The sequence below is a fragment of the Pseudomonas sp. R2-37-08W genome (assembly GCF_003851705.1).
Classification (GTDB): Bacteria; Pseudomonadota; Gammaproteobacteria; order Pseudomonadales; family Pseudomonadaceae; genus Aquipseudomonas.
In genome coordinates, this window is the sequence record NZ_CP027728.1 from 5,514,909 (window position 1) to 5,570,388 (window position 55,480).

Below are 55,480 nucleotides of genomic sequence, written 5' to 3' on the forward strand. Positions count from 1 at the left end.
CAACCAGGTCGACCTCAACGCAGCGCGCGAACGCGGCATCGCGGTGTTCAACGCACCGTACTCCAACACCCGTTCCGTAGCGGAGCTGGTGCTGGCCGAGGCCATCCTGCTGCTGCGTGGTATCCCCGAGAAGAATGCGTCCTGCCACCGTGGCGGCTGGATCAAGAGCGCGGCCAACTCCTTCGAAATCCGCGGCAAAAAGCTGGGTATCGTCGGTTACGGTTCGATCGGCACTCAACTGTCGGTATTGGCAGAAGGCTTGGGGATGCAGGTGTTCTTCTATGACACCCTGACCAAACTGCCCCTGGGCAACGCCACCCAGGTGTCGAGCCTGACCGAGCTGCTGGGCATGTCCGACATCGTCACCCTGCACGTTCCGGAAACTGCCGAGACCCAGTGGATGATCGGCGAGAAGGAAATCCGCGCCATCAAGAAAGGCGGGATCCTGATCAACGCCGCGCGCGGCACGGTGGTCGAGCTGGACGCCCTGGCCGAGGCGATCAAGGACAAGCACCTGATCGGCGCCGCCATCGACGTGTTCCCGGTAGAGCCACGCTCCAACGACGACATCTTCGAAAGCCCGCTGCGCGGCCTGGACAACGTGATCCTGACCCCGCACATCGGCGGCTCTACCGCTGAAGCCCAAGCCAACATCGGCCTGGAAGTCTCGGAAAAACTGGTCAAGTACAGCGACAACGGTACCTCGGTATCGTCCGTGAACTTCCCGGAAGTGGCCCTGCCGGCTCACCCCGGCAAGCACCGCCTGCTGCACATCCACCAGAACATTCCGGGTGTGATGATGGAGATCAACAAGGTCTTTGCGGAAAACGGCATCAACATCTCCGGTCAGTTCCTGCAGACCAACGAGAAGGTCGGCTACGTGGTGATCGACGTCGACGCCGAGTACTCGGACCTGGCGCAAGAGAAGCTGCAGCACATCAACGGCACTATTCGTAGCCGTGTGTTGTTCTAACGCTTTAAACGCCGCAAAAAAAATGGGAGGCCCGCAGGGGCCTCCCATTTTTTTTGCCTGAACAGCGCTTACTTGACGTTAACCGTGATGACTTTCGAGGCAACCGTCGGGTTGAACTGCATGTGCAGTTTGTCGCCGGCCACCAGTTGCAAGGTGTGCTTGCCGGGCGTCAGGGTCAGTTCGGTTTCGGTCTGGGCCTTGCCGTAATGGATCACGGTGTCGGTGGCCGGAATCGGCAGTTTCGCATCGGGCAATTCTTTCTGGTCGATCAGCAAGTGGTGGTGGCCGGTGCCGGCCGTCTGGTCGGTGGCCGGCGCCAGTTTCAGGCCTTCCATGCCGAACTTCACGGTGAAAGTCTTATCGACGGTGGCGCCGTCTTTGGGCGAGACGATGAATACTTTCGCGCCTTCAGGCGGCGCGCTGCGCGGGATGCCGTCGGCGGCAGTGGCCAACATCGAAGCACCCAGCATCAAAGAGGCCAGGGTTGCACGGGACAAAAGGGCTTTCATTCGCTTCTCCAGTTTTTCGTGAAATCTGTAGGGTTATGACAACTTCGCGACAAATTGCTGTCCAAGGCACTCGACACCATAGCAAAGCGATGCTGAACGGCGTCTCGCCCGTACGAATTCTTTAGGAGTGACCATGCGCTTTTCGCCTGGCCTGTTACTGCTGCTTCCCCTTCTGAGCGCCCCGGCTCACGCCGAGCTGATCGATGATGTCAACGATCGCGGTGAGCTGCGCATCGCCCTTGAAGCCAACACCCCGCCTTACAATTTCAAGGAGGGCGAGAAGCTCACCGGCTTTGAGGTCGAGCTGGGTGAACTGCTGGCAAAGGAGATGGACGTGCGCTCCTCGTTTATCACCACCGATGATGCCGACCTGCTGCCTGGCGTGGCGACCGGCAAATATGACGTGGCGCTTAACCATATCGCTATGACTGCCGAGCTTGAGGATCAGTTCGATTTCAGCGCGGCGTATCACCAGACGCCGGAGCTGGTGATCCCGTTCCAGAAGGGCAACCCGGCGTTCAAGAGCAGCCTGGACAATGCGTTGAAGCGGGTGAAGGATGATGGTCGGTTAAAGGCGCTGGAAGAGAAGTGGCTCGACGGGAATGCGCGATAACCAATGTGGGAGGGGGCTTGCTCCCGATGGCGGAGTGTCAGCCAGAGATCAACTGACTGACCCACCGCCATCGGGAGCAAGCCCCCTCCCACATTTTGCTCCAGGCAAGACTTTAGATATGGGTCAGAAGGGCTCATTACCGCGCCGACGGAACCAGCCGGTCAGGGACAGGCGTTCACGCGTGGCAGGCAGGACCTCGTGGGGCACTTCGCCGGAGAGGAACACCACCAGGCTGCCGCCGGTGGGCACCACGTCGTGTTCGATGCCGCCCTTGAGGTACATGCGCAACTGCCCGCCGTGTTCGGGCAGCCAGGCGTCGTTCAAATAGATCACGGCCGAGACCATGCGCCGGTCATCGTCGCGAAAACGATCCACATGCTTGAGGTAGAACGCCCCGGGCGGGTACATCGCGAAGTGGCTTTCGAAGTCTTCCAGGCCAAGGAACAGGCCACGGTTCATGGCCAGGCGCAGGCTGTCCATTACCGCCATGTAGGTATCGCAGACGGCGGCATCGCCCTCTTCCAGCCATTGGATGTGGTCGCCGCGAATCCCCTCGCGAATTTCCTGGGCGGGCCCGCGCCCCACCGCCGCTGGCGCCAGCTCACCTTCAGCCGCACGTTTACGGCACTCAGCCGCCAGCTCCAGGGTCAGAGCCTGGGGCAGGAAGGCATTCTGCTGCGACCAGCCTTGTTCGGCCAGGTCGTCGACAATGCGTTGCAGCAGGGGGTGATCAAGGGGCATTTGCATGGCGCGCATAGTATCCATACGCCTGTAAATCCGACAGCGCCGTCGAGCGCTCGAATACACTTTAGTCAGGTGACTGATAGGACTTCTCGACAAATCCTACGCCCGACACGGACAATAGTGGCCGACTGACAGGAGTCCTTATGCGTCGTTTGTTTCTTTCCTTGCTGATGTTCTGCGTTTTGCCCGCCTGGGCAGACGGCCATGACCAGTTGTACAAGGTTGCCGGCTGGGCCGAACAACGTGCGCATTTCAATGATGCCCTCAGTGCCGCCCAACAGCGCTACCGCAACAGCCTGCCGCCGGCGGTGTACCAGGCGCTGGTGGACAACAGCAACAAACGCTTCGCGGCCCAGGCCATGGACCAGCGCGCCGAGGCCCAGTTGCGCAAGCACCTGGCGGACCCGAAACCGGCGCTGGCTTTTTTCCAGTCGCCCCTGGGCCGCAAGATTGTCGCCGCCGAACTGCTCGCCACACGTCGCGACCAATTGGCGAAAAACGCCCAGGGCCTGCCGAAAATCCAAGCCGACGCCACCCGCAGCCTGATCATCGGCCACCTGGCCCAGGCCCTGCCCGCGCGGGAAGCGGGCGCCGAAGTCAGCCTGGCGATTGCCGGCGTGGCGGCGGACAGCTTGAGCCAGATGATCCCCGGCCTGTTGGGCGGCGGCCAGGCCCAGGGCATGTTGAATGGGCAGCGTGAGCGGCTGATGCAGCAGATCGACAAGGATCTGAATAACACGCTGTTGTATGTCTATCGGGATTTGTCTGACCCGGAGTTGGAAGAATTCGCTACGTTTGCCGAATCGCCGGAAGGCAAGGCGTATTACCAGGCAGCGCTCGCCGCCATCCGCGCAGGCCTTGCGGTCGGCCAAAGCACCTCCAGTCTTACGCAGTAGAAAAAAATGTGGGAGGGGGCTTGCTCCCGATTGCGGTGTGTCAGCTACACATAAGTTGACTGATACACCGCTATCGGGAGCAAGCCCCCTCCCACATTGGATTGTGTTACTTCAGATGGTCCGTGAAAAAACTGAAATATTCTTCACGAATCTCCGGAATTTCGTTCGCCAGGTGATGCCGCCCACGCTTGAGCATCAGCACCTGCGGCTGGTCGAACTTGCTGCGCAGCACCTGCAAGTTGTGCGGCCAATCCACCGTCATATCCTCTTCACCCTGCACGATCACCGGCCGCCGAGGGCTGCGCGGGGCGGCTTCGATGCGTTTGATCCAGCGCGCCAGGGCGCCTACCCAGGCGGTCGGCAGTTGGCGCGGCTGCAACGGGTCGGCTTCGAGAAAGGGTTTGAAGGCCGGATCGTTGGAGTTATCACTGAAGCGTCGCGCGATGCCTTTGACGAACGGGCGCAGCAGGTAATAGCTGGCTTGCGACCAGCCCCATGCACGCGGACGTACCAGCGGCGACAGCAGAAAGGTCTTGCCTTGGGCCGGGCTTTCGGCGCCGTGGTTGAGCAGGTGATCCACCACGATGGCGCCGCCGGTGCTTTGCCCGAACAGGTGCCAGGGTTGCGGCAATTGCAGCGCCTGGGCCTCGGCGAACAACGCCCGCACCACGTCCTGGTACACCGCAAACTCATCGATGCTGGCGCGCACGCCGCTGGACAAGCCATGGCCCGGCAGGTCGCAGGCGATCACTACGAAGCCTTGGTCCAACGCCCAGTCCACTACGTGGCGGTACAGCCCCATATGGTCGTAGAAGCCGTGGAACATGAACATTGTCGCCACGGGCGCAGGCGGCCACCATACCTGCGCCACCACCTCGAACCCGCCCACCTCCAAGCGCCCCAGACGGCTCACGGCCGGCACCTTGCGTGCGCCCAGGTCGAGTCCATAGAAACGTTGATAGACCCGCGCCTCGGCTGACAAAGGCTGCGCATCCACCAGGGGCCGCAAGCTTTCGCGCAGATGATCAGGGTCAAAGTTAACGGGCATAAAGGCTTCCAGACTGACGGTGAAGATGAATATCGAACTGCGATATTCATCTGTCAGGACAAGCATGGCAAGCTACGCGACCCGCGAGGATACCTCTGAATGCGACAGCCCTACCGCACTGCCTTGTTCGCCAGCCTGGTGCTGATTATCTGCACCGCCGTGCTGTGGGCCGCGTATGACTGGTTCCAGGGCCGTTACCTGCGCGCCTTCAGCGAACACACGGCGGTGTTCTCCGGCGATACGCTGCAACTGCCCGCCGCACTGCGCGGGCCTGGGCCGATTCGCCTGGTGCACTTCTGGGACCCGGCCTGCCCGTGCAATGTCGGTAACCAGCAACACCTGAGTGAGCTGATCGAGCAATACGCGCCCCAAGGTGTCGAGTTCTATGCCTTGCAAAAGGCCGGCAGCCACGGCGCCCTGCCGGACACCCTGCGCCAGATGAAAACCCTCGACGCCCTGCCCGGCGCCGATCAGGTGCCGGCCAGCCCGGCCGTGGGCATCTGGGACCGTACAGGCAAGCTGGCGTATTTCGGGCCGTACAGCGAAGGGCTGACGTGCAATTCCGGCAACAGTTTTATCGAGCCGATCCTCAAGGCCCTCAAAGCCGGGCGCGAAGTGAATGCCACGCACACCCTGGCGGTGGGCTGCTATTGTTCGTGGCCTAAGGAACCGTAGTCTGTCCATTCAGGGTTAAGGAAAGTCGATGAAGCGTGTCTTGCAGGCTCTCGTGGTGCTGGTTGTGCTGGTCGCCCTCGGCGCCGGCTGGTACGTCTACAGCAAGCAGCCCACTCGCCAGGGCACGGTCACGCTGACGCACCTGCAAGGCTCGGTCACGGTGCGCTACGACGACCGTGGCGTGCCGCATATCCGCGCCGGCAACGAGGCCGACCTGTACCGCGCCCTGGGCTATGTGCATGCCCAGGACCGGCTGTTCCAGATGGAAATCATGCGCCGCCTGGCCCGTGGCGAGCTGGCCGAGGTGCTCGGGCCCAAGGTGCTGGAAACCGACAAGCTGTTTCGCAGCCTGCGGATACGCGAGCGCGCCTCAAGCTACGTCGAGCACATGAACACCGACTCGGCCGCCTGGAAGGCCCTGCACGCCTACTTGGACGGGATCAACCAATATCAGGCCAGCCACGCCAGCCCGATGGAGTTCGACGTGCTGGGCATCCCCAAGTGCCCGTTCACCGCCGAGGACTCCATCAGTGTCGCCGGGTATATGGCCTACAGCTTTGCTGCGGCCTTTCGTACCGAACCGCTGCTGACTTACGTACGCGACCAACTGGGCAGCGACTACCTCAAGGTCTTCGACCTCGATTGGCAAGCCAAAGGCGCCCTTAACCTGGCGTCCGGCGACTGGAAGACCCTTGGCGCCCTCGCCAGCCTGAGCGAGCAGGCCCTGGCTGACAACGGTTTGCCGCAATTTGAAGGCAGCAATGCCTGGGCCATCAGCGGCAGTCGTACCCAGAGCGGTAAGCCATTGCTGGCGGGCGACCCCCATATCCGCTTCTCGGTGCCGTCGGTGTGGTACGAGGCGCAGCTGTCGGCGCCCGGCTTTGAGTTGTATGGCTACCACAACGCGCTGGTGCCGGTGGCCTTCCTCGGGCACAACCTGGACTTCGGCTGGAGCCTGACCATGTTCCAGAACGACGACCTCGACCTGATCGCCGAAAAGGTCAACCCGGCCAACCCCAACCAGGTCTGGTATCACGGCCAGTGGGTCGACATGAGCAGCAGCGAACAGCAGATCCAGGTCAAGGGCCAGGCCCCGGTCACGCTGACCCTGCGCCGCTCGCCCCACGGCCCGATCGTCAATGACGTGCTCGGTGAAAACGCCGGCACCACGCCGATCGCCATGTGGTGGGCGTTCCTCGACAGCGAAAACCCGATCCTCGAGGGTTTCTACCAGCTCAACCGTGCCGACTCCCTGGCCAAGGCACGTGCGGCGGCGGCCAACGTCTCGGCGCCTGGGCTGAATATCGTGTGGGCCAATGCCAAGGGCGATATTGGCTGGTGGGCGGCGGCGCAATTGCCGATACGCCCGGCCGGCGTCAACCCGACGTTCATCCTCGACGGCAGTACCGCCCAGGCCGACAAGCTGGGTTTCTACCCTTTCAGCGCCAACCCCCAGGAAGAAAACCCGGCGCGCGGCTATGTGGTCTCCGCCAATGCCCAGCCGGCGTCACCCACCGGCATGGAGATCCCCGGTTATTACAACCTGGCCGACCGTGGCCAGCAGCTGAATGCGCAGTTGAGCGACAGCAGCGTGAAGTGGGACGTCAACAACAGCCAGGCCCTGCAACTGGGCACCACCACTGCCTTTGGGCCACGCCTGCTGGCGCCGCTGTTGCCGGTGCTGCGTGAGGTGGTCACAGACCCGGCGCAGTTGAAGCTCGTAGAACAACTGGCAAGCTGGAAAGGCGACTACCCGCTGGATTCCACCAGCGCCACCCTGTTCAACCAATTGCTGTTCAACCTCGCTGACGCCACCTTCCACCCGAAGCTGGGCGACGCTATGTTCAAGACCCTGCTCGGCACCCGCGTGATCGACGCCGCCCTGCCACGCTTGGCCGCCACGCCGGATTCGCCCTGGTGGAACGGCACGCGCGCCGGCACCGTCAAGTTGGCCTGGGATAACAGCCTGGCGCATTTGAAAGCCACCTTCGGCGATGACCCGTCCCAGTGGCAGTGGGGCAAGGCGCACACCCTGACCCACGGCCACCCGCTGGGCATGCAGAAGCCGCTGGACAGGCTATTCAACGTGGGCCCCTTCGCGGCGCCGGGCAGCCACGAAGTGCCGAACAACCAGACCGCCATGATCGGCCCGGCGCCCTGGCCGGTGACCTACGGCCCCTCGACCCGCCGCCTGATCGACTTCGCCGACGCGGCCCATGCCTTGACCATCAACCCGGTGGGGCAAAGCGGTGTGCCCTTTGATGCTCACTACAGCGATCAGGCGCAAACCTATATCGAAGGCGGCTACGAGCAGGCGCATTTCAATGAAGAGGAAATCACGGCCAATACTCGTGGCACCCTCAAGCTGCTACCGGCCAGATAAGCTACACGGGCGCCGCGAAATTGAGCCTGAACTGTTGCGGCGTCACGCCCAGGCGACGGTTGAACACGCTGCGCATGTGCTGCGCATCGCGAAAACCGCATTGGTAGGCCACCGTCTTGAGCGGCGCGTGCGTGCTTTCGAGCATGACCCGCGCTGCATCAACCCGCGCCCTCTCCACAAATTCCGCCGGCGTAATTCGTGCTTCACGGGCGAACACCCGGGAGAAATTGCGCGCACTCATATTCGCCGCCCTGGCCAGGTCGGCAATGCCCAGGTCCCCGGTCAGGTTCGCCAGCACGTACAACTGCACCAACGCCACCGCCGAGGTGGTTTCTGCATGGGGCGTGAGGAACGGGCTGAACTGTGACTGGCCGCCCGAGCGCTGGGTGAACACCACCAGACGCTTGGCCACGCTCAACGCGACTTCCGGTCCATGGTCCTGGGCCAGCAGGTACAGCGACAGGTCGATCCCCGCCGTGACCCCGGCCGAGGTGTAGAGGTTGCCGTCCTGCACATACAGGCGGTCGGCTTCGACGTGGGCCGAGGGGCACAACCGGGCCAGGTCGGCAGCGTCTCCCCAATGGGTGGTGACGGTTTTACCGTCCAGCAGACCGGCGCGGGCCAGCATGAAGGCGCCATTGCAGATCGAACCAAAGCGTCGCGCCCGCGCGGCGGCAGCGCGCAGCCAGTCATCGAACGCCGGGCCAAAAACCTCGAACGGCAACTGCGGGCCGCCGGCGACCAGCAACAGGTCATAACCCTGCAGGGCCTCGCTGTAATGCCGGTGGGCCTGCAATGACAACCCGTTGGAACAGGCCATGCTGCCGTGTGCAAAGCCGATCACGTCCAGCTGATAGTGGTCTTCAGCCGCGAGGAAGCGGTTGGCCTCGCAGAACACATCCATAGGCCCGGTCACGTCCAGTGACTGGACGCCAGGGAAGATCAGGATGGCGACGGTTTTTTGCATGAACGACAGACCTTTTCTAACTGGAAAAACACAGAACCCTGTGGGAGGGGGCTTGCTCCCGATGAGGCCGTGTCAGTCAATACATGTATGACTGACCCACCGCCATCGGGAGCAAGCCCCCTCCCACATTTGGATTGTCGCAGGCCTTACCCTAGCCGATTTTGCCTTGGCACGATGTGTCGACACATTGGCCGGGATCGCTCCCTCGTCGCCATAGCCCTCACACGCAAGCACGACCAGACTGGATGCTTCCCAGAGGAGAGCCCCCATGAGCACCACCATCGCCGGTATCAAGATCCCCGACAGCGCCCTGGCCAGGGCCACCACGGAATATATCCGCGACATCGAGTCCGACCTGCTCTACCACCACTCCCGCCGGGTATTCCTGTTCGGCGCATTGAGCGGTGAGCGCAAGCAGTTGGCGTACAACCCGGAGTTGCTGTACGTCGGCGCAATGTTCCACGACCTCGGCCTGGTGGAAGGCCACCGCAGCGCCGACGAACGCTTCGAAGTGGACGGGGCCAACGCGGCGGCCGCTTTCCTCAAGCCTTATGGGCTCAGTGATGACGATATCGAACAGGTATGGCTGTCCATTGCCCTGCACACCACGCCGGGCGTGCCGCAGCATCTGCGCCCGACCGTGGCGCTGGTGACGGCAGGGGTGGAGATGGACGTGTTGGGCCTGGACTACGCCGCGTTCAGCAACGTGCAGCGCGAAGCCGTGGTGCATGCGCATCCACGCGGTGAGGGATTCAAGGAATGCATCATCTGCGCGTTCGCCGATGGCTTGCGTCATCGCCCGCAGACCACGTTTGGCAACGTCAAGACCGACGTGCTGGTGGATCAGGAGCCGGGGTTCAAGCCGATGAATTTTGTGGAGGTGATTCGCACCTCACCCTGGACTTGAAATGCAATCAAATGTGGGAGGGGGCTTGCTCCCGATGGCGGTGGGTCAGTCAACAGGTGCGGTGACTGACACTCAGCAATCGGGGGCAAGCCCCCTCCCACATTTGGATCTCACCAGGCTTCAGACCGGTGCGGGCGCCCGGCGCGCGTCCGGCTGTTTCCAGCCATCCGCCGCCGCTTCTTCAATCGCTTGCTGGATAGCTTTCTTGCGATGCTCCTCGGCCCGACGGCTGAAGAACCACACCAGGAAGGTCACCAGCGACACCGCCAGCAGAATCAGGCTAGCCACCGCGTTGATCTCAGGTTTGACCCCAAGGCGCACGGCCGAGAACACTTCCATCGGCAAGGTCGTCGAACCCGGGCCCGAGACGAAGCTGGCCAGTACCAGGTCATCCAGCGACAGCGCGAACGACATCATGCCGCCCGCCGCCAGCGATGGCGCGATCATCGGGATGGTGATCAGGAAGAACACCTTCCACGGCCGCGCCCCCAGGTCCATCGCCGCTTCCTCGATCGACAGGTCCAGTTCACGCAAGCGTGCCGACACCACCACCGCCACATACGCCGCGCAGAAGGTGGTGTGGGCGATCCAGATGGTGACAATGCCACGCTCCTGGGGCCAGCCGATCATCTGCGCCATGGCCACGAACAGCAGCAACAGCGACAGGCCGGTGATCACTTCCGGCATCACCAACGGCGCCGTGACCAGGCCGCCGAACAGCGTACGGCCCTTGAACTGGCTGATGCGTGTCAGCACGAACGCCGCCAGCGTACCCAGCGCCACCGCCGCCACCGCCGTGTAGCAGGCGATTTCCAGGGAACGCGCCACCGAGCCCATCAACTGGGTGTTGTCCAGCAGGCCCACGTACCACTTGATCGACCAACCGCCCCACACCGTCACCAGCTTGGATTCGTTGAACGAGTAGATCACCAGGATCAGCATCGGCAGGTAGATGAACAACAACCCCACGACCAGCATGAAGCTGGAGAAACGAAAGCGTTTCATATCTTGCCCTCCAGCTCTTTGGCCTGGCTGCGGTTGAACAGAATGATCGGCACGATCAGGATCGCCAGCATCACCACGGCCAATGCAGAGGCCACCGGCCAGTCACGGTTGTTGAAGAATTCTTGCCACAGCACTTTACCGATCATCAGGGTTTCCGGGCCGCCGAGCAGTTCAGGAATCACGAACTCGCCCACCACCGGGATAAACACCAGCATTGCGCCTGCGATAATGCCGTTCTTGGACAGCGGCACGGTGATTTTCCAGAAGCTGTTGAAGGTGCTCGAACCCAGGTCCGATGCGGCTTCCAGCAGGCTCTGGTCGTGTTTGACCAGGTTGGCGTACAGCGGCAGGATCATGAACGGCAGGTACGAATAGACCACGCCGATATACACCGCGATGTTGGTGTTGAGGATCTGCAGCGGTTCATTGATCAGCCCCATGGACATCAGGAAGCCGTTGAGCAAACCGTTGTTGCTGAGGATGCCCATCCACGCATAGACGCGGATCAGAATCGCGGTCCAGGTCGGCATCATGATCAACAGCACCAGCACCGTTTGCATTTCCTTGCGTGCGGTGGCGATGGCGTAGGCCATCGGGTAGCCGATCAGCAGGCACAGCAGCGTGCTGAAAAAGGCCATCTTCAGCGAGCCCAGGTACGCGGCGATGTAGAGCTCATCGCCCGCCAGCAAGCTGTAGTTGGCCAGGTTCAGCACCACTTGCAGCTTTTGCTCAACGTAGGTGTAGATCTCGGTGTAGGGCGGGATCGCCACATCGGCTTCGGCAAAGCTGATTTTCAGCACAATGAAAAACGGCAGTGCGAAAAACAGAAACAGCCAGAGGAAGGGAATCCCGATGACCACCTGCTTGCCACTGGGCACGATGCGATCCAAGCGCCGCTTGAATTTCTTCATGTTCATGAGCGCAGTACCACGCCGCTGTCGTCTTCCCACCAGACGTACACCTGGTCGCCCCAGGTCGGGCGCTGGCCACGGCGTTCGGCGTTGGCGACGAAGGACTGCACCAGCTTGCCGCTCGGCAGCTCCACATAGAACACCGAGTGGCCGCCCAGGTAGGCGATGTCGTGGACTTTACCGCTGGACCAGTTGTGTTCGCAGGTCGGCATCTGGGTTGTGACCAGCAGTTTTTCCGGGCGGATGGCGTAAGTCACCGACTTGTCTTCCACTGCGGTGGCGATGCCGTAGCCCACGTAGATATCACGGTCCAGGTCCGGGCACTTGAGCACGGCGTGGCCTTCGGCGTCGTCCACCACTTGGGTGTCGAAGATATTGACGTTGCCGATGAACTCGCACACCAGGCGGCTGGTGGGCGTTTCGTAGATGTCGATCGGGCTGCCGATCTGGGCGATCCAGCCCAGGTGCATGATCGCGATGCGCTCGGCCATGGTCATGGCCTCTTCCTGATCGTGGGTCACCATCACACAGGTCACGCCGACGCGTTCGATGATCTCGACCAGCTCAAGCTGCATCTGCGAGCGCAGCTTCTTGTCGAGTGCGCCCATCGGCTCATCGAGCAGCAGCAGTTTCGGGCGCTTGGCCAGGGAACGGGCCAGGGCCACACGCTGGCGTTGGCCGCCGGACAACTGGTGCGGCTTGCGCTTGGCGTACTGGCTCATCTGCACCAGCTTGAGCATCTCGGCCACGCGAGCGTCGACTTCAGCCTTGGGGATCTTGTCCTGTTGCAGGCCGAAGGCGATGTTCTGTGCCACGGTCATGTGCGGGAACAAGGCGTAGGACTGGAACATCATGTTGATCGGCCGCTCGTAGGGTGGCATGTCGGTGATGTCCACACCGTCGAGGTAGATGCGGCCTTCGGTCGGGCGCTCGAAGCCTGCGAGCATGCGCAGCAAGGTGGACTTGCCCGAACCCGAACCGCCGAGCAAGGCGAAGATCTCGCCTTTCTTGATTTCCAGGGACACATCGTCCACCGCAATCGTCTCGTCGAACTTCTTCGTGACCCGGTCGATTTTGACCAACACCTTTTTCGGTGTCTGGTCGCCCTCGAGGGCTTTCTTATAGGCGCCGGAGGCAACTGCCATTTACGAAACTCCCAAAAAAAGAGTACAGCTCGCCCGGTGCAGGCGAACCTTGAATAGTTTGAGCCTTACTTGCCCGTCTTGACCTTGGTCCAGCTACGGGTCATTAAACGCTGCACGTTCGGGGGTAGCTCGAAGTTGACGAATGTCCGGTCGAGAACCGCCTGCGGTGGGTAAACCGCTGCGTCGGTGCGTATCGATTGCTCCATCAGTTTGTCCGCCCCGGGGTTAGGGTTGGCATAACCGACGTGATCACTGACCTGAGCGATCACTTCAGGTTGCAGCAAATAGTTGATGAAGGCGTGAGCCTCTTTGACATTGGCGGCGTCCTTGGGGATCGCCAGCACGTCAAACCACAGGTTGCCGCCCTCCTTGGGAATCGCGTAGGCGATGTTCACGCCTTTGCCCGCCTCGCTTGCGCGGGCCTTGGCCTGGAACACATCACCGGAGAAACCGGCCGCCACGCAAATATTGCCGTTGGCCAGGTCCGAGATGTATTTGGAGGAATGGAAGTAGGTCACGTAGGGCCGTACTTTCAGCAGTTTTTCCTCGGCCTTCTTGTAGTCGGCCGGGTTGGTGCTGTTCGGGTCCAGGCCCATGTAGTTGAGCACGGCCGGCAGCATTTCATCCGCCGAATCCATGAACGAAACGCCGCAGGTGGCGAGCTTCTTCATGTTTTCCGGTTCGAACAGCATGGCCCAGGAGTCGATCTTGTCGACGCCCAGCACCTCCTTCACTTTGTCGACGTTGTAACCGATGCCATTGGTGCCCCACAGGTACGGCACGGCGTAGGCGTTGCCCGGATCATTTTTCTCAAGACGCTTGAGCAATGCCGGGTCAAGGTTGGCGTAATTGGTCAGCAGGGACTTATCCAGCTTCTGGAACGCCCCGGCCTTGATCTGCTTGCCCAAAAAGTGGTTGGACGGCACCACCACGTCGTAGCCGGTACGCCCGGCGAGCAGCTTGCCTTCCAGGGTTTCGTTGGAATCGAACACGTCATAGACGGGCTTGATACCGGTGGCCTTTTCGAAGTTGGCCAATGTGTCGGGGCCGATGTAGTCCGACCAGTTATAAACATGCACGGTCGGTGCGGCCTGCACGCTGACAGCCAGCGTGATACCTGCACCCACCAGCAAGGCTTTGCGAAATAAAGAAATTGGCAAGTGGAGGTCCTCTTAAATAGTTGGCCCTAGAGTTGTTGCCCGGCAACAAAACCGGCGCGCAACTTACCCTCGATAAACCGATCCGGCAAAACTTTCTTTCATCTAATGTGTGGGAGGGGGCTTGCCCCCGATGGCGGGGTGTCAGCTTGCACATGTGTTTCTGATGCAACGCCATCGGGGGCAAGCCCCCTCCCACAGGTTTTAAGGCTTATTTACCGGATTTGATCTTGGTCCAGCTGCGCGTCATCTCGCGCTGGGTCGCAGCCGGCAAGTCGGCAATCGCGTAGAGCTTGGCCTGCACTTCTGCCGACGGGTAGATGCCCGGGTCGCTGGTGATGTCTTTGTCGACCAGCGCGGTGGCCTTCTCGTTGCCGTTCGGGAAGCGCACGCTGTTGGTGATCGACGCCATGACTTCCGGCTTGAGCAGGTAGTTCATGAATGCGTAGGCGGCTTCAACGTTTTCGGCATCTTTCGGGATGGCGACCATGTCGAAGAAGCTGCCGGCGCCTTCTTTCGGAATGTCGTAGGCCACTTTGACTTTGCCACCGGCTTCAGCCGCACGGGACTTGGCCTGCTGGATGTCACCCGAGTAACCCACGGCCACGCAGATGTTGCCGTTGGCCAGGTCCGAGATGTACTTGGACGAGTGGAAGTAGCCAATCGACGGGCGGATTTTCAGGAACAGGTCTTCGGCTTGCTTGAGGTCGGCCTTCTTCTGGGTGTCGGTCGGCAGGCCCAGGTAATGCAGCGCGATCGGCAGCATTTCGGTCGGCGAGTCGAGGAAGCTCACGCCGCAGCTTTTCAGCTTGGCGATGTTTTCCGGCTTCATCAGCACATCCCACGACTCGATCTTGTCCACGCCCAGCGCGGCCTTAACCTTCTCCGGGTTGTAGCCGATACCAATCGAGCCCCACATGTACGGGAAGGCGTGCTTGTTGTCCGGGTCGCTGACCGACACGGCTTTAAGCAGGGATTTGTTCAGGTTGCTGTAATTGGGCAACTTGGACGTGTCCAGCTCCTGGTAGACACCGGCCTTGATCTGTTTGGCCAGGAAGTTGTTCGACGGTACGACGATGTCATAGCCGGACTTGCCCGCCAGCAACTTGGCTTCCAGGGTCTCGTTGCTGTCGAACACGTCGTACACCACCTTGATGCCCGACTCTTTTTCAAAGTTGGCGACGGTGTCCGGTGCAATGTAGTCGGACCAGTTATAGACGTGCAGCACTTTATTGTCCGCCTGGGCCGCGCTCGCCACTGCGCCCATCAGGGACAAGGCGAGGAGGGTCTTGCCAGCGTTCTTCAAACCTAATGCCTTCATTGGGTGATGCTCCGATTTTTCTTTTTGGGGCCGCAAGTTGTATGTGTTTCGGGCCCAGCCAAAGGGCAACAAAACAGGACGACAGTCTGGCAAGTTCGGGGGCCCGCTTTCAACCGGCCCCCACATTTATCTACACAGTCGCAGCACCCGAAAGCCGCTGCGCACTGAGCCTAGCACTTAGCCCTGCAATGCCGCCAAAGTCAGGTCCAGGCACTGGCGGGCCTTGGTCACCAGTTCGTCGATTTCGGCCTGGCTGATCACCAGCGGCGGCGAAATGATCATGGTGTCGCCCACGGCGCGCATGATCAGGCCATTCTCGAAGCAGAACGTGCGGCAGATCATGCCCGCGCCCTTCCCTTCGTAACGCTTGCGCGTGGCCTTGTCCTGCACCAGCTCGATTGCACCGAGCATGCCCACGCCGCGCACTTCACCCACCAGTGGATGGTCCGCCAGCTCCCTCAGACGTTTCTGCAAATACGGTGCCGTTTCGTCGTGTACACGGCTAACGATTTTTTCATCGCGCAGGATGCGGATGTTTTCCAGGGCCACCGCCGCCGCCACCGGGTGCCCGGAGTAGGTGAAACCGTGGTTGAAATCGCCGCCTTCGTTGAGCACGGCCACCACATCGTCGTGCACGATCAGGCCGCCCATGGGCACGTAGCCCGAGGTCAGGCCTTTGGCGATGGTCATCATGTGGGGCTTGAGGTCGTAGAAATCGCTGCCGAACCACTCGCCGGTACGACCGAAACCGCAGATCACTTCGTCGGCGACAAACAGGATGTCGTACTTGGCGAGGATTTCCTTGATGCGCGGCCAGTAGCTGTCGGGCGGCACGATCACCCCACCGGCGCCCTGGATCGGCTCGGCAATAAACGCACCGACCGTGTCCACGCCCAGCTCCAGGATCTTTTCTTCCAACTGGTTGGCGGCCCAGATCCCGAATTCGTCAGGGCTCATGTCGCCGCCTTCGCCAAACCAGTACGGTTGGGCGATGTGGGTGATGCCCGGGATCGGCAAGTCGCCCTGTTCATGCATGTAGGTCATGCCGCCCAGGCTGGCGCCGGCCACCGTGGAGCCGTGGTAGCCATTCTTGCGGCTGATGATGGTTTTCTTGTTGGGCTGGCCTTTGATCGCCCAGTAGTGGCGGACCATGCGCAACATGGTGTCGTTGCCTTCGGAGCCGGAACCGGTGAAGAACACGTGGTTCATGCCCGCGGGTGCGACTTCGGAAATGACTTTGGCCAGCTCGAGTACCGGCGGGTGAGCGGTCTGGAAGAACAGGTTGTAGTACGGCAGTTCTTTCATCTGCTTGGCGGCGGCGTCTGCCAGTTCATCGCGACCGTAGCCGATCGCCACGCACCACAGGCCGGCCATGCCGTCGAGGATCTTGTTGCCTTCGCTGTCCCACAGGTAAACGCCGTGGGCTTTGGTGATGATCCTTGGGCCTTTCTCTTTCAATTGCTTGAAGTCGCTGAACGGCGCCAGGTGGTGATCATTGCTCAAGGCTTGCCATTCACGGGTTTGCGGGTTGTTGCTGGACATACCGATCTCCTAGACATTTCAGGTGGGGGCGCGCTGTTCCAGCAGCGCGCCCGGCGCATCAGACGGCAAAGAGCAGGAATTCCCGCTCCCACGAACTGATCACGCGCTTGAAGTTTTCATGCTCGGCCCGCTTGACCGCGACGTAGCCGGTGATGAACTTCTGACCCAGGTATTTCTCGATGGTCTTGCTGTTTTCCATGCGTTCCAGCGCGTCTTCGATGGTCAGCGGCAGGCGCAGGTTGCGTCGCTCGTAGCCACGCCCCACCACGGGTGCGCTCGGGTTATGGCCTTCGACCATGCCGATGTAGCCACACAGCAAGCTGGCGGCAATCGCCAGGTACGGGTTGGCATCGGCGCCCGGCAAACGGTTTTCCACGCGGCGGTTCTGCGGGCCGGCATCCGGTACGCGCAGGCCCACGGTGCGGTTTTCTTCGCCCCACTCCACGTTCACCGGCGCCGAGGTGTCGGGCAGGAAGCGGCGGAACGAGTTCACGTTGGGCGCGAATAAAGGCAGCAATTCGGGGATGAATTTCTGCAGGCCGCCGATGTGATTGAGGAACAGTTGGCTCATGGTCCCGTCTTCATTGGAGAAGACGTTCTTGCCGGTGGCGATCTCGATAATGCTCTGGTGCAAGTGCATCGCGCTGCCGGGCTCGCCGGTCATCGGCTTGGCCATGAAGGTGGCGGCCACGTTGTGCTTGAGCGCCGCTTCACGCATGGTGCGCTTGAACACCAGGATCTGGTCGGCCAGGGACAGCGCATCGCCGTGACGGAAGTTGATTTCCATCTGCGCGGTGCCGTCTTCGTGGATCAGCGTGTCGAGGTCCAGTTCCTGCAGCTCGCACCAGTCGTAGACGTCTTCGAACAGTGGGTCGAATTCGTTGGCGGCTTCTATAGAGAAGGACTGGCGGCCCGTCTCCGGGCGACCGGAGCGGCCGATGGGCGGTTGCAGCGGAAAGTCCGGGTCTTCGCAGCGCTTGGTCAGGTAGAACTCCATCTCCGGCGCCACGATGGGCTGCCAGCCACGGTCGGCGTAGAGCTTGAGGACCTTCTTGAGCACGTTGCGCGGCGACAGCTCGATCGGGTTGCCTTGCTTGTCGTAGGTGTCGTGGATCACCTGGGCGGTCGGCTCGATGGCCCAGGGCACCAGGAACACCGCGTTCTGGTCGGGGCGGCAGATCATGTCGATGTCGGCCGGGTCGAGCAATTCGTAATAGATGTCGTCTTCGACATAGTCGCCGGTCACGGTCTGCAGCAGAACGCTCTCGGGCAGGCGCATGCCTTTTTCGGCGATGAACTTGTTGGTCGGCGAGATCTTGCCCCGGGTGATACCGGTGAGGTCGCCAATCATGCATTCGACTTCTGTGATCTTGTGGTCTTTCAACCAATCGGTGAGCTGGTCGAGGTTGTTACTCATAAATGCCTCTGGGCTGGGTTTCCTGGCATCCATTAAAAGGCCAGGCGTTGGTTGACGCAGCATCCGCGTCGTTTTGTTCACTCAGGGTAGGAGCTTACCTGCCATTTGCTGCAGCGTTGCATTCCTCACGCCAAACTTGTGCAGAATCATGAGCAGCACCCTGTATTGGCGCTGCCGAGCGGCACCGTCGAGACAAACGAAGGGAAAAAGAGAGGGTCGGCCCAAGCGTCAAGAATATTGGCCGGTGCGCAGGGATACACGCTGCAGGAATAAACGGAACACACAGCCTGGCTGAAGCAGGCCAAGACGCCAGTTGGCGGCAGGCGAGACATGAAGCACCCCGGTATTATTGCTGTTATGGGTTTGAATCGAGCTTAGCCTTGTGCATTTTTTTACACAACACCCCCGTAAAAAATACAACACGGCCCGCTCAAGCCTGCAGGTCCCAAGACCCTCAAACCCAAAAAACCGCCCCAAAAAGCCCCAAAAAAGGCGCCCTGGCGCTTTTTCAGGGCAAAAAAGGCCTCGCTTGACTTCGGCATGCCGTTCGGGTTGACTGAAACCAGAAAAGATCAATGATTGATATTTTTAACAACAAAGGTGTTGCATCATGTCGGTACCCCCGCGTGCCGTTCAGCTTAACGAAGCGAACGCGTTCCTTAAGGATCATCCTGAGGTTCTGTACGTAGACCTTCTAATTGCGGATATGAATGGTGTGGTGCGCGGTAAGCGCATCGAACGCACCAGCCTCCACAAGGTTTACGAGAAGGGCATTAACCTGCCTGCCTCTTTATTTGCCCTGGATATCAACGGCTCTACGGTGGAAAGCACCGGCCTGGGCCTGGACATCGGTGATGCTGACCGAATCTGTTATCCAATCCCCGACACCCTGTGCAATGAGCCCTGGCAAAAGCGCCCCACCGCGCAACTGCTGATGACCATGCACGAACTGGAAGGTGAACCCTTCTTCGCCGATCCGCGCGAAGTGCTGCGCCAAGTGGTGAGCAAGTTCGACGACATGGGCCTGACCATCTGCGCCGCCTTCGAACTTGAGTTCTACCTGATCGACCAGGAGAACGTGAACGGCAGGCCACAACCGCCTCGCTCGCCGATTTCCGGCAAACGCCCGCACTCGACACAGGTCTACCTGATCGACGACCTCGACGAATACGTCGACTGCCTCCAGGACATTCTGGAAGGTGCCAAAGAGCAAGGCATCCCGGCCGACGCCATCGTCAAGGAAAGCGCCCCGGCGCAGTTCGAAGTGAACCTGCACCACGTCGCCGACCCGATCAAGGCATGCGACTACGCGGTACTGCTCAAGCGCCTGATCAAGAACATCGCCTACGACCATGAGATGGACACCACCTTCATGGCCAAGCCTTACCCAGGCCAGGCAGGCAACGGTTTGCACGTACACATCTCCATTCTGGACAAGGACGGCAAGAACATCTTTGCCAGCGAGGATCCCGAGCAGAACGCCGCATTGCGTCACGCGATCGGCGGTGTGCTCGAGACCCTGCCCGCCCAAATGGCGTTCCTGTGCCCCAACGTCAACTCCTACCGTCGTTTCGGCGCACAGTTCTACGTGCCGAACTCGCCGTGCTGGGGCCTGGACAACCGCACCGTGGCGATTCGCGTACCGACCGGCACAGCCGACTCCGTACGTATCGAACACCGCGTGGCGGGCGCCGACGCCAACCCTTACCTGCTGATGGCTTCGGTCCTGGCAGGCGTGCACCACGGTCTGACCAACAAGATCGAACCGGGCGCTCCCGTGGAAGGCAACAGCTACGAGCAGAACGAACAAAGCCTGCCGAACAACCTGCGCGATGCCCTGCGCGAGCTGGATGACAGCGAGGTGATGGCCAAGTACATCGATCCTAAATACATCGATATCTTCGTCGCCTGTAAGGAAAGTGAGCTGGAAGAGTTCGAACACTCCATCTCCGACCTTGAGTACAACTGGTATCTGCATACCGTTTAAACAGCGGCTGCAGAAAAAGAGCGCCGCAGAGCTTATGGCCTGCGGCGTTTTTTATGGGTTTCTTCTGAGGGACCGCGTTGGCAGCATCGGGAGCAAGCCCCCTTGTGTCTTGAGTCAGGATTAGACTGAGGGTGAGAGCGGTGAGTAGCAAGCTGAATGCCCCGAGTGCTTAAAGCACGTGTGGGAGCCCACGCTGCTACTCACCTCTCCGCTCTGGACATGAGCCCGAACAGTTGAACGAGCCCACCTCGAACAGTTACAAGCGTGGGCCAAGCCAGAGCGCTCTCACTCTAAGTGTAAGAGGATTTGGCCATGTTTTCCTGTTCTGCAGGCATTGATGTTTCCAAAGACAGTCTTGAGGTTCGGATTCATTCACTTGAGGCTGGGGTAAGCTGTTCCAACACTGAAAGAGAGTTACCGGCGTTGATCGGTTGGCTAATGCTTTACCAGGTTAATCGCGTGTTGGTGGAAGCCACGGGCGGCTACGAGCGCAAAGTCGTCAAAGCGGCCCAGGCTGCCGGCCTTGAGGTTATGTGCGTTAACCCCCGTCGCGCCAAAGAGTTTTCCAGAGCGATGGGTCAAAAAGCCAAAACCGACCCGATAGACGCAAAGTCTCTGGCGCACTATGCAGCCATTCTAGACTCGCCAAGTGCCCGAATCACAAGCCCGGAACACGACAAGCTGCGCGCGTTGGTCCAGCAGCGGGAACATTTTGTTCAGCAAAGAGATGACGACAGACGACGCCTGAAAACTGCTTCCTGCGATGCGGTAAAGCCTGCATTGCAGAGCCATATCGACTATTTGAACACGGCAGTGGAGGCGATAGATCAACTAATTCGTCAAAGTGCGAACGAGCTAGATAGCGAAAAGGTGGCTCGACTGTGTTCAGTCAAAGGCATCGGGTTGGTTACTGCCACCAGTCTTATGGCTTACCTGCCCGAGCTGGGAGAAATTGGCGGACGCCCTATCGCAGCATTAGCGGGACTCGCTCCGTACAACAACGACAGCGGAAGGCATAAAGGTGCACGTCATATCAGTGGCGGAAGGTTTTCAGCTCGTCGCTCACTTTACATGGCCTGTTGGGTGGTCATCCGGGACCAGCCAGAATTCGGGACTCGATATAAGGCGCTACGTGATAAAGGGAAATGCGCCAAAGTCGCGTTGATCGCCTGTATGCGCGTTTTGTTGGTACGCCTGAACGCGATGCTGCGCGACCGTACTGAATGGATAGAGCGCACCGCTTAGCGCGGTAGCAGCTATTTCGTTCAACATCGCACGGCCAAAGGCTGTGGGAGCTTTGCTGCCTATGAGAAATGACTTCTGAATTGAATCCATTAAGACAGTTGCTCCCACATTTGACTGCATTCCAAAGTTGGAACTCGGTCAAGTGTGGGAGGGGGCTTGCCCCCGATGGCGCTCTGGCAGACAACACACCTTCCTGCTCATACAATGCCCGCTGCCCTGTAGGAGACTTCCATGCCCCCCCGCCCCGCCGCCCCTCGCAAACCCCGCGCCCGCAGCCAGGCCCGGATCGACGCGATCCTGGACGCCGCCCGCGCCTTGCTGGCGGCCGAAGGCGTGGCCGGCCTGTCGATCTACAGCGTGGCCGAACGGGCGCAAATCCCGCCCTCGTCGGTGTACCACTTTTTCGCCGGCGTGCCGGCGTTATTGGAGGCATTGACGGCGGATGTGCACGCAGCCTTCCGCGCGGCCATCCAGGCGCCCATCGAACATGACTCGCTCCAGACCTGGCGCGACCTGTCCTGCATCGTCGAGCAGCGCATGCTCACCGTCTACAGCAATGATGCCGCAGCCCGCCAGTTGATCCTGGCCCAGCATGGCTTGACCGAAGTCACCCAGGCGGATCGTCAGCATGACCTGGAATTGGGGGATCTGATGCTCGACGTGTTCAATCGCCATTTCGAAGTGCCGACGTTACCCAGCGATGTGGATGTGTTTGCCCTGGCATTGGAGCTCAGTGACCGCGTGTATGCGCGTTCGGTGCATCAGCATGGGCAGATCACGCCGCGCATGGCGGAGGAAGGGATGCGGGTGTTTGATGCGTATGTGGGGCTTTATTTGCCGGCGTATTTGCCCAAGCGGTGATTCTTCTAATGATCGTTCCCACGCTCTGCGTGGGCATGCATCCCGTGACGCTCTGCGTCACTTTTATGCAGCGGGACGCGGAGCGTCCCAGGCGGGATTTCCACGCAGAGCGTGGGAACGATCAACTCAAACACTCACAACTTGGCGATCGACACCTCGGTCGATTTCACGAAGGCAATTACTTCACTGCCAATCACCAACTCCAGCTCCTTGACCGAGCGAGTGGTGATCACCGAGGTGACGATGCCGGACGCCGTCTGCACATCGATTTCCGACAACACGTCGCCCACCACGATTTCCTTGATGGTGCCTTTGAACTGGTTACGCACGTTGATGGCTTTGATAGTCATGTTTTTTTCCTCTGCGAGTTATTGAGCCCAACGCAATTGCGTCGGCAGCGGTGAAACAGGTTCGGGTTCCGGCGGTGAGCCGGGCAGCGACAGCACGCGGTTGAGCACTTCGGCTTCCAGCGCAGCCAGGCGATGTGAGCCACGGGCGCGGGGACGGGGCAGGTCTACAATCAGGTCCAGGCCGATTTCGCCGTCTTCGATCAGGATGACCCGATCGGCAATCGCCACGGCTTCACTGACGTCATGGGTGACCAGCAGCACGGTAAAGCCGTGTTTCTGCCACAGGTTTTCGATCAGTTGCTGCATCTCGATACGTGTCAGGGCATCCAGCGCGCCCAGCGGTTCGTCAAGCAGCAACAGGCGCGGCTGGTGAATCAGGGCCCGCGCCAACGCGACGCGCTGCTTCTGGCCACCGGACAAGGCCGCCGGCCACTCCTCGGCGCGCTCGGCCAGGCCTACCGCCTCCAGCGCTTGCAACGCCTTGGCACGCCAGTTGCCCGTAAGGCCCAGGCCGACGTTGTCGATGATCTTTTTCCACGGCAGCAAGCGCGCTTCCTGGAACATCAGCCGCGTATCTTCGATTGCCTCATGCAGCGGCGCAGAACCTGCCAGCAGCTCGCCGCCACTGGCTTTGTCCAGCCCCGCCAGCAGGCGCAGCAAGGTACTTTTGCCACAGCCGCTGCGGCCAACCACCGCCACGAATTGGCCGGCCGGGATATGCAGGTCGATGTCCTTGAGCACTTCACGCGCGCCAAAGGATTTGCGCAATTTGCGCACCGCCAGGGGGATGCCCTTCAGCAGGCGCGGGGGTTGTTGAGCCGTCATGCCGCACCTCCCTTATTCACTTGATACGCCGGGTGCCAGCGCAGCCACACCCGTTCCAGGCCTCGCGCCGCCAGGTCGGCCAGCTTGCCGAGGATCGCGTACATCACGATGGCCAGCACCACCACGTCGGTCTGCAGGAACTCGCGGGCGTTCATCGCCAGGTAACCGATGCCGGAACTGGCCGAGATGGTTTCCGCCACGATCAGCGTCAACCACATAAAGCCCAGGGCAAAGCGCACGCCCACCAGGATCGACGGCAACGCGCCCGGCAGGATCACTTGCCAGAACAGGCTGAAGCCGGACAAGCCGTAGCTGCGCGACATTTCCACCAGCGCCGGATCGACGTTGCGGATGCCGTGGTAAGTGTTCAGGTAGATCGGGAACAACGTGCCCAGGGCCACCAGGAAAATCTTCGCGGTTTCGTCAATCCCGAACCACAGGATCACCAAGGGAATCAGCGCCAGGTGCGGCACGTTGCGGATCATCTGCACCGAGCTGTCCAGCAGACGCTCGCCCCACTTCGACAGGCCGGTGATAAAGCCCAGGGCCAGGCCGATGCTGCCACCGATCACAAAGCCCAGGCCCGCGCGCCAGCCGCTGATCGCCAGGTGCGTCCAGATTTCGCCGCTGCGGACCAGGTTGATGCCAGCCTCGATGACCGCACTGGGCGCCGGCAGAATGCGCGTGGACAGCCAACCTGCCGTCACCGACAACTGCCACACCGCCAGCAATAGAATCGGCAGCACCCAGGGCGCTACGCGATGGCTGAATTTTTCCAGGTTCATAGCGCCCCCTCAGCTCTGCGACGCAGCTTTGGGAAGGATGTCGTTGGCCACCATCTCGCCGAACGGGCTGACGTAGCCGGCGCTTTTCGGCAGTTCGGGACGTTCGATATCCAAGTGCGGGAACAGCAGTTCTGCGACCCGATACGACTCTTCCAGGTGGGGATAACCTGAGAAGATAAAGGTGTCGATGCCCAGGTCCGCATATTCCTTGACCCGTGCCGCAACCGTTGGGCCATCGCCCACCAGCGCAGTGCCCGCGCCGCCGCGCACCAGGCCGACCCCGGCCCACAGGTTGGGGCTGACTTCCAGGTTGTCGCGACTGCCGCCATGCAAGGCCGCCATGCGCTGCTGGCCCACCGAATCGAAGCGCGCCAGGGACGCCTGGGCGCGGGCGATGGTTTCGTCGTCCAGGTGAGAGATCAGTTTATCGGCGGCTTTCCACGCCTCCTCGTTGGTTTCACGCACGATCACATGCAAGCGAATACCAAAACGCAGAGTGCGCCCAAGCTTGGCGGCCTTGGCCCGTACTTGTTCGATCTTTTCCGCTACCGCAGCCGGGGGTTCGCCCCAGGTCAGTACCATTTCCACCTGTTCGGCTGCCAGGTCCTGGGCCGCTTCGGACGAACCGCCGAAATACAGCGGCGGGCGTGGCTGCTGGATTGGCGGGTAGAGCAACTTGGCGCCTTTGACGCTGATGTGCTCGCCGTCGTAATCCACGGTCTCGCCTTCCAGCACGCGACGCCAGATGCGCGTGAATTCCACCGACGCCTGGTAGCGCTCTTCGTGACTGAGGAACAAGCCGTCGCCGGCCAGTTCTTCCGGGTCACCGCCGGTCACCAGGTTGAACAGCGCACGGCCACCGGACAGGCGGTCCAGGGTCGCCGCCTGGCGCGCGGCCACCGTCGGGGAAATGATCCCGGGGCGCAGCGCAACCAGAAATTTCAAACGCTGGGTCACCGGAATCAGCGAGGCAGCCACCAGCCACGAGTCTTCGCAAGAGCGCCCAGTGGGGATCAACACCCCACCGAAGCCCAGGCGGTCAGCGGCCTGGGCCACTTGTTGCAGGTAACCGTGATCGACGGCGCGAGCGCCTTCGGCGGTGCCAAGGTAATGACCGTCGCCGTGGGTAGGCAGGAACCAGAAAATATTGAGGCTCATGGAGTTGTCTCCTGAAGAAGTCGGATTACGGCGCTTTGGCAACCGAGGCGGGTGGGGTCCAGATCACGTCCTTGATGCTCAAGGGCTTGGGAATCAATTTGAGCTGGTAAAAGCTGTCGGCGATTTTCTGCTGGGCCGCGACCACTTCGGGCGTCAGGAACAGCGCGCCGTAGCCCTGGCGTTTCACCGAGGTCAGGGTGATATCAGCCGGCAGGCCGAGCAGGGGCGCGACCTGGTCCGTCACTTCCTGCGGGTTGGCCTTGGACCATTCGCCGACGGCGCGCACTTCTTCCACCAGCGCCTTGATCACTTCAGGGTGCTGTTCGGCGTAGGGCTTGGTCGCCAGGTAAAACTGGTGGTTGTCGGCAATGCCGGTGCCGTCGCGCAGGGTGCGCGCTTGCAGTTGTTTCTCGGCGGCGGCCTGGTACGGGTCCCAGATTACCCAGGCGTCCACACTGCCGCGTTCGAAGGCGGCGCGGGCATCGGCGGGCGGCAGGAACACGGTTTTCACGTCGGTGTAGGCAAGGCCGGCGTCTTCCAGCGCCCGGACCAGCAGGTAGTGCACGTTGGAGCCTTTGTTCAGCACGATCTTCTTGCCCTTGAGCTCGGCCACCGTTTTGATCGTCGAATCCTTGGGCACCAGGATTGCTTCACTGGTCGGCGCGGGCGGCTCGTAGGCCACGTAAAGCAGGTCCGCACCGGCGGCCTGGGCGAACACGGGTGGGGTTTCGCCGGTGACGCCAAAGTCGATGGAGCCGACGTTCAGGCCCTCGAGTAATTGCGGGCCACCGGGAAATTCGGTCCATTGCACCTGCACGCCCTGGGCTGCCAGGCGTTTTTCCAGGGTGCCCTTGGCCTTGAGCAGCACCAGCGTGCCGTATTTCTGGTAACCGATGCGCAGGGTTTCTGCGGCGTGGGCTTGAACGATGGCGCCGAAGGACACAGCCGCAGCAAACAGTGCGACCAGACCGCGACGCAAAATGACAGTGCGCATGGCGCTCTCCAAATGTGCGATTAGGGTATTGGCGGCACCTGCTTGGCCGTTGGCGGCTGAGTAAGGTGAGTGTTTCCAGATGTCGGGTAAGGCTTAAATGCTCCAGCGAGCACTCAACAAGCGTTCATTCAATACATGCGGGTCCAGCGGTTTCGGGCGGCGGGCCATGGCGCTGTAGAACTGCTCCAGGGCTTCGTGCAAGCGCTGTTCAAGCACGGGCACCAGTTGCGCCTGGGCACTGCCTTCGCCGTAGGCGATCTGGCTGTCTTCGGCAAAGATCCCATGGAGCAATTCCTGCGCTTTGAGCGCCGACAGCACGGGCTTGAGGGCGTAATCCACCGCCAGCATGTGCGCGATGCTGCCACCGGTGGCCATCGGCAAGACCACCTTGTGGGCCAGGGCGCGCTCGGGCAGCAGGTCGAGTACGGTCTTCAAGGCACCGGAGAACGAGGCCTTGTACACCGGCGTGGCGATCACCAAACCATCGGCATTCGCCACTTGCTGCAACAGGTCGATGACCTTGGGGCTGTCGAACCGTGCATGCAGCAGGTCTTCAGCCGGAAAGTCGCGGATCTGGTAACTCACCACTTCCACGCCTTGGTCCTGCAACCATTGACGGGTTTTCTCCAGCAAGACCCCGGAGCGGGAACGCTGACTGGGACTGCCTCCAAGTGTTACGACCAGCATGCAAGTATTCCTTGAGCAAGTGTCGGCGGTTCGCTGTGTGGCGATGGCGCCAAGATGGAACAGACCTTAGCAGTAGATTTATATATCTTTAAATCTTATTTATTCATTTGTTTATTCCATAAAAACATATGAGATAAACAGATCGCCAGGCGAAAAAAAAGGCCGTCGAAACGGCCTGAAAAACCCCTGCTATGTGAACGGTGAAAATGTGGGAGGGGGCTTGCTCCCGATAGCGGTCTTTCAGTAACAAGTGCATTGACTGACCCACCGCAATCGGGAGCAAGCCCCCTCCCACATGGGTCCTGTGTTAACGATTGGGTTGCGGGGTCAGCCGCAGGTACGGCTTCACTGCCCTATAGCCCTTGGGAAAGCGTTTCTTGATCTCTTCCTCGTCCTTGAGCGACGGCACGATCACCACCTCATCACCGTCCTGCCAATTGGCGGGAGTGGCGACCTTATGGTTGTCGGTCAGCTGCAGCGAGTCGATCACCCGCAGGATTTCGTGGAAGTTACGACCGGTGCTGGCCGGGTAGGTAATGGTCAGGCGGATTTTCTTGTTCGGGTCGATCACGAACAGGGAGCGCACGGTGAGGGTGTCACTGGCGTTGGGGTGGATCAGGTCGTAGAGGTCCGAGACTTTGCGGTCGGCATCGGCCAGGATCGGGAAATTGACCACGGTGTGCTGGGTTTCGTTGATGTCTTCGATCCACTTGTGGTGCGAGTCCACCGGGTCAACCGACAAGGCGATGGCCTTGACGCCGCGCTGGGCGAATTCATCCTTGAGTTTGGCGGTGAAGCCCAGTTCGGTGGTGCACACCGGGGTAAAGTCCGCCGGGTGAGAGAACAGCACACCCCAGCTATCGCCCAGCCATTCGTGGAAACGAATCTTGCCGGCGCTGGAATCCTGTTCGAAGTCGGGGGCGATGTCGCCCAGTCTTAGGCTCATGGTGGGGCTCCTGATGAGTGCTTATGGAGCCCACTGTGCAGGGTTTGGGAGGATTTTAAAAAGAATAAATATCGATTTATCTAGACGATAAAAGAATATAAAAATCTGTTCATTGGACTTGGGAGCGGACGAGGATCAACATCGTTTTCAAGGTTCGAGAAGGCCTTGAGACGCTGTACCAAGAGGGACTTCAGGAAGGGCTTGCGGGGGTTGAGCCCGACTTGAAAGCAACAACCTTGCCCGGCATTGCGCCGGGCAAGGCTTTAAGCAGTTACTTGAACGCGTAGGTGTAGCTGACGATTACACGGTTTTCGTCCTGATCGCGCGCGGCAGCAACATCGTTGCGCCACATAGCGTTTTTCCAGGCAACGCCGACGTTCTTGAACACGCCTTCTGGAACAACGTACGCAACCGTAATGTCACGTTCCCACTCGGACTGGCCGGTGAACTCGGCACGGCTACCGTTGACGGTATCGATGTCGGTGCCTTTGAGGTACACGACACCGGCGGTCAAGCCAGGCACGCCAACCTTGGCGAAGTCGTAGGAGTAGCGAGCTTGCCAGGTACGTTCGCCAGCACGGGCGAACTTGGCGATTTGCATGTCAGTGGTCAGGTAAGCCGACGAGCCGTCACCCTGGTTCAACCAAGGGAAGTCGCTGCTGCCGTTGCTGACCTGGTAACCACCACCGAAGGTGTGACCGGCAACGGTGTACAGGAACAGGCCGCTGTACAGGTTGTTATCGACCTTGCCACGACCGGAGTTCACGCCGCTGTAGTTGCCCGAGGAGAAGTAAGCCGACTCGTGGCCGTTCTTGCCGTCATCCGAGCTGTTGAAATAACGCAGGTCAGACTTCAGTACGCCAGGACCGATGGCCCAGTTATGGGTCAGGCCCAGGAAGTGCTGCTTGTAGAAGTCTTCCAGATTGCCGTAGTAGTACTGGGCAGTCAGGTCCTTGGTGATCTTGTAGTCACCACCGGCGTAGTAGAATTTGTTGCTGTCGCGCCAGCTTGCACCACGGGAGTTGGCACCGGCGATCGACAGGTTGTCGACGTTGCTGGAGTTACGGCCCTTGGCTTTTTCGATCTGACCGGCAACCAGCGTCAGGTCTTTGTAGACATCGTTACTGGTGATCTGGCCACCCTGGAAGGTCTGCGGCAGCAGACGACCGTCGTTGGTCACGATGACCGGCAGCTTTGGCTGCAGCGTACCCAGCTTCAGTTCAGTCTGGGAGATCTTGGCTTTGGCAGTCAGGCCCAGGCTCGAGTAGTTATCAACGGCTTCGCCATTGGACTTGCTCGGGAACACGGTGCCACCGTAGGAGCTCGCCGTGGCGCCGTTGGTGCCGCCGCCGGAGTCCAGGCGAACACCCAGCAGGCCGATAGCGTCGAGACCGAAGCCTACGGTGCCTTGGGTGTAACCGGAGATGAAGCGCAGGTCGAAGCCCTGGCCCCATTCTTCCTGCTTGTTTTGCACACCGGCACGCTTGTTGGCTGCAGTGCCAGCGGCCGAGTCGCGGTTGTCGGTGTTGATGTAGAAGTTACGCAGACCCAGCGTTACTTTACTGTCTTCGATGAAACCGGCAGCGCCTGCTTGCTGGGCGATGGCGCCCAACGCTACAGCCACAGCCAAGGTGGACTTCTTCATGTACCGCTCCTCTCATTTCTAATTTTTGTATTTCTTTGGTCTCGGGTCTGACGCCCTCGATCCACAGATGCGCGATTAGCGCCAGATAGTGACTACCAAGTCAATCGCAACCTTATGTGTCTACTACCTTCGTCTAATCGCAGTTGATTTGGTCCCTGCAGGGTAATGAGTTTTTCATACACCCAAAAAGAATTGTTTCATTCTTTTTCATACGATTCAGGAATAAGCGCATTCACGCATCGGGCTGGTCAGGCTAGACAGACCATCCCACGAGCTAATTCCTAAAGGGTATTTATCAGCACTTTTTTAGATCGCTTAATGTTGACGTTCTGCTGCATACGTCACCCACGATCAAAAAGGCGACGCCATCATGGCCAAAGGCACATCCTCCCGTCAATTTGTTACAGTTTTTGTATCGGGATTAGTTTCTTTTGATGTCAACGCGACGGCCTTTTTATCGTATCGGCACGAATGAAAGGTTCTGAAGCCTTGGGGAAGTTTTTGAAGGGGCAGGTCTCGAATGTGGGAGGGGCCTTGCTCCCGATTGCGGTCTGTCAGCGACTTATCAGTTAACTGACCCACTGCTATCGGGGGCAAGCCCCCTCCCACATTTGGTTAGGTAGTGTTGCTGGAGTGGGTTTACAAAGGCTTCTCGAAAATTTTCGAGTTGCGCTGATAGTTGTACAGCGACGCCCGCGCCGACGGCAGGCGGTCCACGCTGCTTGGTACAAAGCCGCGTTCACGGAACCAGTGGGCGGTGCGGGTGGTGAGGACAAACAAAGTCTTCAGGCCCTGGGCCCGGGCACGGGTCTCGATGCGCTCGAGCAATACATCGCCGCGTGCGCCATGGCGGTATTCCGGGTTCACCGCCAGGCATGCCAGCTCACCCGCATCCGAATCGGCGATCTGATACAACGCCGCGCAGGCGATGATCATGCCTTCACGCTCGACCACGCTGAACTGCTCGATCTCACGCTCGAGCACTTCCCGGGAACGACGCACCAGAATGCCCTGCTCTTCCAGCGGGCTGATCAGGTCGAGCAAACCGCCGACGTCTTCAATCGCCGCTTCGCGCACCAGTTCGAATTGTTCCTGGGCAACCAGCGTACCGCCGCCGTCGCGGGTGAACAGTTCGGTGAGCAAGGCGCCGTCTTCGACGTAGCTGACAATATGGCTGCGCCCTACCCCGCCACGGCAGGCTTCGGCGGCGGCATCGAGCAGCTCTGCCTGATAGTTGCTGCCCAGGCGCTGCAGATGCGCCGGCACTTGCTGCGGACGCAACTCACGCACCAGTCGGCCGTTTTCATCGATCAGGCCCAGGTCGGCACCAAACAGCAGCAACTTGTCGGCGCCCAGGTCGATGGCGGCGCGGGTGGCGACGTCTTCGCAGGCCAGGTTGAAAATCTCACCGGTGGGCGAATAACCCAACGGCGACAGCAGCACGATGGAGCGCTCGTCCAGCAACCGGTTGATGCCCTTGCGGTCGACCCGGCGCACTTCGCCGGTGTGGTGATAGTCCACGCCTTCGAGCACGCCGATTGGCCGCGCGGTCACCAGGTTGCCGCTGGCCACCCGCAGGCGCGAGCCCTGCATGGGCGATGACGCCATGTCCATGGACAGGCGCGCTTCAATGGCAATACGCAACTGCCCCACCGCGTCGATCACGCACTCGAGCGTCGCCGCATCGGTAATGCGCAAACCTTCGTGATAAGCCGGGGTAAGACCGCGCGCTTCAAGGCGCGCTTCAATTTGCGGACGCGAGCCGTGCACCAGCACCAGTCGCACGCCCAGGCTGTGCAACAGCACCAGGTCGTGGACGATATTGCCGAAGTTCGGGTGTTCCACCCCATCGCCAGGCAGCATGACCACAAAGGTGCAGTCGCGGTGGGCATTGATGTAGGGCGAAGCGTGACGAAGCCAATTAACGTAGTCGGGCATAACACCTGGGCCTGTAATAAAAAGCAGCCAAAAAAGGATCAATCGTGAAAGCGCACAGCGGGCTGATGGTTATCGTCGGAACAGGCTTGGCGACACGCTCACTCTCCTTTCTATGTACGAACAGGCGGGGGTTAATTTATGCAGGTTTCAGGCAGTAATGTTCGATCAGTTCCCGCAATAGACGCACTGTAGGCGTCAAGCGTGACATTTCGAGGTATTCACCCGGCTGGTGCGCACAGGCGATATCGCCAGGGCCGAGCACCAGGGTTTCGCAACCAAGGCGCTGAAGATAAGGCGCTTCGGTGCCGAACGCCACTGCTTCGGCACGGTGGCCGGTCAAACGTTCCGCCACCCTCACCAACTCGGCGTCTTCCGGCTGCTCGAAGGGCGGTACTTCCGGAAACAGCGGCGCGTAGTCGATCCTGACCTTATGCCGCTCGGCCAGGGGCTCGAGTTTTTGCCGGATGGCGGCGCGCAGCATCGCAGGGTCCATGCCCGGCAGGGGACGCAGGTCGAACTCCAAGGAGCATTGGCCACAGATGCGGTTGGGGTTGTCGCCGCCATGGATGCAGCCGAAGTTCAGGGTCGGCTGTGGCACGCTGAACTGCGGGTTGCGGTATTCGCGCTGCCAGGCAAGGCGCAGGCCGCGCAGTTCGCCGATGGCGTCGTGCATGGCTTCAAGGGCGCTGTGGCCAAGGCTTGGGTCCGATGAATGGCCGCTGCGGCCAAGGATGTCGATGCGTTCCATCATCACGCCTTTGTGCAGGCGGATCGGCTTGAGGCCGGTCGGTTCGCCGATCACCGCCGCCCGGCCCAACGGCCGCCCCGCCTCGGCCAGTGCGCGGGCACCGGACATCGAGCTTTCTTCATCGCAGGTGGCGAGGATCAGCAGCGGTTGCTTGAACGGTTGGTCCAGCAGCGGCAGCACCGCTTCAATCGCCAGCGCAAAAAAACCCTTCATGTCGCAACTGCCCAATCCTACCCAACGGCCATCGACTTCCGTCAGCTTGAGCGGGTCGGTTTCCCACAGTGCCGCGTCGTAGGGCACCGTGTCGCTATGGCCAGCCAGCACCAGGCCACCGGGGCCACTGCCGAAACTTGCCAACAGGTTGAACTTGCCGGGGCTGACCTGCTGGATGTCGATGGAGAAGCCCAGGTCGCCCAGCCAGGTGGCGAGCAGGTCGATCACCGGGCGATTGGTCTGGTCGAGGGACGCCTGCGTGCAACTGACCGACGGCGCGGCAATCAACGCGGCGAACTGCTCTTTCATGGACGGTAACGGCATGCGCGGTCTCCAACTTCCCGGATGAACCCCACTATAGAGCCATCTGCACGACACAATAAACCGTTGCGGCACGTTGCCGGGCTCAGTCCTGTACACTGCACGACCTTGGCAGCCACACTTTTCCCCGGCTGCGCTCCCGATCCTGGATTTTCCGGCCATGCAGAAAGAAACCGAAATCAAGCTCCGTGTCAGCCGCGAAACACTCGCCGCGCTGCGTGAGCACCCGCTACTGAAAAAACGCAACAAAAGTGGCTGGGAACGCCGTGAGTTGATGAATCAGTACTTCGACACCCCCGAGCGCGACCTGGCCCAGGCCAAGGTGGCCCTGCGCTTGCGCAAGGACGGTGACGACATCATCCAGACCCTCAAGACCCGTGGCCAGAGCGTCGCCGGCTTGTCGGAACGTAACGAATACAACTGGGACCTGCCCAAGGCCAAGCTCGACGTGAAGAAACTCGACGGCGAATGCTGGCCCGAGCAACTGGCCGAGCTGGACAAAAAGACCCTCAAGCCGATCTTCACCACCGACTTCGTGCGCGAGCGCGCCGAAATCGCCTGGGGTCGCGGCAAGGCCAAGGTAGTGATCGAAGCCGCCCTGGACCTGGGCCACGTGGTGGTCGGCAAGCAGAAGGAAGAAATCTGCGAGCTGGAACTGGAACTGCGCGAAGGCGAACCGGCCGCCCTGCTGGAACTGGCCGCCGAACTGGCCGCGACCCTGGCGCTGATGCCCTGTGACATCAGCAAGGCCGAACGTGGCTATCGCCTGTACGACGCCAGCAGCTATTCCTTGAGCCTGCCGGCACCGCAGATCCACGCCGAAATGCCGCTGGACGATGCCTTCGCCGCAATCATGTGGCACTTGCTGGGCAGCAGCCAGCGCCTGGCCGAGCAATATCGCTTCAATGGCCACTGGCGCTTGCTGCAGGACTGGGTCGAGACCCTCGGTGAATTGCGCGCGCTGATCGGCAGTCTCGGCCAAGCCGCGCCGCGTCAATCCACCAGCGAATTGCGCAATGTCCTGGATGCGTTGCTGGAAGACTGGCGCCCGCTGGTCCAGGCCGGTGACGACGATGAAGACATCCGCAAAGCCGCGCCGGAGCAGTTCGTTGAAGAGCTGCAGGACGTGCGCTGGGGCCTGTTCTCCCTGAACACCTCGCGCTGGCTGCTGGCCCGCACCTGGACCGCCGAGCGTAACGTGCGCGGCAACCGCCAGGGCGCTGCGCAAATCACCAACTGGCTACCGCGCCTGCTGGCCGACGACGCCGTTGCCCTGCAACTGCCGCGCTACCAGCAACAGCCGGAAGACCTGGCCGAGCAACTGCCGCGTATCGAGCGCATCCAGGCCTGGCTGCACCATGCCCGTCAGGTGGTGGATATTCCGGAACTGGACCGTTTGTACGGCGAACTGAACAAGCTGGCGCACCTGGCTAACCAACCGATCACCGATGAGTCGCTGGACGCGCGGATGCACCAGGCGATTGCGGTTTATCAGAATCGTGCCTGGAAGATGCTTCTGCGTCTGTGATATCGCCATCGGGGGCAAGCCCCCTCCCACATATAACTGCATTCCAAAGTAGGAACTCGGTCAACTGTGGGAGGGGGCTTGCTCCCGATAGGGCCGGACCTGCTAGCGCAATACTGGCAGGCTGGTTGTGGATTTTATTTCCGACAACGCCACAATCGAATTAACCTCCTGAATCCCCGGCACCATCGACAACTTGTCGAAGAAAAACCGCTCGTACGCCTCGATGTCCGACGCAACAATACGCAATAGAAAATCCACCGCGCCCATCAGCACATAACACTCCAGCACTTCCGGAAAGCCACGAATCGCCTCGGTAAACTCGGTGAAGTTGGACCGACCGTGGGCGTTGAGTTTGACCTCGGCGAAAATCTGCGTGTTGAGGCCGATTTTCTTGCGGTCCAGCAAGGTGACCTGGCCACGGATCACGCCATCCTCCTTGAGCCGCTGAATACGCCGCCAGCATGGTGACTGCGAGAGGCCGACCTGCTCGGCGATCTGTGCGCTGGAGAGCGAAGCGTCCTCTTGGAGCAGGGCCAGGATACGACGGTCATAAGCGTCCAGTTCGCTTTGCATAGAAATACCTTATAAGTTGATTACGCTGAATTGATTGATTCGATTATCTGCCAATCTGTTCGATTTTAGATAAGAAATCTCAGCCGCTGCGTGTAAAAATTTCTTCAGTCGAATTTGGAGAATCAGCATGCACGCCGTCGAAACCGCTCACTCTGTTACCCGCGCCGATGCATGGGCCGTCGATAGCCTTCACTGCGAGGCGCATTATCGGATCGTCGCGGAGGCGGAGCCGGACGTGCTGTGTCGGGTGTTGAATTACTTCGCGCTGCAATTTCTCACGCCCAGTCAGGTGAGCGTGAACAGGGAAGACGACCTGCTGCGCATCGACATCATGATGGGCGGCCTGAGCTGGCACCGCGCCCAGGTGATCGGTGAAAAGATTCGAAACCTGATCAGCGTGTGTTCCCTGGAGCTGCGGCCGGCTGACTGCGCGCGGCTTCAAGCCGTGGCCGCAACGTCGCGGTAAAAACCTGCAATACACGCACAAGGAGGATTTTCAGAAGCTGGCTAGCCTGGAATTACACCCGACGCCCACCAGGAAACTCTCATGTCCGCCGCCCTCCCAGATCGCCCCCTGGAACTGCATCCGTTGCTGCCTGCATTGCTCGAGCAGGAGCTGATCACGGCGGAGATGGCGCAACGGCTGTCGTCCGCGCCCACCAGCGCCCAGCATCCCCTGGAGCGTATCGCCGCCGAAGGGCCGTGCCTGGAAACGTTAACCCAATGGCTGGCCCGGCAGGTCGAGCAACCTTACCTGCGCATTGATCCGCTGAAGATCGACGTCGCGACGGTGGTGCCGTTGATGTCCCATGCCTTTGCCCAGCGCCACGCCATCCTCGCAGTCGCCGTGGATGCGCGTAGCGTCACGATCGCCAGCGCTCAACCCCATGTCAGCGGCTGGGAGGCCGGGCTTTCCCAAGTACTCAAACGCACGGTCAAGCGCGTGGTGGCCAATCCCCAGGCGATCCAGCGCTGTATCAGCGAGTTCTATCGGTTGGCCAAATCGGTCAGTGGGGCCGATCAAAAAATGACAGCGCCCGGCAATGCCGACCTGCTCAACCTCGGCGCCAGCGATAAGGAGCCGCACGCCGATGACGCACATATCGTCAATATCGTCGACTGGCTGCTGCAGTACGCCTTTGGTCAGCGGGCGAGCGATATTCATATAGAGCCCTGCCGCGAACAGGGTCGTGTGCGCTTTCGCATCGATGGCCTGTTGCATGACGTCTACCAATTTCCGCCACAGGTCACCACCGCTGTCGTCAGCCGCCTGAAAAGCCTTGGCCGTATGAACGTGGCAGAGAAGCGCAAACCCCAGGATGGGCGCATCAAGATGAAAACCCCGGCGGGGGCTGAAGTGGAACTGCGCCTTTCGACCTTGCCCACCGCTTTTGGCGAGAAGCTGGTCATGCGCATTTTTGACCCCCAGGTGCTGCTCAAGGATTTCGACCAGCTGGGCTTGTCTGCCGAAGATCAACAGCGCTGGCAGGCCATGACCCGACAGGCCCACGGCATTATCCTGGTCACCGGCCCGACCGGCTCGGGCAAGACCAGCACGCTTTACGCCACCCTCAAGCAACTGGCGAGCCGGGAGGTCAACCTGTGCACCGTGGAGGACCCCATCGAGATGGTCGAACCGGCGTTCAACCAGATGCAGGTCCAGCACAACATCGACCTGACCTTCGCCAGCGGTATCCGCGCGTTACTGCGCCAGGACCCGGACATCATCATGATCGGCGAGATTCGCGACCGGGAAACCGCCGAAATGGCGATCCAGGCCGCGCTGACCGGGCACCTGGTGCTGTCGACCCTGCATACCAACGACGCGCCGAGCGCGATCAGCCGCTTGCAGGAACTGGGGATCGCTCATTATTTGATCAAGGCAACGCTGATAGGCGTCATGGCGCAACGCTTGGTGCGTGTGCTGTGCTCCCATTGCAAACGCGCCGTGGCCGACGCCTACGAAGCCGCCGGCTGCGTGGAATGCCGCGACAGTGGTTATCAGGGCAGAGCCGGGCTCTATGAGATCATGACGGTGGACGAAACCCTCAAGGCGCTGATCACCCCTGGCGCGGACGTGCAGGCCTTGCGCCGTGCGGCTCTCGGGCAAGGCATGCACAGCCTGCGCATGGCCGGCCTGCAAAAGGTGAAGGCCGGGCTGACGACGCTGGCGGAAGTCCTGAGGGTGACCCCTGGGGATTCAGAAACAAATCCTTTGTTTGTTGGGCACTGAAACCGTCCTTATCCGTGACGAGACCGTTACACTCGACCGAACGTCATGTCACCGACATCATCAGATAGGGAATCGTTATGCAGATCGGCACCGTACTGCTTCTTTTCGTGGGGTTGGCCATTGCCATCCTGTTCATGGGTTTCAAAGTGGTGCCCCAGGGCTACCAATGGACGGTCGAACGTTTTGGCCGCTATACCAACACCCTCAAGCCCGGCCTCAACATCATCATCCCGGTCATGGACCGCATCGGCCGCAAGATCAACGTGATGGAAAGCGTGCTGGATATTCCCCCCCAGGAAGTGATTACCGCCGACAACGCCACCGTGCAGATCGACGCCGTGTGCTTCTTCCAGGTGGTGAACACGGCCCAGGCCGCGTATGAGGTGAACAACCTCGAGCATGCCATCCGCAATTTGCTGCAAACCAATATCCGTACGGTGCTTGGCTCCATGGAGCTGGATGCGATGCTGAGCCAGCGCGACGGTATCAATGAAAAACTGCTGCGCACCGTCGACGAAGCCACGGCGCCGTGGGGCATCAAGATCACCCGTATCGAAATCAAGGACATCAGCCCGCCTGCCGACCTGATGGCGGCCATGTCCGGGCAGATGAAAGCCGAGCGGATCAAGCGTGCGCAGATCCTCGAAGCCGAAGGCCTGCGAGCCTCGGCGATCCTCACCGCCGAGGGCAAGAAGCAAGCGCAGATCCTCGAGGCCGAGGGTAGCCGCCAGGCCGCCTTCCTTGAGTCCGAAGCGCGTGAGCGCCAGGCCGAGGCTGAAGCCCGGGCGACCCAGGTGGTATCGGAAGCGATCGCATCCGGTAACGTGCAGGCGGTGAACTACTTCGTCGCGCAGAAATATATCGATGCCCTGGGCAAGCTGGCGTCGGCCAACAACAGCAAGGTGATCCTGATGCCGCTGGAAGCCAGCCAGGTGATCGGTGCCGTGGGCGGTATCGGCGAGATTGTCAGAGCGACTTTCGACAGCAAGAAAGGCTGAGGTCGCCATCATGTGGGATTTCCTGCAGCACCTTTCGTTCTGGGACTGGCTGGCGCTGGGCACCGTGTTGTTGATTCTCGAGGTGTTCGGCGCGGGAGGCTACCTGTTGTGGATGGGTATCGCCGCAGCCGCCGTGGGAGTGATCAAGTTTATCGTCCCGCCCCTGGGACTTGAGTGGCAACTGCTGCTGTTCGCCCTGTTGTCAATATTGACGGCCGTGTACTGGTGGAAACGCCAACGCAGCGGCGCCAAGGCCAGCGATCAACCCGGCTTGAATGAGCGCGGTTCAGAGTTGGTCGGACGCACCTTCGTGGTGCATCAGGCGATCGTGGATGGCAGGGGCAAGGTTAAAGTCGGCGATGGCGTATGGATGGTCACCGGTGCCGATGCGCCCGTAGGCGCTCAAGTGCGCGTGGTTGGCCAGGATGGGGTGGTTTTAAAGGTTGAAACTGTTTAGTCAGTGATGGAACTGGATCAGGTTAACTACAATCAAAATGTACAGATAACCCACCGGAGTCACCCATCATGCGTCTTAAATATGCTGTCGCAACCCTCGCTGTGCTCTCCCTCCCTGTCGGCTCAGCCATGGCCGATAGCTTCTGGCGTAATGTCATCTCGTCGGGTGCCACCACCGGCTCGACCTACCTGACCTTCAAGGACCACAAGCTGGTAGTCGCCGCCCAGGACGACGCCGGCAGCTTCGTCGCCAGCAACGGCGGCATTCGCGGCCCGTACCTGGAAGCGGCCATGCAGAAGGTCCGTGCTGATAACCCTGGCCTGCAAGCCACGGATATGGAACTGGCCAACGCCATCCTCGCGAAGAACGCTGTAACCGAGTAATACCTGCACGTTAAAAAATGCCGCTTTTTCAAGCGGCATTTTTTTGCCTGGAGCGTGACGAATCATTCACGGGCGACAGGCTATATTCAGTCGAGCCGTGCAACCATGCAGGGCTGACACGTCCATTACTCATCGCCTACCTGAAACGGATGCCCTCTTCGTCATGAGCCAACAGCCCTTCCTGCCGTTTTCCAAACCTACCATTGATGAAGCCACCATCTCGGCGGTCGGCGATGTGCTGCGCTCGGGCTGGATCACCAGCGGGCCGAAGGTGCAGGCGTTCGAAGCGCAGCTGTCGGAATATTTCGGCGGCCGGCCGGTACGCACTTTCAACTCCGGCACCTGCACCATGGAGATTGCCCTGCGCATCGCCGGTATCGGGCCTGGGGATGAAGTCATTACCACACCGATTTCCTGGGTTGCTACGGCCAACGTTATTCTGGAGGTAGGCGCCACTCCGGTATTCGCCGATATTGACCCGGTGACCCGCAACATCGACCTGGCCCAGGTTGAAGCGGCGATTACCCCGCGCACCAAGGCGATCATCCCGGTCTATCTGGCCGGCTTGCCCCTGGACATGCCGATGCTTTACGCGCTGGCCAACAAGTACAACCTGCGCATCATCGAGGACGCCGCCCAGGCCCTGGGTTCCAGTTGGGACGGGGAACGCATCGGCGCTACCGGCGACTTTGTGTCGTTCAGTTTCCAGGCAAACAAGAACATCACCTCATCCGAAGGCGGCTGCCTGGTGCTCAACAACGCCGAAGAAGCCCGTCTGGCCGAGAAATACCGCCTGCAAGGCGTGACCCGCAGCGGTTTCGATGGCCTGGATGTGGACGTGTTGGGTGGCAAATTCAACATGACCGATATCGCCGCCGCCATTGGCCTGGGGCAGTTTGCGCATATCGAGAAGATCACCGCCCACCGCCAGAACCTGGCTCGGCACTACTTCGAATGCTTTGGCAGTGATTTTGAACAAGTGTACGGCGCGCAGCTGCCGCCGGCCGACTTCGAAAACAGCAACTGGCACCTGTTCCAGCTGGTATTGCCGGAGCGTCAGGACGGTTTGCCTGCCCGCGCCACCTTTATGGAGCGGATGCAGGCCCACGGCGTCGGCATCGGTTATCACTACCCGCCGATCCACCTGCTGAGCCTGTATCGGGCACAAGGGTTCAAGGAAGGTATGTTCCCGGTGGCGGAGCGTGTTGGGCGTTTGATCGTGTCGTTGCCGATGTTTACAGCGATGACGGAGGCGGATGTGGAGCGGGCTGTGGCGGCGGTCAAAGCGGTATTGAAAGCAAGCTGATCACATAATGTGGGAGGGGGCAAACCCCCTCCCACATTGGTTTTGCGTTTACTCGCCGATGGCGGCTTTGTAGCCGGCGGCGTCGAGCAATTTGTCCAGGTCAGCTGGGTTGCTTGGCTTGAGCTTGAAGATCCAGGCGCCGTACGGGTCAGAGTTCAGCAGCTCAGGACTACCACCCAAATCTTCGTTGACCGCAATCACCTCGCCAGCAACCGGCGAGTAGATATCCGAAGCAGCCTTCACCGACTCAACCACACCCGCCTGGCCTTGCGCTTCAAAAGTGGCACCAACCTCAGCCAGCTCAACAAACACCACATCACCCAAGGCTTCCTGAGCATGGTCGGAGATCCCGACGGTCACGGTGCCGTCGGCTTCCAGACGGGCCCACTCATGACTTTCGGCAAAACGCAGGTCGGCAGGGATATTGCTCATAGTCTGTGTCCTCAAGAAGAAATGTCAGCGGCCATAGGCCTGCCGGAAAATAGTTAGATCAGGGTTTTGCCATGGCGTACGAAGGTCGGCTTGACCACTCGCACCGGGTACCACTTGCCGCGGATTTCCACTTCGGCCCGGTCGGCAGTCGCCGTCGGTACGCGCGCCAGGGCAATGGATTTGCTCAGCGTAGGTGAGAAACTACCACTGGTGATCTCCCCTTCGCCAACATTGGCGATACGAACCACCTGATGAGCGCGCAGAACCCCACGTTCTTCCAGGACCAGTCCCACTAATTTGAATTGCACGCCGGCAGCCTTTTCCGCCTCCAGCGCGGCGCGGCCGATGAAATTTCGCCCTGCGGGCTCCCAGGCGATGCTCCAAGCCATGTTGGCGGCCAGGGGTGATACCTGCTGGTGGATATCCTGGCCATACAGGTTCATGCCGGCTTCCAGGCGCAGGGTGTCGCGAGCACCGAGGCCGATGGGGGAAATACCGGCGCCCACCAGATCGTTGAAAAAACCCGGCGCCTGGTCTGCAGGCAGGACAATTTCCAGGCCGTCTTCGCCGGTGTAACCGGTGCGGGCAATAAACCAGTCGCCGTCGGCCTGGCCTTCGAACGGCTTGAGCTGATGGATCAGGGTGCCACGGGACTGGGTCACCAGTTCGGCGATCTTGTGCCGCGCATGGGGACCTTGAATGGCGAGCATGGCCAGCTCGGAGCGCTCCCGGAGTTGCACTTGATAGCTGCCCAGTTGCGCCTGCATCCAGGCCATGTCCTGGTCACGGGTGGCGGCGTTGACCACCAGCCGGTAACCGGTTTCGGTACGGTAGACGATCATGTCGTCCACTACCCCGCCCTGCTCGTTGAGCATAGCGCTGTACAACGCGCGGCCGCAGCCGTGCAATCGATCGACGTCATTGGCCAGCAAGTGCTGGAGCCATTCCTTGGCCTGAAGGCCGCTGACATCGATCACGGTCATATGAGATACATCGAACACCCCGCAGTCGCGCCGCACCTGATGGTGCTCCTCAACCTGCGAGCCGTAATGCAAAGGCATATCCCAACCGCCAAAATCGACCATTTTCGCGCCGAGGGCGAGATGCAGGTCATACAGAGGCGTACGCTGTCCCATGGGTGTCTCCTTCCGGGCTTGGCGAAGGTGCGCAGAGTTGCCGCCAGTGCCGAGCGCCTTGGATGACAAGGCCTGCAGACACCTGTGGCAACCCGCCTCGAAAGACGCGGCACACCGAATGCCGCGCATTGTAGCCGCAAGCTGTAGGACTGGCACCTAACCGATTTGTCGTGCGGAGCGTCGGATCAGCCCGACGACCGGCAACAACCCAACCAGTACCAGGGTCAGCGCCGGCAGCGAGGCCCGCGCCCATTCCCCTTCACTGGTCATTTCAAAGATCCGCACCGCCAGGGTGTCCCAGCCAAACGGGCGCATCAGCAAGGTGGCGGGCATTTCCTTGAGCACATCGACGAACACCAGCAGCGCCGCGCTCAGGGTGCCGGGCAGCAACAATGGCAGATACACCTTGCAAAACAGTTGTGGTCCGCTCACCCCCAGACTTCGTGCGGCCTCGGGCAACGACGGACGGATACGCGCCAGGCTGTTTTCCAGCGGCCCGTAGGCCACCGCCAGGAACCGCACCAGATAGGCGAGCACCAGCGCCGAGAGGCTGCCCAGCAGCAACGGTTTGCCCGTACCGCCCAGCCAGCCCGACAGCGGCACCACCAGTTCGCGGTCCAGGTAGCTGAAGGCGAGCATGATCGACACCGCCAGCACCGATCCGGGCAAGGCATAACCGACATTGGCCAGGCTGATGCCGGAGCGAATCGCCCGAGTCGGCGCAAGACGGTTGGCGAACGCCAGTATCAGCGCCACGCCGACGGTAATCAGCGCCGCAATCGCGCCCAGATACAGGGTGTGCAGGATCAGGCCGGTGTAGCGCTCATCCAGGTCGAACCGGCCGCGCTGCCAGAACCAGGCCACCAGTTGCAGCACCGGGATCACAAACGCGCAGGCGAACACCAAGCCACACCAGCCACTGGCCGCTGCCGCCTTGAACCCACGCAGGTGATACAACGCCTTGCCTCGCGGGCGCTCGTTGCTGGGCCGGCTCGCTCCCCGCGCGCGCCGTTCGCCATACAGCACCAGCATCACCACCAGCAGCAACAGGCTGGCCAGTTGGGCAGCGCTGGACAGGCTGAAAAAGCCGTACCAGGTTTTATAGATAGCGGTGGTGAACGTGTCGAAATTGAACACCGAGACCGCACCGAAATCCGCCAGGGTTTCCATCAAGGCCAGGGCGACACCGGCACCAATCGCCGGACGCGCCATGGGCAGCGCTACGCGCCAGAACGCTTGCCAGGGCGACTGGCCCAGCACCCGCGCCGCTTCCATCAAGCCCTTGCCCTGGGCCAGGAATGCAGAGCGCGCCAGCAGGTAGACATAGGGGTAGAACACCAGCACCAATACGATGATCACGCCGCTGGTGGAACGCACACGCGGCAGGCGCAGCCCGGCGCCGAACACGTCGCGCAGCAGGGTTTGCACGGGGCCCGCAAAATCCAGCAGTCCCACGAACACGAACGCCAACACGTAGGCCGGAATTGCAAAGGGCAGCATCAGTGCCCAGTCCAACCAGCGGCGGCCGGGGAATTCGCAGAGGCTGGTCAGCCAGGCCAGGCTTACGCCCAGCAACGTCACGCCAAGGCCGACGCCGAGCACCAGGGTCAAGGTGTTACCCAGCAAACGGGGCATCTGGGTGTCCCAGAGGTGGGACCAGATCTGGTGGTCGACGCTTTGCCAGGACAGCAACAGCACGCTCAGCGGCAGCAGCACCAGGGCGGCGACGCTGAAGACCGGCAGGTACCAGCGGCGTTGGGCGGGATGGGCCAAGAGCAAATTCCCTGGGAATGGACTATCTGAAAGCAGACATAAAACAGTGTGGGAGGGGGCTTGCCCCCGATGGCGGTGAATCAGCCACTGATGATTAGACTGACACTCCGCAATCGGGGGCAAGTCGAATCGTCGCACCGCCCCTCCCACATTTTGATCTGCGGCGATTTACAAAATCAGTTCCAGCCGGCGCGATCCATCAAGCGGATAGCCTCGGCTTGGCGCTTGCCCGCCACTTCCACCGGCAAGGTGTCGGCCACGAATTTGCCCCAGCTCGCCACTTCTGCCGACGGCGCTACCGCTGGGTTGGCGGGGAACTCCTGGTTCACATCGGCGAAAATCTGCTGCGCCTCGGGCGTGGTCATCCACTCCACCAAAGCCTTGGCCGCCTCTGGGTGTGGCGCGTGCTTGGTCAGGCCGATGCCCGACAGGTTCACATGCACGCCACGGTCGCCCTGGTTCGGCCAGAACAGCTTCACCGCCAGGTCCGGCTTCTGCTTGTGCAGGCGACCGTAGTAGTACGTGTTGACGATACCCACATCGCATTGCCCGGCATTGATCGCCTCCAGCACCGCAATATCGTCGGAGAACACGTCGGTGGACAGGTTATTCACCCAGCCTTTGACGATTTCTTCAGTCTTGCTCGCGCCATGGGTTTCGATCAGCGTGGCGGTGAGTGACTGGTTGTAGACCTTTTTCGCGGTGCGCAGGCACAGGCGGCCTTCCCACTGTTTGTCGGCCAGGGCTTCGTAGGTGGTCAGGTCGCCCGGTTTTACCCGGTCGGTGGAATAGGCGATGGTGCGCGCGCGCAGGCTCAAGCCGGTCCAGGCGTGGGCCGAAGAACGGTATTGCAACGGAATATTCTTGTCGATCACCTCGGAGGTGAACGGCTGCAGGATGCCCATCTGCTCGGCCTGCCAAAGGTTGCCGGCATCGACGGTGAGCAGCAGGTCGACGGTGGCGTTTTCGCCTTCGGCCTTGATGCGCTGCATCAGCGGCGCTTCCTTATCGGTGATGAATTTGACCTGTACACCGGTCTTGCGGGTGTAGGCGTCGAACACCGGCTTGATCAGTTCGTCGATGCGCGAGGAGTACACCACCACTTCGTCGGCGGCCTGCACGACGGTGCTGCCGATCAGGGTGAGTGCCAGGGCAGTCAGGAGGCGCTTGGGTGCCAACATGGGTGCGGTCGCTCATTTGCAAAAAGAGCGCAAATGATAAGGACTCACATTTGGTACCGCTTGCTGGAGGCGTTACCAGATGTTGCACGGTCGGAATATCGTAAGGGCTGATGGCCTCATCGGGGGCAAGTCGAATCGTCGCACCGCCCCTCCCACAGGGGGCTGCACTTCGGTTCACAGTTTGGCGAGTTCCGGAAGATCGCCGGTCAAGCCCAGCGCCTGGCGTACAAACAATGCCTTGGCTTCGGGCAACTGGTCGACCATTTTCAACCCGGCATTGCGCAGCCAGCGCAACGGCAGTTGATCGGCCTGGAACAAACGCTCGAAACCTTCCATGGCCGCCATCAGCGCCAGGTTATGCGGCATGCGCCGCCGCTCGTAGCGGCTCAGCACCTTCACGTCCGCCAGACGTTCACCACGTTCGTTGGCCGCCAGCAGCACTTCAGCCAGCACCGCGGCATCGAGAAACCCCAGGTTCACGCCCTGCCCCGCCAGCGGGTGGATAACGTGGGCCGCATCGCCAATCAATGCCAGGCCTTCGGCCACATAGCGTTTGGCATGGCGCTGACGCAACGGCACGCAGACGCGCGGGTCGGCGCTGATCACGTTGCCGAGGCGCCCTTCAAAGGCACGCTCCAGTTCACCACAAAAGCGTTCATCGTCCAGGGCCATCAGGCGCTCGGACTCCGCCGGCGTGGTCGACCACACAATCGAGCACCAATCCTCTTGCCCATCGCGCACCAGCGGCAAAAACGCCAGCGGGCCGGTGTCGGTGAAGCGTTGCCACGCCGTGCGCCGGTGCGGCTGGCTGCTGCGCACGCTGGTCACGATGGCGTTATGCAGGTAATCCCATTCACGGGTGGGAGTGCCGGTCAGGCGGCGCACCGCCGAGTTGGCGCCGTCGGCGGCGACCACCAGCGGAGCGCGCAGCTTGCGCCCATCGGCCAGGGTCAGCAGCCAGTCATCGCCGGAACGGCGCATCTGCTCCAGGCGCGCAGTGGCCAGCAGCCCCAGGTCGCAATCATGCAGGCGGTCCAGCAAGGCATCCTGGACCACACGGTTCTCGACGATATGCCCCAGCACTTCGGCATGTACGCTGGCCGCCGAAAAGTGGATCTGCCCGGTGCCGCTGCCGTCCCACACGTGCATCTCGCCATACGGGCTGGCGCGGCGCTGGACGATGCCGTCCCACACGCCAAGGCGCTCCAGAATGCGCTGGCTGGCGGCGGACAACGCACTCACCCGCGGTTCAAACGCCGCCGCCGGTTCGAACGGCTTGACGCTCAGCGGGCTGCCGTCAAGCAGCAACACCTGCAGGCCACTGCCCTGCAACGCCAGCGCCAGGGCGCTTCCGACCATTCCGGCCCCGACAATCAGCACATCTGCGTGCATGTCCATAGTCAAGCCTGTCTCGCTGGCGGCTTGCGCCGCACGTAAAGGGTTTTGTCGACCCGCGCCACCAGGGTGCCGCAGCCGTCATGAATCTGGACCTTGTCGCGGCCCGGGTTCTCCATCAGCCACTTACGCATCGGAGCGCACTCCCAGCCCCATGGCCTGGCGGGCGAACCAGCGTTTGGCCGGCGGTAACAGGTCCAGGCCGAGCAGGCCCATGTTGCGCCCCAGCGCCACCAGCGGTTGCCCGCTGCCGAACAGGCGCGTGACTTGGTCGGAGAAACCCACGGTCAGTTGCTGGTCCAGGCGCTGGCGCTCGCGATAGCGTTGCAGGGTTGCTAGGTCTCCCGGCACTTCCGGCCCGGCCAGCAAGGCTTCGGCCAGGGCGTTGGCATCGCGCAGGGACAGGTTGAAACCTTGCCCGGCGATCGGGTGCAGGCTGTGCGCGGCATTGCCGAGCACCACCAGGTGCGAGCGCACTTGTTCTTCCGCTTCCACCAGGGTCAGCGGATAAAGATGCCGCGCGCCCACTTGTTTCAGGGTGCCCAGGCGATAGCCGAACACGCCCTGCAATTCGCTCAGGAAGCTGCGCTCATCCAGGTTGGCCAGGCGCTGGGCGTCCATGCCGATGCGGGTCCACACCAGCGCACAGCGGTTGTCGGGCAGCGGCAGCAAGGCCATCGGTCCCTCATCGGTGAAACGCTCGAACGCTTCGCCATTGTGGGCTTCGCTCGGGGTGATATTGGCGATCAACGCGCTCTGGTTGTAGGGCCGGGTTTTCACGCCGATGCCAAGCTGCTCGCGCAGACCGGAGCGGCCGCCATCGGCCAATACCGCAAGCTCGCATTCCAGTACGGTTTCGTCATTGAGGGTCAGGCGATAGCCATCGGGCAGCGGCTCCATGCGTGTGACTTCCGCCGGGCAGCGCCAGCTCACCACGTCCTTGTCCAGGCCTTGCCACAGGCATTGGCCGAGCCAGGCGTTTTCCACCACATACCCCAGGGCCGGCACGCCTTCTTCCAAGGCAGACAAGCGTGCGGTAGAGAAACGCCCGCGGTCCGACACATGAATCTGTTTGATCGGCTCCGCGCGCCGGGAAATTGCTTGCCAGACGCCCAGCCGCTGATAAATCTGGCGAGCACCGAATGATAACGCCGAAGAACGCGCATCGTAGCTCGGCTGATAGCTGTCACCCGGCGCGAAGGGCTCGATCAGTGCGATTTTCCACCCTCGCGCCTTGGCCCCGGCCTGCAACGCCAGGGCCAGGCTCGCGCCCACCAGACCGCCGCCGATGATCGCCAGGTTGACCCGGCTCATCGGGCAGCCGCCATCAGTGCTTCGATCTCGGCCACCGTCTTGGGCACCGCGCCGGTCAGGATTTCACAGCCTTGCTTGGTCACTATCACGTCGTCCTCGATGCGTATGCCAATGCCACGCCACTTCTTCGCTACGTTCTGGTTGTCCGGTGAAATATAGATCCCCGGCTCCACGGTCAAGGCCATGCCAACTTCCAGCACGCGCCATTCACCGCCCACTTTGTACTCGCCCACGTCATGTACATCCATGCCCAGCCAGTGGCCGGCGCGGTGCATGTAAAAGGCGCGGTAGGCTTCGCTGGCGATCAACTCGTCAACGTCGCCTTGCAGCAACCCCAGCTTGACCAACCCGGCAGTGATGACCTGCACGGTCGCCTCATGCGCCTGGTTCCAATGCTTGTTCGGCGCGATCTGCTTGAAGGCGGCTTCCTGGGAAGCCAGCACAATTTCGTAGATCGCCTTCTGCTCGGGCGAAAACTTGCCATTGACCGGCCAGGTGCGGGTGATGTCACTGGCGTAGCAGTCGATCTCGCAACCGGCGTCGATCAGCACCAGGTCGCCGTCCCTGAGCAACGCGTCATTCTGCTGGTAATGCAGGATGCAGCTGTTGCGCCCGGACGCGACGATGGAGCCATAGGCCGGCATTTTCGCGCCGCCCTTGCGGAATTCGTAATCCAGCTCGGCTTCCAGGCTGAACTCGTGCAAGCCGGCACGGCTGGCCTGCATCGCCCGCACATGGGCCGCGCAGGAAATCCGCGCCGCCTCGCGCATCACCTTCACTTCCGCCGCCGATTTATACAGGCGCATGTCGTGCAGCAGATGATCCAGGGCAACGAATTCGTTCGGCGGCTGGGCACCCAGGTGCGCTTTGGAGCGGATCACGTTGATCCACTCCATCACATGCCGGTCGAATTCGGCATTGCTGCCCATGGCTGAATACACCCGGTCACGGCCTTCGATCAGGCCGGGCAGGATGTCGTCGATGTCGGTGATGGGAAACGCGTCGTCAGCCCCGTAATCACGGATCGCGCCTTCAGTGCCGGCGCGCAGGCCATCCCACAATTCGCGTTCGGCATTGCGTTCGCGGCAGAACAGCACGTACTCGCCATGCTGGCGACCGGGCATCAGCACGATCACCGCCTGCGGTTCGGGAAAACCGCTCAGGTACTGGAAGTCGCTGTCCTGGCGGTAGACATGCTCCACATCACGATTGCGGATCGCCACGGCGGCGGCCGGCAGGATCGCGATGCTGTTGGGTTCCATCTGCGCCATGAGCGCCTTGCGGCGACGGGTGTATTCCGCTTTGGGGATATGGATCATGGGCAGATGGGCTTCCTCGTTTAGTGCAGCGACGGCTTGGGCGAAGCAGGCTCAGCGGACTTTTTGGTCTCGGTGAACAGCAGCAACGGCGCAACGCGCAGGTATTCCATGACTTCCATGTAGTCGCCTTCGCCGTCTTCGGACTCTTCCAGGGCGTCTTGCACTTGGGAGATGGCGGCCAGGTCCTGCAGCACTTCCTTGGCGTCGGTGCTCAGCTCCAGGCCACCGGCGTTCACGCCGAAACCGTGGAGGAAACCCTGGCACCATTGGCCCAGCGCGGCGGCGCGTTCGGCCAGCGGCGCATCGTCGGTGGGCAGCAGCAGGACCACGGTGACGTCATCACCGGTCAGCTCGCCCTTGACCATCTCTTGCAGGCCGATCAGCGCATTGCGCACGTTTTCTTCGGGTTCTTTCTCCAGCAGCTCGGCCACATCGGCCAGCCAGTTGTCGGCATCGAAGCCGACACCGGTGCAGCTGCGGCCCAACAGCACACCGTGCAGTTCGGCAGGCGAGCAAGGATGGCCGCTGGTGCTCAGCAGTTTGGAAAAAGCGTCGTACGGGGAGTTCTGAATGGGCATGGTGAGCTAGGCGCCAGACGGCGCAATGTCTAGAATGGAGCGCTGTATCCTAGCACCGGCAGACGTACCAAGACTATCGAGGGCGTCAGATCGTTTATCCTGCAGTTGCCATTCATCAGACAAATCCAGTGGAACCCAATGGAAGACACCGACCTGCAAGCGCTGATGGCCAGACTCGAACTGCTAATTGATCGGGTCGAGCAACTTAAGAGTCAAAACGGACTCCTACTAGCTCAGGAAAAAACCTGGCGCGAGGAACGCGCTCACCTCATTGAAAAAAACGAAATCGCCCGGCGAAAGGTCGAATCGATGATTTCGCGCCTGAAGGCCCTGGAGCAAGACTCATGAGTTCAAGCAATAGCGTTACCGTGCAGATCCTCGACAAAGAATATTCGATCATCTGCCCCCAGGAAGAGCGCAGCAACCTGGTGAGCGCTGCCCGCTACCTGGACGGCAAGATGCGCGAAATCCGCAGCAGCGGCAAAGTGATCGGCGCCGACCGCATCGCCGTGATGGCCGCGCTGAACATTACCCACGACCTGCTGCATAAGCAGGAACGCCCTGACGTGCAGGCCAGCGGCTCGACCCGCGAGCAAGTGCGTGACCTGCTCGAACGCGTTGATCTGGTGCTTTCCACCGATTCAGACGCACCCAAGGGCTGATTGCCGAGTCTGTTTAAGGTATACTCGCCCCACTCCCTGGCGTGCTTGCCAGTCGGCGATGTCCCGGAGCCGATTCGCACTACCCTGGAAGTTGCACGTTGGGCTGGTGTGCATGTCCGCTAGACGGAAAGCCTTAAAGCCTACTGCTTCTTCCACCTTGAACTTTCGGGTTCAAGGGCTTAGTCGACAGCGGTTCTGTCGGGGAGCCTGAATTCCCAAACTCAATGCCAGTCCCAGGACTGGCATTGTTTTATGAGCCGAAAAGCCATGACCGAATCTGCGCCGCTTTCCCGTCCGCAACTTCGACGCATGTTGCGCAAAGCCCGCCGCGCCCTCACGCCCCGCGAGCAGCGCCAGGCCGCCTGCGGCCTGTATCGGCAACTGGCACAGCACCCGCTGTTTCGCCGGGCCAAACATATTTCCTTATATCTACCGACGGACGGCGAAATCGATCCGCGTCTGCTGCTGCGCGCTGCCCAGCGCCAGGGCAAGGCCACTTACCTGCCCGTACTGAGTGCGTGGCCACGTACCAAGATGGTGTTCCAACGCGTGCGGCCTGGGGATAAGTTGTTGCCCAACCGCTTTCGCATTCTGGAGCCACGGGCCAATGCCCGGTGCCAACGCAAGGTGTGGACGCTGGACCTGGTACTGCTGCCGCTGGTGGGGTTCGATAACGAGGGTGGGCGATTAGGCATGGGGGGCGGATTCTATGACCGCAGCCTGGCCTACCTTGCCAGGCGAAAAACCTGGCGCAAGCCGACGCTGCTGGGGCTGGCCCATGAATGTCAGCAAGTCGATCGCCTGGCGCAGGCGAGCTGGGACGTGCCGCTGGCGGGCACTGTCACCGATAAGCAATGGTTTGTCGCAGAAACGTCGCTGGAACCGCGACGCGGTTAAAACCGTGTTAACGCTTGAATTGCTGTTGCACAGGCGAGAGTTCGACCGGCGCATCGGTCTTGTTCGACCACAGGCTCTGGGCATACCCGGTGGTCACGACGCCCAGACCAAACAAAATTACCAAAATCCATAGTAAATCCGGTTTACGTTGCATCGATTGCCCCCCTTCAGGCACCTCGTACACGATGACAACAACGTTCCAAAGTAGTCCGTTGCAGCTGCACCAAGCTTAAAAGCCGGCATTCTGCGGTAACGTGAACCAACACGCAAACCTTGACGCCAACCGACTGTCGGTTTGTCATGGCATTGCCCGACAACTTGCCCAATGCCTTTCTCAGGAGCCCCGAAATGGCCTACTGGCTGATGAAATCCGAGCCCGACGAGCTCTCCATCAACGACCTGGGAAAGCTCGGCGAAACGCGCTGGGACGGGGTTCGCAACTACCAGGCGCGCAATTTCCTGCGCGCCATGGCGGTGGGCGATGAGTTTTTCTTCTATCACTCCAGTTGCCCGGAGCCTGGCATTGCCGGTATCGGCAAAATTATCCAGGCCGCCTACCCCGACCCCACCGCGCTGGAACCGGACAGCCACTATTTCGACGCCAAGGCCAGCGCGGAGAAAAACCCGTGGAGTGCGATCACCGTGGCCCACGTCAAAACCTTCCCCAAGGTGCTGAGCCTGAGCCACCTGAAACAGCAAGCCACGCTCGCCGAGTTGCCACTGGTGCAGAAGGGCAGCCGGCTTTCGGTGATGTCGGTCACGTCGGAACAATGGACGGCCATTCGTCAACTGCTTTAGCTGTCCGATGCCATTGGGCATTCATCTAACATCATAAAAGTACTCGTTATAAAAAAAGAAACAGTTATCAAAATTCAGCATAACCAACTGTCATTTATGACAGTAGTCAACATTTTCTCCAAAGTGAATGATAACCACTGAACACGGATTTATCGCATTCACACTACCAGGAGAGCAAAAATGGCTGACTTATCAGACTCAGATAGAAATGACTCGAATGAAGCTGCCTCCATAGAAAAAATAGAGATTAAGATCCACTCGGATAACACCAAAGGAATAACGATAGTGACGGGGGCGTACCCATTACATGGATATAAAGGCTCTATCGAGGTTGAATACTCGTGGAGCAATAATATTTACACGATCCATGCGCGCAGGTATCAGTTCGAGCGAGGTGCGGTAACGGGGAAAAACCCGCGCTTCGAAATCAGCGCCATGGCCGTAAACGGCCCTACATTGACAGTCGTCCCTCCACAGGATGGCCAATGGCACTTCTGGGGCTCTTCAACAAGCTACCAAACAGCGAACACAGCAATGGACTTCAAGTTTTACTTTGTCTTCGACGCGCCTGAGGGGCTATGGAGAACAGATACAAAAATATTAAGACTGATTGCCAATTAGCTCCTGACTACACTACAGCCAGCAACTAAGTTGCTGGCCTCCCAAAACCCTTGAAAGTCCGCTTTTTCGGACTTATTGAATGATCAAGTTGTTGAACAGCAAGTCTTCCACCACCGGCTTGCCGGTTTCATCGTTCATCACTTGCTGGGTTTGTTTCAACGCTTCCTGACGCAGCTTTTCCTTACCTTCGACGCTGCTCATGGCTTCGTTGGTCTGCTGGGTGAACAGCGCCACCAACTGGTTACGAATCAACGCGTCGTTGGCTTTGACCGCTGCGGCAGCTTCGGTACCGGTGACGCGCAGGGCGATGTCGGCCTTGAACACTTTTAGCTTGGCCGTGCCATCCAACCCGTAATTACCCACGAACGGCGGGCTCAGGCTGATATAGCTGACCTTCGGCGCCTCGCCCTCTTTGGCTTCTTCGGCCTGGGCCGCCATCGGCAAGGTCAGGGCCAGCATCAACAGGATCCACGCTTTCACAGTTCACTCCTCGAATTCGGTTGCCGGGTAGCATAACGCTAGCAAGGCTGAGCACAAGCTTATGAGGGCTTATCAGGCACGGGCATGCTCGTTGACCCACGGGCGTACCCTCCTACACTTATCGGCCACGACGCCAAAAGGAATAGTCCGATGAAAGCTGTGCTGTGCAAAGCCTTCGGCCCCGCCGAAAACCTGGTGCTGGAAGAGATCGCCAGCCCTGCGATCAAACAGAACGAAATCCTGCTGGACGTGCACGCGGCCGGGGTGAATTTCCCCGACACCCTGATCATCGAAGGCAAGTACCAGTTCAAGCCGCCCTTCCCGTTTTCGCCGGGTGGCGAAGCGGCGGGCGTGGTGAGTGAGGTCGGGGAGAAGGTCAGCCACTTGAAAGTCGGTGATCGCGTGATGGCCCTGACCGGCTGGGGCAGCTTTGCCGAGCAGGTCGCGGTGCCGGGCTATAACGTGCTGCCGATCCCGCCGAGCATGGACTTCAACACCGCCGCCGCCTTCAGCATGACCTACGGCACCTCGATGCACGCGCTGAAACAGCGGGCCAACCTGCAACCCGGCGAAACCCTGTTGGTGCTCGGCGCTTCCGGTGGCGTGGGCCTGGCCGCCGTGGAAATCGGCAAGGCCATGGGCGCCCGGGTGATCGCCGCCGCCAGCAGCGCCGACAAGCTCGCGGTGGCCAAGGCGGCCGGCGCCGATGAGCTGATCAACTACAGCGAAGCCAGCCTCAAGGACGAGGTCAAGCGCCTGACCGGTGGCAACGGCGCCGATGTGATCTACGATCCCGTGGGTGGCGACCTGTTTGACCAGGCCATCCGCTCGATCGCCTGGAACGGCCGCTTGTTGGTGGTGGGCTTTGCCAGCGGGCGTATCCCGGAACTGCCGGTGAACCTGGCACTGCTCAAGGGCGCGGCGGTGGTGGGGGTGTTCTGGGGTTCGTTTGCCCAGCGTCAGCCCCAGGACAATGCGGCGAATTTTCAGCAGTTGTTCACCTGGTATGGCGAGGGCAAGTTGAAGCCGTTGGTGTCGCAGGTGTATCCGCTGGCGCAGGCAGCCCAGGCGATCAATGATCTGGGGCAGCGCAAGGCGGTGGGTAAAGTGGTCGTTCAGACCCGCTGATAGCCAGTTGAAATGCGAACAATGTGGGAGGGGGCTTGCCCCCGATTGCAGTGGATCAGTTGACACATATGTTGACTGAACCACCGCTATCGGGGGCAAGCCCCCTCCCACATTTGGATCTCCAGCGCCTGCAGAATCCACTTACGACCACACCTTATCTATTCGCGACATGTTCATAAGAGAACATGCAATTGCTTTGATTTCCTGTGTTTGCAGATAAGAGGCGATGCTATTTTCGGTAACGAAACTGTAACATTCGCATCCGCAGTCAAAACAAGAAATCTGGAGCTCTTGAATGTTTGCTTTCTTTCGCCCTGCCGCACATCAGGCGCCCCTGCCTGAAGAAAAAATAGACACGACCTACCGACGGCTGCGCTGGCAGATCTTCGCCGGTATTTTCATCGGTTACGCCGGCTACTACCTGCTGCGCAAAAACTTCTCCCTGGCGATGCCCTACCTGATTGACGAGGGTTACACCCGTGGTGAACTGGGCCTGGCGATGTCGGCCATCGCGATTGCCTACGGCTTGTCCAAGTTCCTCATGGGCCTGGTGTCCGACCGCTCCAACCCGCGCTACTTCCTGCCCTTCGGCCTGCTGGTTTCAGCGGGGGTGATGTTCATTTTCGGTTTCGCGCCTTGGGCAACGTCCAGCGTGACCATGATGTTCATTTTGCTGTTCATCAACGGTTGGGCCCAGGGCATGGGCTGGCCGCCGAGTGGGCGGACCATGGTGCACTGGTGGTCGCAGAAGGAACGCGGCGGCGTGGTGTCGGTGTGGAACGTGGCGCACAACGTCGGCGGCGGCCTGATCGGCCCGCTGTTCCTGTTGGGCATGGCCTGGTTCAACGACTGGCATGCGGCATTTTATGTGCCGGCCACGGTGGCGCTGGCAGTGGCGGCATTTGCCTTCATTACCATGCGTGACACCCCGCAATCGGTCGGCCTGCCGCCTATCGAAAAGTACAAGAACGACTACCCGGAAGGCTACGACGCCAGCCACGAAGACGAATTCAGCGCCAAGGAAATCTTCGTCAAGTACGTGCTGCGCAACAAAATGCTGTGGTACATCGCGTTCGCCAACGTGTTCGTCTACCTGCTGCGCTACGGCGTACTGGACTGGGCGCCGACCTACTTGAAAGAAGCCAAGCATTTCACGGTCGACAAGTCGTCGTGGGCGTATTTCTTCTACGAGTGGGCCGGTATCCCGGGCACGCTGCTGTGTGGCTGGATGTCGGACAAGATCTTCCGTGGCAATCGCGGCCTGACCGGCATCGTGTTCATGGCGCTGGTGACCGTGGCGACCCTGGTTTACTGGCTTAATCCGCCGGGCAATCCGACGGTCGACATGATCGCGCTGGTCTCCATCGGCTTC

55 protein-coding genes, 1 other RNA gene and 1 pseudogene (2 of these 57 only partly in view) are annotated in these 55,480 nt (G+C 60.6%); 24 read left to right on the top strand and 33 right to left on the bottom strand.

The annotated features are described in order from the left end of the window. Positions 1-973: the 3' portion of a phosphoglycerate dehydrogenase gene (serA, locus tag C4J93_RS25570; RefSeq protein WP_034116292.1), read on the top strand. 257 nt of this gene lie to the left of the window's left edge; only the last 973 of its 1,230 coding nucleotides appear in the window; its start codon lies beyond the left edge, outside the window; it ends in the stop codon at positions 971-973. A 68-nt stretch (positions 974-1,041) separates the two neighbouring features. On the opposite strand, the gene C4J93_RS25575 is transcribed toward serA, so the two are convergent. Further along, complete coding sequence (locus C4J93_RS25575; protein ID WP_124364859.1) at positions 1,042-1,482, bottom strand: DUF4399 domain-containing protein; 441 nt, start codon at positions 1,480-1,482, stop codon at positions 1,042-1,044. A gap of 133 nt (positions 1,483-1,615) precedes the next feature. Between C4J93_RS25575 and C4J93_RS25580 the strand changes: the two genes are divergently transcribed. Then, entirely contained in the window at positions 1,616-2,095 is a 480-nt protein-coding gene (locus C4J93_RS25580; protein WP_124430739.1) for a transporter substrate-binding domain-containing protein, read from the top strand. Between the two features lie 123 nt (positions 2,096-2,218). Here C4J93_RS25580 and C4J93_RS25585 read toward each other — a convergent pair whose 3' ends face one another. After that, the gene (locus C4J93_RS25585; RefSeq protein ID WP_124430927.1) at positions 2,219-2,851 is read right to left on the bottom strand and encodes a 2OG-Fe(II) oxygenase; all 633 of its coding nucleotides are present in this window, start codon (positions 2,849-2,851) and stop codon (positions 2,219-2,221) included. A 131-nt stretch (positions 2,852-2,982) separates the two neighbouring features. Between C4J93_RS25585 and C4J93_RS25590 the strand changes: the two genes are divergently transcribed. Continuing rightward, a complete protein-coding gene (locus C4J93_RS25590; RefSeq protein WP_124364861.1) occupies positions 2,983-3,735 on the top strand; it encodes a DUF2059 domain-containing protein in 753 nt (250 codons plus the stop codon). Between the two features lie 106 nt (positions 3,736-3,841). Here C4J93_RS25590 and C4J93_RS25595 read toward each other — a convergent pair whose 3' ends face one another. Further along, entirely contained in the window at positions 3,842-4,783 is a 942-nt protein-coding gene (locus C4J93_RS25595) for an alpha/beta hydrolase (RefSeq protein ID WP_124430928.1), read from the bottom strand. Between the two features lie 99 nt (positions 4,784-4,882). On the opposite strand from C4J93_RS25595, the gene C4J93_RS25600 reads away from it, so the two are divergent. Both C4J93_RS25600 and C4J93_RS25605 read left to right on the top strand, forming a co-directional pair. Next, positions 4,883-5,458, top strand: coding sequence for a DUF6436 domain-containing protein (locus C4J93_RS25600; protein ID WP_124430740.1), 576 nt, complete (start codon positions 4,883-4,885; stop codon positions 5,456-5,458). A gap of 28 nt (positions 5,459-5,486) precedes the next feature. Beyond that, positions 5,487-7,841 (top strand): penicillin acylase family protein, encoded by a 2,355-nt coding sequence (locus tag C4J93_RS25605; protein ID WP_124430741.1) that lies wholly within the window; start codon positions 5,487-5,489, stop codon positions 7,839-7,841. Position 7,842: 1 nt separating this feature from the next. On the opposite strand, the gene C4J93_RS25610 is transcribed toward C4J93_RS25605, so the two are convergent. Next, the gene (locus C4J93_RS25610; protein ID WP_124430742.1) at positions 7,843-8,808 is read right to left on the bottom strand and encodes a GlxA family transcriptional regulator; all 966 of its coding nucleotides are present in this window, start codon (positions 8,806-8,808) and stop codon (positions 7,843-7,845) included. Between the two features lie 268 nt (positions 8,809-9,076). On the opposite strand from C4J93_RS25610, the gene C4J93_RS25615 reads away from it, so the two are divergent. Continuing rightward, positions 9,077-9,715, top strand: a complete 639-nt coding sequence (locus tag C4J93_RS25615) for an HD domain-containing protein (RefSeq protein ID WP_124364866.1) — start codon at positions 9,077-9,079, stop codon at positions 9,713-9,715. 120 nt (positions 9,716-9,835) lie between these two features. Here the strand turns inward: C4J93_RS25615 and C4J93_RS25620 are convergent, their stop codons facing one another. The 7 genes from C4J93_RS25620 to C4J93_RS25650 all read right to left on the bottom strand — a co-directional run bounded on the left by C4J93_RS25620 (position 9,836) and on the right by C4J93_RS25650 (position 18,213). Next, positions 9,836-10,720 carry an ABC transporter permease subunit gene (locus C4J93_RS25620; RefSeq protein ID WP_124364867.1) on the bottom strand — a complete coding sequence of 295 codons (885 nt, stop codon included), beginning with the start codon at positions 10,718-10,720 and terminating at the stop codon, positions 9,836-9,838. Further along, on the bottom strand, positions 10,717-11,637 hold the full coding sequence (locus tag C4J93_RS25625; RefSeq protein ID WP_124430743.1) for an ABC transporter permease subunit: 921 nt from the start codon (positions 11,635-11,637) through the stop codon (positions 10,717-10,719). The genes C4J93_RS25620 and C4J93_RS25625 overlap by 4 nt, the downstream gene beginning before the upstream one ends. Beyond that, entirely contained in the window at positions 11,634-12,776 is a 1,143-nt protein-coding gene (locus C4J93_RS25630) for an ABC transporter ATP-binding protein (RefSeq protein WP_065893882.1), read from the bottom strand. The genes C4J93_RS25625 and C4J93_RS25630 overlap by 4 nt, the downstream gene beginning before the upstream one ends. 65 nt (positions 12,777-12,841) lie before the next feature. Next, a complete protein-coding gene (locus tag C4J93_RS25635) occupies positions 12,842-13,936 on the bottom strand; it encodes a polyamine ABC transporter substrate-binding protein (protein ID WP_124430744.1) in 1,095 nt (364 codons plus the stop codon). 208 nt (positions 13,937-14,144) lie between these two features. After that, positions 14,145-15,239: a polyamine ABC transporter substrate-binding protein gene (locus C4J93_RS25640; RefSeq protein ID WP_124430929.1), complete on the bottom strand. Its 1,095-nt coding sequence runs from the start codon at positions 15,237-15,239 to the stop codon at positions 14,145-14,147. Between the two features lie 192 nt (positions 15,240-15,431). Beyond that, complete coding sequence (locus C4J93_RS25645) at positions 15,432-16,796, bottom strand: aspartate aminotransferase family protein (protein WP_124430745.1); 1,365 nt, start codon at positions 16,794-16,796, stop codon at positions 15,432-15,434. Between the two features lie 58 nt (positions 16,797-16,854). Beyond that, entirely contained in the window at positions 16,855-18,213 is a 1,359-nt protein-coding gene (locus C4J93_RS25650; RefSeq protein WP_124364870.1) for a glutamine synthetase family protein, read from the bottom strand. A 610-nt stretch (positions 18,214-18,823) separates the two neighbouring features. On the opposite strand from C4J93_RS25650, the gene C4J93_RS25655 reads away from it, so the two are divergent. The 3 genes from C4J93_RS25655 (at position 18,824) to C4J93_RS25665 (ending at position 22,306) form a co-directional block, all read left to right on the top strand. Next, a complete protein-coding gene (locus C4J93_RS25655) occupies positions 18,824-20,200 on the top strand; it encodes a glutamine synthetase family protein (RefSeq protein ID WP_124364871.1) in 1,377 nt (458 codons plus the stop codon). 312 nt (positions 20,201-20,512) lie between these two features. After that, complete coding sequence (locus C4J93_RS25660) at positions 20,513-21,445, top strand: transposase (RefSeq protein ID WP_124369104.1); 933 nt, start codon at positions 20,513-20,515, stop codon at positions 21,443-21,445. A gap of 231 nt (positions 21,446-21,676) precedes the next feature. Then, positions 21,677-22,306: a TetR/AcrR family transcriptional regulator gene (locus C4J93_RS25665; RefSeq protein WP_124430746.1), complete on the top strand. Its 630-nt coding sequence runs from the start codon at positions 21,677-21,679 to the stop codon at positions 22,304-22,306. Positions 22,307-22,440: 134 nt separating this feature from the next. Here the strand turns inward: C4J93_RS25665 and C4J93_RS25670 are convergent, their stop codons facing one another. The 10 genes from C4J93_RS25670 to argE form a co-directional block, all read right to left on the bottom strand. Further along, a complete protein-coding gene (locus C4J93_RS25670; protein WP_003176783.1) occupies positions 22,441-22,656 on the bottom strand; it encodes a molybdopterin-binding protein in 216 nt (71 codons plus the stop codon). An 18-nt stretch (positions 22,657-22,674) separates the two neighbouring features. After that, on the bottom strand, positions 22,675-23,481 hold the full coding sequence (gene ssuB / locus C4J93_RS25675; RefSeq protein ID WP_124430747.1) for an aliphatic sulfonates ABC transporter ATP-binding protein: 807 nt from the start codon (positions 23,479-23,481) through the stop codon (positions 22,675-22,677). Then, a complete protein-coding gene (gene ssuC / locus C4J93_RS25680) occupies positions 23,478-24,266 on the bottom strand; it encodes an aliphatic sulfonate ABC transporter permease SsuC (protein ID WP_124364874.1) in 789 nt (262 codons plus the stop codon). The genes ssuB and ssuC overlap by 4 nt, the downstream gene beginning before the upstream one ends. A 9-nt stretch (positions 24,267-24,275) precedes the next feature. Next, positions 24,276-25,424, bottom strand: a complete 1,149-nt coding sequence (gene ssuD, locus C4J93_RS25685; protein ID WP_124364875.1) for an FMNH2-dependent alkanesulfonate monooxygenase — start codon at positions 25,422-25,424, stop codon at positions 24,276-24,278. 25 nt (positions 25,425-25,449) lie between these two features. After that, positions 25,450-26,418, bottom strand: a complete 969-nt coding sequence (locus C4J93_RS25690; protein ID WP_124364876.1) for a sulfonate ABC transporter substrate-binding protein — start codon at positions 26,416-26,418, stop codon at positions 25,450-25,452. A 93-nt stretch (positions 26,419-26,511) separates the two neighbouring features. After that, complete coding sequence (gene ssuE / locus C4J93_RS25695) at positions 26,512-27,105, bottom strand: NADPH-dependent FMN reductase (RefSeq protein ID WP_124364877.1); 594 nt, start codon at positions 27,103-27,105, stop codon at positions 26,512-26,514. Positions 27,106-27,412: 307 nt separating this feature from the next. Further along, the gene (locus C4J93_RS25700) at positions 27,413-28,051 is read right to left on the bottom strand and encodes a peroxiredoxin (RefSeq protein WP_124430748.1); all 639 of its coding nucleotides are present in this window, start codon (positions 28,049-28,051) and stop codon (positions 27,413-27,415) included. Positions 28,052-28,322: 271 nt separating this feature from the next. Next, a complete protein-coding gene (locus C4J93_RS25705) occupies positions 28,323-29,696 on the bottom strand; it encodes an OprD family porin (protein ID WP_124372217.1) in 1,374 nt (457 codons plus the stop codon). A gap of 639 nt (positions 29,697-30,335) precedes the next feature. Then, positions 30,336-31,634 (bottom strand): amino-acid N-acetyltransferase, encoded by a 1,299-nt coding sequence (gene argA / locus C4J93_RS25710; protein ID WP_124364878.1) that lies wholly within the window; start codon positions 31,632-31,634, stop codon positions 30,336-30,338. A 136-nt stretch (positions 31,635-31,770) separates the two neighbouring features. Next, the gene (gene argE, locus C4J93_RS25715) at positions 31,771-32,919 is read right to left on the bottom strand and encodes an acetylornithine deacetylase (protein WP_124430749.1); all 1,149 of its coding nucleotides are present in this window, start codon (positions 32,917-32,919) and stop codon (positions 31,771-31,773) included. A gap of 157 nt (positions 32,920-33,076) precedes the next feature. On the opposite strand from argE, the gene C4J93_RS25720 reads away from it, so the two are divergent. Further along, positions 33,077-34,444, top strand: a complete 1,368-nt coding sequence (locus C4J93_RS25720) for an inorganic triphosphatase (RefSeq protein ID WP_124430750.1) — start codon at positions 33,077-33,079, stop codon at positions 34,442-34,444. Between the two features lie 102 nt (positions 34,445-34,546). Here C4J93_RS25720 and C4J93_RS25725 read toward each other — a convergent pair whose 3' ends face one another. Next, positions 34,547-35,017: an Lrp/AsnC family transcriptional regulator gene (locus C4J93_RS25725; protein WP_124364881.1), complete on the bottom strand. Its 471-nt coding sequence runs from the start codon at positions 35,015-35,017 to the stop codon at positions 34,547-34,549. A gap of 127 nt (positions 35,018-35,144) precedes the next feature. On the opposite strand from C4J93_RS25725, the gene C4J93_RS25730 reads away from it, so the two are divergent. The 6 genes from C4J93_RS25730 (at position 35,145) to C4J93_RS25755 (ending at position 40,394) form a co-directional block, all read left to right on the top strand. Next, positions 35,145-35,483: a hypothetical protein gene (locus C4J93_RS25730; RefSeq protein ID WP_124372220.1), complete on the top strand. Its 339-nt coding sequence runs from the start codon at positions 35,145-35,147 to the stop codon at positions 35,481-35,483. An 81-nt stretch (positions 35,484-35,564) separates the two neighbouring features. Next, entirely contained in the window at positions 35,565-37,250 is a 1,686-nt protein-coding gene (locus C4J93_RS25735; protein ID WP_124372221.1) for a GspE/PulE family protein, read from the top strand. Between the two features lie 77 nt (positions 37,251-37,327). Next, complete coding sequence (locus C4J93_RS25740) at positions 37,328-38,248, top strand: SPFH domain-containing protein (protein WP_124372222.1); 921 nt, start codon at positions 37,328-37,330, stop codon at positions 38,246-38,248. A 10-nt stretch (positions 38,249-38,258) separates the two neighbouring features. Continuing rightward, a complete protein-coding gene (locus tag C4J93_RS25745) occupies positions 38,259-38,705 on the top strand; it encodes an NfeD family protein (protein WP_124372223.1) in 447 nt (148 codons plus the stop codon). 68 nt (positions 38,706-38,773) lie between these two features. Next, positions 38,774-39,088, top strand: a complete 315-nt coding sequence (locus C4J93_RS25750) for a DUF2388 domain-containing protein (RefSeq protein ID WP_124364886.1) — start codon at positions 38,774-38,776, stop codon at positions 39,086-39,088. Between the two features lie 163 nt (positions 39,089-39,251). Next, positions 39,252-40,394 (top strand): DegT/DnrJ/EryC1/StrS aminotransferase family protein, encoded by a 1,143-nt coding sequence (locus tag C4J93_RS25755; RefSeq protein ID WP_124372224.1) that lies wholly within the window; start codon positions 39,252-39,254, stop codon positions 40,392-40,394. Positions 40,395-40,442: 48 nt separating this feature from the next. On the opposite strand, the gene gcvH is transcribed toward C4J93_RS25755, so the two are convergent. The 9 genes and pseudogenes from gcvH to C4J93_RS25800 form a co-directional block, all read right to left on the bottom strand. Further along, entirely contained in the window at positions 40,443-40,826 is a 384-nt protein-coding gene (gene gcvH / locus C4J93_RS25760) for a glycine cleavage system protein GcvH (protein WP_124372225.1), read from the bottom strand. 53 nt (positions 40,827-40,879) lie between these two features. Further along, on the bottom strand, positions 40,880-41,962 hold the full coding sequence (gene gcvT / locus C4J93_RS25765; RefSeq protein ID WP_124372226.1) for a glycine cleavage system aminomethyltransferase GcvT: 1,083 nt from the start codon (positions 41,960-41,962) through the stop codon (positions 40,880-40,882). Between the two features lie 156 nt (positions 41,963-42,118). Beyond that, positions 42,119-43,735 (bottom strand): iron ABC transporter permease, encoded by a 1,617-nt coding sequence (locus C4J93_RS25770; protein ID WP_124372227.1) that lies wholly within the window; start codon positions 43,733-43,735, stop codon positions 42,119-42,121. 176 nt (positions 43,736-43,911) lie between these two features. Further along, a complete protein-coding gene (locus C4J93_RS25775) occupies positions 43,912-44,916 on the bottom strand; it encodes an extracellular solute-binding protein (protein ID WP_124372228.1) in 1,005 nt (334 codons plus the stop codon). 174 nt (positions 44,917-45,090) lie between these two features. After that, positions 45,091-46,308, bottom strand: a complete 1,218-nt coding sequence (locus C4J93_RS25780) for a 2-octaprenyl-3-methyl-6-methoxy-1,4-benzoquinol hydroxylase (protein WP_164485306.1) — start codon at positions 46,306-46,308, stop codon at positions 45,091-45,093. An 8-nt stretch (positions 46,309-46,316) separates the two neighbouring features. Next, positions 46,317-46,409, bottom strand: a pseudogene (locus tag C4J93_RS25785) (tetrameric acyl-CoA thioesterase); the annotation flags it as partial. 28 nt (positions 46,410-46,437) lie between these two features. Beyond that, positions 46,438-47,625, bottom strand: coding sequence for a 2-octaprenyl-6-methoxyphenyl hydroxylase (ubiH, locus tag C4J93_RS25790; RefSeq protein ID WP_124372230.1), 1,188 nt, complete (start codon positions 47,623-47,625; stop codon positions 46,438-46,440). Next, on the bottom strand, positions 47,622-48,944 hold the full coding sequence (gene pepP / locus C4J93_RS25795; protein WP_124372231.1) for a Xaa-Pro aminopeptidase: 1,323 nt from the start codon (positions 48,942-48,944) through the stop codon (positions 47,622-47,624). The genes ubiH and pepP overlap by 4 nt, the downstream gene beginning before the upstream one ends. A gap of 20 nt (positions 48,945-48,964) precedes the next feature. Next, positions 48,965-49,522 (bottom strand): YecA family protein, encoded by a 558-nt coding sequence (locus tag C4J93_RS25800; protein ID WP_124372232.1) that lies wholly within the window; start codon positions 49,520-49,522, stop codon positions 48,965-48,967. A 138-nt stretch (positions 49,523-49,660) separates the two neighbouring features. On the opposite strand from C4J93_RS25800, the gene C4J93_RS25805 reads away from it, so the two are divergent. The 4 genes from C4J93_RS25805 to C4J93_RS25820 all read left to right on the top strand — a co-directional run bounded on the left by C4J93_RS25805 (position 49,661) and on the right by C4J93_RS25820 (position 51,081). After that, entirely contained in the window at positions 49,661-49,870 is a 210-nt protein-coding gene (locus C4J93_RS25805) for a TIGR02449 family protein (protein ID WP_003177365.1), read from the top strand. Beyond that, a complete protein-coding gene (locus C4J93_RS25810; RefSeq protein WP_005792389.1) occupies positions 49,867-50,184 on the top strand; it encodes a cell division protein ZapA in 318 nt (105 codons plus the stop codon). The genes C4J93_RS25805 and C4J93_RS25810 overlap by 4 nt, the downstream gene beginning before the upstream one ends. Before the next feature lie 30 nt (positions 50,185-50,214). Continuing rightward, a non-coding RNA gene (gene ssrS, locus C4J93_RS25815) (6S RNA) lies at positions 50,215-50,393 on the top strand. Between the two features lie 58 nt (positions 50,394-50,451). After that, on the top strand, positions 50,452-51,081 hold the full coding sequence (locus tag C4J93_RS25820; RefSeq protein WP_124372233.1) for a 5-formyltetrahydrofolate cyclo-ligase: 630 nt from the start codon (positions 50,452-50,454) through the stop codon (positions 51,079-51,081). A 7-nt stretch (positions 51,082-51,088) separates the two neighbouring features. Here the strand turns inward: C4J93_RS25820 and C4J93_RS27205 are convergent, their stop codons facing one another. Further along, complete coding sequence (locus C4J93_RS27205) at positions 51,089-51,235, bottom strand: hypothetical protein (RefSeq protein WP_015886446.1); 147 nt, start codon at positions 51,233-51,235, stop codon at positions 51,089-51,091. Between the two features lie 194 nt (positions 51,236-51,429). Here C4J93_RS27205 and C4J93_RS25825 point away from each other — a divergent pair, with 194 nt between their 5' ends. Together C4J93_RS25825 and C4J93_RS25830 are read left to right on the top strand one after the other, a co-directional pair. Further along, positions 51,430-51,879 (top strand): EVE domain-containing protein, encoded by a 450-nt coding sequence (locus tag C4J93_RS25825; RefSeq protein ID WP_124372234.1) that lies wholly within the window; start codon positions 51,430-51,432, stop codon positions 51,877-51,879. A 180-nt stretch (positions 51,880-52,059) separates the two neighbouring features. Further along, complete coding sequence (locus C4J93_RS25830; RefSeq protein ID WP_124372235.1) at positions 52,060-52,500, top strand: hypothetical protein; 441 nt, start codon at positions 52,060-52,062, stop codon at positions 52,498-52,500. 72 nt (positions 52,501-52,572) lie between these two features. Here the strand turns inward: C4J93_RS25830 and C4J93_RS25835 are convergent, their stop codons facing one another. After that, complete coding sequence (locus C4J93_RS25835) at positions 52,573-52,980, bottom strand: flagellar basal body-associated protein FliL (protein ID WP_124372236.1); 408 nt, start codon at positions 52,978-52,980, stop codon at positions 52,573-52,575. Positions 52,981-53,130: 150 nt separating this feature from the next. Between C4J93_RS25835 and C4J93_RS25840 the strand changes: the two genes are divergently transcribed. After that, positions 53,131-54,108, top strand: a complete 978-nt coding sequence (locus C4J93_RS25840; protein ID WP_124368767.1) for an NADPH:quinone oxidoreductase family protein — start codon at positions 53,131-53,133, stop codon at positions 54,106-54,108. Between the two features lie 295 nt (positions 54,109-54,403). Further along, on the top strand, positions 54,404-55,480 hold the 5' portion of the coding sequence (glpT, locus tag C4J93_RS25845) for a glycerol-3-phosphate transporter (protein ID WP_124364901.1). It continues 261 nt past the right edge of the window; 1,077 of the gene's 1,338 nt are visible here — the first part of the coding sequence; its start codon is at positions 54,404-54,406; its stop codon lies off the right edge, out of view.

Coding starts and splice junctions, on each gene's coding strand:
- C4J93_RS25575 (WP_124364859.1), bottom strand. CDS start 1,482: ATGAAAGCCCTTTTGTCCCGTGCAACCCTGGCCTCTTTGATGCTGGGT.
- C4J93_RS25580 (WP_124430739.1), top strand. CDS start 1,616: ATGCGCTTTTCGCCTGGCCTGTTACTGCTGCTTCCCCTTCTGAGCGCC.
- C4J93_RS25585 (WP_124430927.1), bottom strand. CDS start 2,851: ATGCGCGCCATGCAAATGCCCCTTGATCACCCCCTGCTGCAACGCATT.
- C4J93_RS25590 (WP_124364861.1), top strand. CDS start 2,983: ATGCGTCGTTTGTTTCTTTCCTTGCTGATGTTCTGCGTTTTGCCCGCC.
- C4J93_RS25595 (WP_124430928.1), bottom strand. CDS start 4,783: ATGCCCGTTAACTTTGACCCTGATCATCTGCGCGAAAGCTTGCGGCCC.
- C4J93_RS25600 (WP_124430740.1), top strand. CDS start 4,883: ATGCGACAGCCCTACCGCACTGCCTTGTTCGCCAGCCTGGTGCTGATT.
- C4J93_RS25605 (WP_124430741.1), top strand. CDS start 5,487: ATGAAGCGTGTCTTGCAGGCTCTCGTGGTGCTGGTTGTGCTGGTCGCC.
- C4J93_RS25610 (WP_124430742.1), bottom strand. CDS start 8,808: ATGCAAAAAACCGTCGCCATCCTGATCTTCCCTGGCGTCCAGTCACTG.
- C4J93_RS25615 (WP_124364866.1), top strand. CDS start 9,077: ATGAGCACCACCATCGCCGGTATCAAGATCCCCGACAGCGCCCTGGCC.
- C4J93_RS25620 (WP_124364867.1), bottom strand. CDS start 10,720: ATGAAACGCTTTCGTTTCTCCAGCTTCATGCTGGTCGTGGGGTTGTTG.
- C4J93_RS25625 (WP_124430743.1), bottom strand. CDS start 11,637: ATGAACATGAAGAAATTCAAGCGGCGCTTGGATCGCATCGTGCCCAGT.
- C4J93_RS25630 (WP_065893882.1), bottom strand. CDS start 12,776: ATGGCAGTTGCCTCCGGCGCCTATAAGAAAGCCCTCGAGGGCGACCAG.
- C4J93_RS25645 (WP_124430745.1), bottom strand. CDS start 16,796: ATGTCCAGCAACAACCCGCAAACCCGTGAATGGCAAGCCTTGAGCAAT.
- C4J93_RS25650 (WP_124364870.1), bottom strand. CDS start 18,213: ATGAGTAACAACCTCGACCAGCTCACCGATTGGTTGAAAGACCACAAG.
- C4J93_RS25655 (WP_124364871.1), top strand. CDS start 18,824: ATGTCGGTACCCCCGCGTGCCGTTCAGCTTAACGAAGCGAACGCGTTC.
- C4J93_RS25660 (WP_124369104.1), top strand. CDS start 20,513: ATGTTTTCCTGTTCTGCAGGCATTGATGTTTCCAAAGACAGTCTTGAG.
- C4J93_RS25665 (WP_124430746.1), top strand. CDS start 21,677: ATGCCCCCCCGCCCCGCCGCCCCTCGCAAACCCCGCGCCCGCAGCCAG.
- C4J93_RS25670 (WP_003176783.1), bottom strand. CDS start 22,656: ATGACTATCAAAGCCATCAACGTGCGTAACCAGTTCAAAGGCACCATC.
- ssuB (WP_124430747.1), bottom strand. CDS start 23,481: ATGACGGCTCAACAACCCCCGCGCCTGCTGAAGGGCATCCCCCTGGCG.
- ssuC (WP_124364874.1), bottom strand. CDS start 24,266: ATGAACCTGGAAAAATTCAGCCATCGCGTAGCGCCCTGGGTGCTGCCG.
- ssuD (WP_124364875.1), bottom strand. CDS start 25,424: ATGAGCCTCAATATTTTCTGGTTCCTGCCTACCCACGGCGACGGTCAT.
- C4J93_RS25690 (WP_124364876.1), bottom strand. CDS start 26,418: ATGCGCACTGTCATTTTGCGTCGCGGTCTGGTCGCACTGTTTGCTGCG.
- ssuE (WP_124364877.1), bottom strand. CDS start 27,105: ATGCTGGTCGTAACACTTGGAGGCAGTCCCAGTCAGCGTTCCCGCTCC.
- C4J93_RS25700 (WP_124430748.1), bottom strand. CDS start 28,051: ATGAGCCTAAGACTGGGCGACATCGCCCCCGACTTCGAACAGGATTCC.
- C4J93_RS25705 (WP_124372217.1), bottom strand. CDS start 29,696: ATGAAGAAGTCCACCTTGGCTGTGGCTGTAGCGTTGGGCGCCATCGCC.
- argA (WP_124364878.1), bottom strand. CDS start 31,634: ATGCCCGACTACGTTAATTGGCTTCGTCACGCTTCGCCCTACATCAAT.
- argE (WP_124430749.1), bottom strand. CDS start 32,919: ATGCCGTTACCGTCCATGAAAGAGCAGTTCGCCGCGTTGATTGCCGCG.
- C4J93_RS25720 (WP_124430750.1), top strand. CDS start 33,077: ATGCAGAAAGAAACCGAAATCAAGCTCCGTGTCAGCCGCGAAACACTC.
- C4J93_RS25725 (WP_124364881.1), bottom strand. CDS start 35,017: ATGCAAAGCGAACTGGACGCTTATGACCGTCGTATCCTGGCCCTGCTC.
- C4J93_RS25730 (WP_124372220.1), top strand. CDS start 35,145: ATGCACGCCGTCGAAACCGCTCACTCTGTTACCCGCGCCGATGCATGG.
- C4J93_RS25735 (WP_124372221.1), top strand. CDS start 35,565: ATGTCCGCCGCCCTCCCAGATCGCCCCCTGGAACTGCATCCGTTGCTG.
- C4J93_RS25740 (WP_124372222.1), top strand. CDS start 37,328: ATGCAGATCGGCACCGTACTGCTTCTTTTCGTGGGGTTGGCCATTGCC.
- C4J93_RS25745 (WP_124372223.1), top strand. CDS start 38,259: ATGTGGGATTTCCTGCAGCACCTTTCGTTCTGGGACTGGCTGGCGCTG.
- C4J93_RS25750 (WP_124364886.1), top strand. CDS start 38,774: ATGCGTCTTAAATATGCTGTCGCAACCCTCGCTGTGCTCTCCCTCCCT.
- C4J93_RS25755 (WP_124372224.1), top strand. CDS start 39,252: ATGAGCCAACAGCCCTTCCTGCCGTTTTCCAAACCTACCATTGATGAA.
- gcvH (WP_124372225.1), bottom strand. CDS start 40,826: ATGAGCAATATCCCTGCCGACCTGCGTTTTGCCGAAAGTCATGAGTGG.
- gcvT (WP_124372226.1), bottom strand. CDS start 41,962: ATGGGACAGCGTACGCCTCTGTATGACCTGCATCTCGCCCTCGGCGCG.
- C4J93_RS25775 (WP_124372228.1), bottom strand. CDS start 44,916: ATGTTGGCACCCAAGCGCCTCCTGACTGCCCTGGCACTCACCCTGATC.
- C4J93_RS25780 (WP_164485306.1), bottom strand. CDS start 46,308: ATGCACGCAGATGTGCTGATTGTCGGGGCCGGAATGGTCGGAAGCGCC.
- ubiH (WP_124372230.1), bottom strand. CDS start 47,625: ATGAGCCGGGTCAACCTGGCGATCATCGGCGGCGGTCTGGTGGGCGCG.
- pepP (WP_124372231.1), bottom strand. CDS start 48,944: ATGATCCATATCCCCAAAGCGGAATACACCCGTCGCCGCAAGGCGCTC.
- C4J93_RS25800 (WP_124372232.1), bottom strand. CDS start 49,522: ATGCCCATTCAGAACTCCCCGTACGACGCTTTTTCCAAACTGCTGAGC.
- C4J93_RS25805 (WP_003177365.1), top strand. CDS start 49,661: ATGGAAGACACCGACCTGCAAGCGCTGATGGCCAGACTCGAACTGCTA.
- C4J93_RS25810 (WP_005792389.1), top strand. CDS start 49,867: ATGAGTTCAAGCAATAGCGTTACCGTGCAGATCCTCGACAAAGAATAT.
- C4J93_RS25820 (WP_124372233.1), top strand. CDS start 50,452: ATGACCGAATCTGCGCCGCTTTCCCGTCCGCAACTTCGACGCATGTTG.
- C4J93_RS27205 (WP_015886446.1), bottom strand. CDS start 51,235: ATGCAACGTAAACCGGATTTACTATGGATTTTGGTAATTTTGTTTGGT.
- C4J93_RS25825 (WP_124372234.1), top strand. CDS start 51,430: ATGGCCTACTGGCTGATGAAATCCGAGCCCGACGAGCTCTCCATCAAC.
- C4J93_RS25830 (WP_124372235.1), top strand. CDS start 52,060: ATGGCTGACTTATCAGACTCAGATAGAAATGACTCGAATGAAGCTGCC.
- C4J93_RS25840 (WP_124368767.1), top strand. CDS start 53,131: ATGAAAGCTGTGCTGTGCAAAGCCTTCGGCCCCGCCGAAAACCTGGTG.